44 protein-coding genes and 1 tRNA gene (1 of these 45 running past the window's edge) are annotated in these 57671 nt (G+C 66.1%); 15 read left to right on the top strand and 30 right to left on the bottom strand.

From position 1 onward, the window contains the following. The 3 genes from Pla123a_RS18760 to Pla123a_RS18750 form a co-directional block, all read left to right on the top strand. Positions 1–914, top strand: the 3' portion of a protein-coding gene (locus tag Pla123a_RS18760) for a Gfo/Idh/MocA family protein (protein ID WP_146589819.1). 469 nt of this gene lie to the left of the window's left edge; only the last 914 of its 1383 coding nucleotides appear in the window; its start codon lies beyond the left edge, outside the window; the stop codon is at positions 912–914. 101 nt (positions 915–1015) lie between these two features. Beyond that, a tRNA-Leu gene (locus Pla123a_RS18755) sits at positions 1016–1097 on the top strand. A 137-nt stretch (positions 1098–1234) separates the two neighbouring features. Next, positions 1235–1633: a hypothetical protein gene (locus Pla123a_RS18750; RefSeq protein ID WP_146589817.1), complete on the top strand. Its 399-nt coding sequence runs from the start codon at positions 1235–1237 to the stop codon at positions 1631–1633. Between the two features lie 88 nt (positions 1634–1721). Here the strand turns inward: Pla123a_RS18750 and Pla123a_RS18745 are convergent, their stop codons facing one another. Together Pla123a_RS18745 and Pla123a_RS18740 are read right to left on the bottom strand one after the other, a co-directional pair. Beyond that, positions 1722–2669 (bottom strand): aldose 1-epimerase, encoded by a 948-nt coding sequence (locus Pla123a_RS18745; RefSeq protein WP_146589815.1) that lies wholly within the window; start codon positions 2667–2669, stop codon positions 1722–1724. Between the two features lie 176 nt (positions 2670–2845). Beyond that, on the bottom strand, positions 2846–3703 hold the full coding sequence (locus Pla123a_RS18740; RefSeq protein ID WP_146589813.1) for a hypothetical protein: 858 nt from the start codon (positions 3701–3703) through the stop codon (positions 2846–2848). A gap of 220 nt (positions 3704–3923) precedes the next feature. Here Pla123a_RS18740 and Pla123a_RS18735 point away from each other — a divergent pair, with 220 nt between their 5' ends. After that, the gene (locus Pla123a_RS18735) at positions 3924–5378 is read left to right on the top strand and encodes a 30S ribosomal protein S1 (RefSeq protein WP_146589811.1); all 1455 of its coding nucleotides are present in this window, start codon (positions 3924–3926) and stop codon (positions 5376–5378) included. A gap of 523 nt (positions 5379–5901) precedes the next feature. Here the strand turns inward: Pla123a_RS18735 and Pla123a_RS18730 are convergent. Beyond that, positions 5902–6558, bottom strand: coding sequence for a PEP-CTERM sorting domain-containing protein (locus Pla123a_RS18730; RefSeq protein WP_197528105.1), 657 nt, complete (start codon positions 6556–6558; stop codon positions 5902–5904). Between the two features lie 599 nt (positions 6559–7157). Between Pla123a_RS18730 and thrS the strand changes: the two genes are divergently transcribed. The 6 genes from thrS to Pla123a_RS18700 all read left to right on the top strand — a co-directional run bounded on the left by thrS (position 7158) and on the right by Pla123a_RS18700 (position 13387). Next, a complete protein-coding gene (thrS, locus tag Pla123a_RS18725; RefSeq protein ID WP_146589807.1) occupies positions 7158–9302 on the top strand; it encodes a threonine--tRNA ligase in 2145 nt (714 codons plus the stop codon). Between the two features lie 296 nt (positions 9303–9598). Next, positions 9599–10087 carry a translation initiation factor IF-3 gene (gene infC, locus Pla123a_RS18720; protein ID WP_231956549.1) on the top strand — a complete coding sequence of 163 codons (489 nt, stop codon included), beginning with the start codon at positions 9599–9601 and terminating at the stop codon, positions 10085–10087. A gap of 153 nt (positions 10088–10240) precedes the next feature. Continuing rightward, a complete protein-coding gene (locus Pla123a_RS18715) occupies positions 10241–11239 on the top strand; it encodes a response regulator transcription factor (RefSeq protein WP_146589802.1) in 999 nt (332 codons plus the stop codon). A 96-nt stretch (positions 11240–11335) separates the two neighbouring features. Then, on the top strand, positions 11336–11728 hold the full coding sequence (locus tag Pla123a_RS18710; protein WP_146589800.1) for a nucleotide pyrophosphohydrolase: 393 nt from the start codon (positions 11336–11338) through the stop codon (positions 11726–11728). Then, entirely contained in the window at positions 11721–12872 is a 1152-nt protein-coding gene (locus Pla123a_RS18705) for an ATP-grasp domain-containing protein (RefSeq protein ID WP_146589798.1), read from the top strand. The genes Pla123a_RS18710 and Pla123a_RS18705 overlap by 8 nt, the downstream gene beginning before the upstream one ends. Positions 12873–12904: 32 nt before the next feature. Continuing rightward, complete coding sequence (locus tag Pla123a_RS18700; RefSeq protein WP_146589796.1) at positions 12905–13387, top strand: metallophosphoesterase; 483 nt, start codon at positions 12905–12907, stop codon at positions 13385–13387. A gap of 31 nt (positions 13388–13418) precedes the next feature. Here Pla123a_RS18700 and rimI read toward each other — a convergent pair whose 3' ends face one another. Further along, positions 13419–13892 (bottom strand): ribosomal protein S18-alanine N-acetyltransferase, encoded by a 474-nt coding sequence (gene rimI / locus Pla123a_RS18695; RefSeq protein ID WP_146589794.1) that lies wholly within the window; start codon positions 13890–13892, stop codon positions 13419–13421. Positions 13893–14275: 383 nt separating this feature from the next. Between rimI and Pla123a_RS18690 the strand changes: the two genes are divergently transcribed. Then, the gene (locus tag Pla123a_RS18690; protein ID WP_146589791.1) at positions 14276–16096 is read left to right on the top strand and encodes a hypothetical protein; all 1821 of its coding nucleotides are present in this window, start codon (positions 14276–14278) and stop codon (positions 16094–16096) included. Between the two features lie 4 nt (positions 16097–16100). After that, positions 16101–17003 (top strand): glycosyltransferase family 2 protein, encoded by a 903-nt coding sequence (locus Pla123a_RS18685; RefSeq protein WP_231956548.1) that lies wholly within the window; start codon positions 16101–16103, stop codon positions 17001–17003. A 68-nt stretch (positions 17004–17071) separates the two neighbouring features. Here Pla123a_RS18685 and Pla123a_RS18680 read toward each other — a convergent pair whose 3' ends face one another. From Pla123a_RS18680 to Pla123a_RS18600, 17 genes are all read right to left on the bottom strand, one after another. Beyond that, a complete protein-coding gene (locus tag Pla123a_RS18680) occupies positions 17072–17668 on the bottom strand; it encodes a glutathione peroxidase (protein WP_231956547.1) in 597 nt (198 codons plus the stop codon). A gap of 151 nt (positions 17669–17819) precedes the next feature. Further along, positions 17820–18980, bottom strand: a complete 1161-nt coding sequence (locus Pla123a_RS18675) for a 5-(carboxyamino)imidazole ribonucleotide synthase (protein WP_146589789.1) — start codon at positions 18978–18980, stop codon at positions 17820–17822. After that, positions 18977–19462, bottom strand: a complete 486-nt coding sequence (purE, locus tag Pla123a_RS18670; RefSeq protein ID WP_315852884.1) for a 5-(carboxyamino)imidazole ribonucleotide mutase — start codon at positions 19460–19462, stop codon at positions 18977–18979. Before purE ends, Pla123a_RS18675 begins: the two co-directional genes overlap by 4 nt. Positions 19463–19570: 108 nt before the next feature. Further along, a complete protein-coding gene (gene fhcD, locus Pla123a_RS18665; protein WP_231956546.1) occupies positions 19571–20515 on the bottom strand; it encodes a formylmethanofuran--tetrahydromethanopterin N-formyltransferase in 945 nt (314 codons plus the stop codon). A gap of 101 nt (positions 20516–20616) precedes the next feature. After that, the gene (locus Pla123a_RS18660) at positions 20617–21558 is read right to left on the bottom strand and encodes a hypothetical protein (RefSeq protein WP_146589785.1); all 942 of its coding nucleotides are present in this window, start codon (positions 21556–21558) and stop codon (positions 20617–20619) included. Positions 21559–21662: 104 nt separating this feature from the next. Further along, positions 21663–22196, bottom strand: a complete 534-nt coding sequence (locus Pla123a_RS18655) for a TlpA family protein disulfide reductase (protein WP_146589783.1) — start codon at positions 22194–22196, stop codon at positions 21663–21665. 419 nt (positions 22197–22615) lie between these two features. Then, positions 22616–30550, bottom strand: coding sequence for a hypothetical protein (locus tag Pla123a_RS18650; RefSeq protein ID WP_146589781.1), 7935 nt, complete (start codon positions 30548–30550; stop codon positions 22616–22618). Positions 30551–30650: 100 nt separating this feature from the next. Beyond that, positions 30651–32168, bottom strand: a complete 1518-nt coding sequence (locus tag Pla123a_RS18645; protein WP_146589779.1) for a type IV pilus modification PilV family protein — start codon at positions 32166–32168, stop codon at positions 30651–30653. Between the two features lie 73 nt (positions 32169–32241). Then, entirely contained in the window at positions 32242–33591 is a 1350-nt protein-coding gene (locus Pla123a_RS18640; protein ID WP_231956545.1) for a pilus assembly FimT family protein, read from the bottom strand. Between the two features lie 101 nt (positions 33592–33692). After that, positions 33693–34859, bottom strand: coding sequence for a type II secretion system protein (locus Pla123a_RS18635; protein ID WP_261342764.1), 1167 nt, complete (start codon positions 34857–34859; stop codon positions 33693–33695). Continuing rightward, positions 34856–35908 (bottom strand): type II secretion system protein, encoded by a 1053-nt coding sequence (locus Pla123a_RS18630; protein WP_146589775.1) that lies wholly within the window; start codon positions 35906–35908, stop codon positions 34856–34858. Before Pla123a_RS18630 ends, Pla123a_RS18635 begins: the two co-directional genes overlap by 4 nt. Positions 35909–35983: 75 nt before the next feature. Continuing rightward, positions 35984–37315, bottom strand: a complete 1332-nt coding sequence (locus Pla123a_RS18625) for a type II secretion system F family protein (protein ID WP_146589773.1) — start codon at positions 37313–37315, stop codon at positions 35984–35986. A gap of 173 nt (positions 37316–37488) precedes the next feature. Beyond that, positions 37489–39207, bottom strand: coding sequence for a GspE/PulE family protein (locus Pla123a_RS18620; RefSeq protein ID WP_146589771.1), 1719 nt, complete (start codon positions 39205–39207; stop codon positions 37489–37491). Positions 39208–39282: 75 nt separating this feature from the next. After that, complete coding sequence (locus Pla123a_RS18615) at positions 39283–40392, bottom strand: type IV pilus twitching motility protein PilT (RefSeq protein ID WP_146589769.1); 1110 nt, start codon at positions 40390–40392, stop codon at positions 39283–39285. Positions 40393–40935: 543 nt separating this feature from the next. After that, the gene (locus tag Pla123a_RS18610; RefSeq protein ID WP_146589767.1) at positions 40936–42627 is read right to left on the bottom strand and encodes a GspE/PulE family protein; all 1692 of its coding nucleotides are present in this window, start codon (positions 42625–42627) and stop codon (positions 40936–40938) included. Positions 42628–42889: 262 nt separating this feature from the next. Continuing rightward, positions 42890–43492 (bottom strand): hypothetical protein, encoded by a 603-nt coding sequence (locus tag Pla123a_RS18605; protein ID WP_146589765.1) that lies wholly within the window; start codon positions 43490–43492, stop codon positions 42890–42892. 115 nt (positions 43493–43607) lie between these two features. Next, a complete protein-coding gene (locus tag Pla123a_RS18600; protein WP_146589763.1) occupies positions 43608–44276 on the bottom strand; it encodes a DUF2513 domain-containing protein in 669 nt (222 codons plus the stop codon). 326 nt (positions 44277–44602) lie between these two features. On the opposite strand from Pla123a_RS18600, the gene Pla123a_RS18595 reads away from it, so the two are divergent. Continuing rightward, positions 44603–45616, top strand: a complete 1014-nt coding sequence (locus Pla123a_RS18595; protein WP_146589761.1) for a hypothetical protein — start codon at positions 44603–44605, stop codon at positions 45614–45616. Between the two features lie 69 nt (positions 45617–45685). Here the strand turns inward: Pla123a_RS18595 and Pla123a_RS18590 are convergent, their stop codons facing one another. From Pla123a_RS18590 to pdxH, 4 genes are all read right to left on the bottom strand, one after another. Further along, a complete protein-coding gene (locus tag Pla123a_RS18590) occupies positions 45686–46504 on the bottom strand; it encodes an SDR family NAD(P)-dependent oxidoreductase (protein WP_146589759.1) in 819 nt (272 codons plus the stop codon). Between the two features lie 191 nt (positions 46505–46695). Next, entirely contained in the window at positions 46696–48144 is a 1449-nt protein-coding gene (locus Pla123a_RS18585) for a DUF1501 domain-containing protein (RefSeq protein WP_146589758.1), read from the bottom strand. Positions 48145–48191: 47 nt separating this feature from the next. Continuing rightward, entirely contained in the window at positions 48192–50585 is a 2394-nt protein-coding gene (locus Pla123a_RS18580; RefSeq protein ID WP_146589756.1) for a PSD1 and planctomycete cytochrome C domain-containing protein, read from the bottom strand. Positions 50586–50847: 262 nt separating this feature from the next. Continuing rightward, entirely contained in the window at positions 50848–51504 is a 657-nt protein-coding gene (gene pdxH / locus Pla123a_RS18575) for a pyridoxamine 5'-phosphate oxidase (RefSeq protein ID WP_146589754.1), read from the bottom strand. 192 nt (positions 51505–51696) lie between these two features. Between pdxH and Pla123a_RS18570 the strand changes: the two genes are divergently transcribed. Next, positions 51697–52068, top strand: coding sequence for a PRC-barrel domain-containing protein (locus Pla123a_RS18570; RefSeq protein ID WP_146589753.1), 372 nt, complete (start codon positions 51697–51699; stop codon positions 52066–52068). Positions 52069–52219: 151 nt separating this feature from the next. Here the strand turns inward: Pla123a_RS18570 and Pla123a_RS18565 are convergent, their stop codons facing one another. The 5 genes from Pla123a_RS18565 to Pla123a_RS18545 form a co-directional block, all read right to left on the bottom strand. After that, positions 52220–52735, bottom strand: coding sequence for a hypothetical protein (locus tag Pla123a_RS18565; RefSeq protein WP_146589751.1), 516 nt, complete (start codon positions 52733–52735; stop codon positions 52220–52222). Between the two features lie 179 nt (positions 52736–52914). Further along, on the bottom strand, positions 52915–53133 hold the full coding sequence (locus Pla123a_RS18560) for an RNA-binding S4 domain-containing protein (RefSeq protein WP_146589749.1): 219 nt from the start codon (positions 53131–53133) through the stop codon (positions 52915–52917). After that, positions 53133–55031 carry a DUF4914 family protein gene (locus tag Pla123a_RS18555; protein ID WP_146589747.1) on the bottom strand — a complete coding sequence of 633 codons (1899 nt, stop codon included), beginning with the start codon at positions 55029–55031 and terminating at the stop codon, positions 53133–53135. The genes Pla123a_RS18560 and Pla123a_RS18555 overlap by 1 nt, the downstream gene beginning before the upstream one ends. Positions 55032–55223: 192 nt before the next feature. After that, positions 55224–55703 (bottom strand): DUF6428 family protein, encoded by a 480-nt coding sequence (locus tag Pla123a_RS18550; RefSeq protein WP_146589745.1) that lies wholly within the window; start codon positions 55701–55703, stop codon positions 55224–55226. A 78-nt stretch (positions 55704–55781) separates the two neighbouring features. Then, entirely contained in the window at positions 55782–56609 is an 828-nt protein-coding gene (locus tag Pla123a_RS18545; protein WP_315852883.1) for a c-type cytochrome, read from the bottom strand. Between the two features lie 337 nt (positions 56610–56946). Here Pla123a_RS18545 and Pla123a_RS18540 point away from each other — a divergent pair, with 337 nt between their 5' ends. Beyond that, the gene (locus Pla123a_RS18540; RefSeq protein ID WP_146589741.1) at positions 56947–57603 is read left to right on the top strand and encodes a DUF1206 domain-containing protein; all 657 of its coding nucleotides are present in this window, start codon (positions 56947–56949) and stop codon (positions 57601–57603) included. The last annotated feature ends 68 nt before the right edge of the window (positions 57604–57671 follow it).

The raw sequence follows: 57671 nt of genomic DNA, 5'->3' as shown, positions 1-57671 counted from the left end.
CCGGCAAGCACGTGTTCACCGAGAAGCCGCTGGCGACCGACGCGCACGGTGTGCGGCGGGTGCTCGCCGCGGGCGAGATCGCGAAGAAGAACAACACGGCGGTAGCCGTCGGCCTGCAGCGGCGGCATGAGCCGAAGTACATCGAGACCATTGGGCGGCTGCGAGATGGCGCCATCGGCGACATCATCCTGACCCGCGTCTACTGGAACAGCGGCCCGCTGTGGAACCGCTCCCGCTACGACCTGGCACAGCGGCTGGGCCGGCGGCCCAACGAGCTGGAGTACCAGGTCGAGAACTGGTACTACTTTAACTGGCTCTGCGGCGACCATATCGTGGAGCAGCACATCCACAACATCGACGTCAGCAACTGGCTCTTCGACGCCGTCCCCGAGTACGCCTACGGCATGGGCGGACGCGAGGTCCGCACCGGCAAGCAGTACGGCCAGATCTTCGACCACCACATGGTCGAGTTCACCATGCCCGGCGGCGCGAAGATGCTGAGCGCCTGCCGCCACCAATCGGGCTGCGTCAACAACGTGAGCGAGCACGCCCACGGGACCGAGGGGACGGCCGACATCAGCGGCGGCACGATCTACGCCCCCGACGGCAAGGTCGCCTGGAGGTACGAGGGCCGCAACCCGCAGGGCCACCAGCAGGAGCAGACCGACCTGATCGCGAACCTCCGCAAGGGCGTTATCCAGAATGAGACCGAGTACGGCGCCCACAGCACCATGTCGGCCATCCTCGGCCGGATGGTGACCTACAGCGGCAAGCAGATCCGCTGGGACGACGCGATCGCCTCGGAGCTGCGGCTGTCCGGTGACATCCACGCCTGGGACGCCCCGGCGCCTGTCACCCCCGACGAGGACGGACGCTACCCGGTGCCGGTCCCCGGCAAGACCGAGGTGGTGTAGCCCCGCCGCGGTCTCCCGGAGTCTGCTGGCCGGGCGGCATTTCGTCAGATATAGTAGTAGCGAGCCGCCCCCTCACCGGGGGGCGGCACCGCTAGGGAAGCGGGGATGTGGCGGAATTGGCAGACGCGCTGGATTTAGGTTCCAGTTCCTTCGGGAGTGCAGGTTCGACTCCTGTCATCCCTACTGCTTCCCTGAGTACGAGAGTCTCACCCACGAGCACCAGCCACTGGCGTCGCCCCCGCCCGATGAGATCCATCCGGGCGGCCTGCCTAGCGACTCCGGTGGCAACGATCACGCAATCCCCAAGAAGAGGTCTAGGTATGACGCGTCTTTCGTGCGCTTTGATCGCTGCGGCCCTGCTGTTCGGCGCCTCGGCCCGCCCCGCGGCCGCCATCAAGCAGTTCCAGGACGAGTGGATGAAGCTCTACGTCGAGGACAATTCCAACGAAGACTTCGTCAAGGCCGCCGAGGAAGCCAAGTGCTTCATCTGCCATCAGGGCAAGAAGAAGTCGAACCACAACCCGTACGGCGAGCACCTCGAGGAGCTGCTGTCGAAGAAGGACAAGAAGGACGTCGAGAAGATCGTCAAGTCGATCAAAGCCGTTGCCGAGCTCAAGTCCGACGGCGACGGGAGCCCGACCTACGCCGAGCTCATCGCCGAGGGCAAGCTGCCCGGTGGCACGCTTGAGGAAGCCAAAGAGGAGCCCAAGAAGGACTAGCCCTGGCTTCCAACGTTTGCCTGACGCAATCCGCAGGCGAGCCCACCCGGGCTCGCCTGCGTTTTTTTGTCGGCGAGCGCCGCCGGCTTCAGTTCGCCCGAGCGTGCAACGTGACCGTGTACGAGTGCGACTCGCCGGGCGCGAGGATCTTGAGGTTCGTATCAACGCCGCGTTGCTCGGACCCGAACGGGCTGGGGACGCACGTGTAGGGCTCGATGCACACCGCCTCGCGGTGCCCCGGCGTGTAGACCACATAGCAGCGGAAGTCGTCGCTGCAGGTCTGCTCCAGCGTCACGCCGCCGCCCTTCAGGCTCGTGACAACCTCGCCGCTGGACGACGGGGCGAGTCGGAACGGCTGGTCGAGCTGTTGCCCCGCCAGCGGCATCCCCGCCGCAAGTCCGTCGACTACCGGGTTCTGTTCGGAATCCCCAGTCGGGATCATGTCGTGCATGGCCCACTCCCGGTCGACGGGCGCGTGCAAGACGGTCGCCTCTGGGTCGCCGCCCGGATCGAGCGGCAGGCTGAAGTAGGCGTGCGTGGCGAGGCCGTACGGCAGGTCCGAATCGCCCGGGTTGCTGCACGTCACTTCAAGGACCAGCTGGTCCGCCTCCAATCGGTAGGCAGCCTGGATCGCGTAGTCCGAGGGCCACAGGTCCAGGGTCTCAGGAGCGTCTTGCGAGCCGACGAATTCCGCGGTGACGCTCGATTCGCTTTGGTCTACGATGCGCCACGGCTTGTTGAAGACAAACCCGTGGATCGCGTTGCCGAATGCGTCGCCGGCGGGCAGCTCGTAGTCCTTTCCGCCGAAGCTGTACCTGCCCTCTTCAATCCGTCCGGGAAACGGGAACAACAGCGGCGTCCCGCCCGACGTGGGACGGTGGTCTCCCGAGGCGAAGCCCTCGGGCGCGTACAGCAGTGGAAGCTTCGCGTCGCCGACAGCGGCGACCCAGTCGAAGCAGTTGAAGCCCTGGCTGACGAGCACCTGGGCCCGTGCGCCCGACTCCTTGTGCTCCAAGACGGCGATCTGGGCGGTCATGACTTACCTTGGCAGGAAATGTTTGGGGGATTCAATCAGGGATGACTTGGGAGCAGCTTCCTCATCCAGCCTCTACCCAAGGGGCAAGAGGCTGGATGAGGGGGGGGGTCCAGAAGAACTGCAGACGTGGCTCTTGATTCATCACTTTGCGGCTCCAGCTTATCGCGTACACGGCACTACAGCGACCGGGTCGCTGCCACCATCATCGCGGCCGCCACCGCCGCCAGGGTAGCCGAGGTCCACTTCCGCTGGCCCGCGGCGCAGACTCCCGCGAGCAGCGACACGGCGAGGGCCACGCCGCACGCGATTCCTCCCCAGAAGAACCATCCCGGCGCATCACTCCAAGAAAGCAGACGGCGAGCGTCCGACGCGGGCAGGTAGAGCACGCACCAGACTCCAGAAACGAACATCAGCAACACCCCCGCCAGCCCGAGGCCGGCGCCTACCTGGCCCCCGCTCCCGTTGCCAATTCCCGCCAGCAGGTGGACGATCAGCCCCGTGGTGACCGCGCTGAGGCCCCAGAAGTGCAGGGTCAGGCCGATCGGCAGCGGCATCCATAGGACCCGCAAGAAGACTTCTCGGGTCACGAGCAACTCGCTAGCCCGGTCTGGCTGTTCGGCCAACAGCCGCAGCACAACCATCATCGTTGGGAAGTGGTACAGGAGGTTGGTTGCCGCGACGACGCCGATCGCCCCGTGGAGCAAGCGCCGACCGCCGAGTCTGGCCCACGAGTAGTAGTAAACGATCATCAGAACCACTGAGAACGCCCATTCGCTCGCGAGCATCAGGTAGGCTCGCGGGGGCAGCCGGCCCGCGGCAGAAGCGTACTGAGGCCACTCACCCGCCAGGATGATGAGCGAGCTGAGACCGCCGGCAACGAGGCCGGCCACCAGCGCTATTGTCGAGGTCCCGGCGAGTCGCCGCCGCACCTTACTTGGGCAGGGCAGCACGGCGGCCGCCATTGGGCCACCGGCGGCGATCGCGTTGCATAGCAGGTGAGCAACTAGCAGCAGCGATTGCAGTAGCGACACCATGCGAGCCGCTCCCGGGAGTGTTGGGTTGCCCCCTTCTAACGGGGGGATACGCGTCCGGATTGTACCCCGGCGATCGTGAGGACAGGAGGCCTAGTCGGCTCTCCGCCGCTGGCCTGATCGCTGGCGAGGCAAGGCCAAGGCTGCTAAACTCGCCCAATTACGCCTCGGCGCGTCCGCCCGGGTTTGTCCTCACTCCTCGTTCGAAGAGCGCGATAGCGAGATGTCCGAAGAGACCCCGGCCGACCAGGCCGACTCCCCTGCGTCGGAAACCACCTCCCAGCAATCGGCAGACGCAACTGCGGAGACCTCGACCGACAAGCCTAGCGAGCGGATTAAGATCGGCACTCAGCGGGGCGGATCCGTTGAGGATGCGCGGCCCAAGCCCGTCATGCCGTTCAACGAGAAGCGGTCGGAACCCGCCCCCTCCAAGTACCCGCCGCCAAATGTACGGGCCCAGCTCACCCCCGAACTCGAGGCAGAGCTCGAAGCGGCCCTGGGCGGTCAGTCCCTCGACCAACTCATAGAGACCTCCACCGAGGGCATCTCCAGGGAGTTGGCGTCCGATTCTAGAGTCACCGGGCGGGTCACTCGGCAGCACGGCGACAGCGTCTTCTTCGACCTCGGAGGCCATCTGGAAGGCGTTGTCAAGCTGCAACAGTTCGAGGAGGACGCCCACCCCGAGACCGGCGCCGAGATGGAGCTGGTTGTGGTGCGGATCGTTGACGGCCTGTACGAGCTGTCCCTGCCGCACGCCGCGATCGAAGTAGGCGACTGGGACGATGTCTCCGAAGGCCAGGTGGTTGAAGTCGCGGTGACCGGCGTCAACAAGGGCGGCCTCGAGTGCCAAGTCGCTGGCATCAAAGGGTTTATGCCGATGGGGCAGATCTCGCTCTACCGCGTCGAAACGCCGGAAGACTACGTCGGCCAACGGCTGGCGTGCGTCGTGACCGAGGCCAACCGCGGCAAAGGAAATTTAGTCCTCAGCCACCGCGGCGTTATGGAGCGGGAGCGGGCCGCCAAGCGAGACAAGCTGATGGCCGAGCTTGCGCCGGGACAGGTCCGCGAGGGGGTGGTCCGCAGCCTCCGCGACTTCGGCGCGTTCGTTGACCTGGGCGGGGTTGATGGCTTGGTCCACGTAAGCAAGATGAGTTGGGAGCGGGTCAACCACCCCAGCGAAGTGCTCTCCGAAGGCCAGGCGGTCAAAGTCAAAGTCGAGAGCATCGACCAAGAAACCGGGAAAATCGGGCTTTCGTACCGCGAGTCAGCCGAGAATCCTTGGGATGGCGTCGACGCCAAGTTCCCAGTCGGCTCGAGTGTGTCCGGCAAGGTCACCAAGCTGATGGATTTCGGCGCCTTCGTGAGGCTGGAGGCAGGCGTCGAAGGCCTAATCCACATTTCGGAGCTAGCCCACGGACGGGTAATGAGGGCCTCTGACGTCGTGTCCGAGGGGCAAGACGTCGTGGTCAAGGTACTGAGCGTTGAACGCGACAAGCAGCGTATTGGCCTCTCGCTGAAGGCCCTCACGGCGGGCCCAGCCAGGGCCGACGCCCGGACGGCCGACGAGGACATGCCCCTGCCCACCGACGCCCCCAAGGCGCCGCTCAAGCGGCAAGGAAACCTCAAGGGCGGAATCGGAGCCCCAACGGGCGGTGAGCATTTTGGCCTGAAGTGGTAGCCACCGCTTTCCTACGCTTGATGGCTTGAAGTGGCTTCATGTCGGCGATCTTCGCTGCGTGCCTCCGCACCTACTCTGCTCTGGCCTACCCTAATGATAGGCCGCTGGTGAGCCGCTGCCGCAGCGGCTCACCCACAGCCGCGTACAGGCATTGCGCGTCTCCTTAGGTGCGCCCGCGCCGCGTAGTGAATGCGGCCGACCAGCGGGTATTCAACTTAGGTGCTTTGCCGCCATCAGTCTGGAGGCTCATCCCACCGCGGAGCCACCGATAGGACGCCCGTCTCGACGCCAACGCACACAGAGTCTTGTGAGCAGTTGCGACGAATCAGTTGCCCTCCCTCGAAAGCGGTTTCTGCTGACCTGGGGAATCCTCCGACAAGAGCTCACTGCTCCGCCGACTTCCTGCCCTGTTCACTCCTTCCTGCTGGGAAACAGCAGGTCAGAAAGATCAACGGGCGCAAAAAAGAGACGCCTCGCAAGCGAGGCGTCTCTATCAGTAGCAACGTGTGGCCGAAGGGCTCGACTAGCTGCGACGGCGGACGGCGCCGGCAGCAATCAGGCCGAGGCCGATCAGAGCAGCCGAGGCCGGCTCAGGAACGTCAGGATCGCCACCAGGGGTCAGGTCGCCACCCGGGATGATCACGAAGTCCTTCTTGTCGATGAAAGCAGTGGTGTTGGGGCCAGACTCGCTAGTCGTGACCAGGGTGTCGTCAATGACAACCTCACCCTTCGTGGCGTAGGAGTATCCGAGCGGACTGAGGCTGGCGCCGAGGTCGACGAACAGATCGTTGGTCCAGGGATTCGTGCCGGCGGAGGTCGGCAGAGTCCAGCTCTTGAAGACGTTTGCGACTACCTTGACGGGATTGGGCAGGACAATGCCGTCGGCCTCAAAAATCGTGACCTCGGCCAGAATGCCGGCTCCAGCGCCAGTCGCCGCGCCACCAGCACCGAACAGCGTGACGCTACCCGATTCCTTAATCGTAAACGAGCTGAGACCAGCGCCCGGTAGCGTCATGAAATCGAAGTTGAGCTGTCCGTCGGTAGTGTCAGCGCCCGGGGCGCCATCGAACGAGTTCGACGCGAAAGTTGGATCGAAATCCAAAGTGTTCGCGGTGATCTCTGGGGCGCCGTAAAGAGGCACTGCGTCGGTGCTCGAAGATTCCGTCACATCGGTGTACATCACAACACCGGGCGGGATATCGCTAAAGTCACCGTAGTTGATTGACGAAGCTGAGGCAGCCGAAGCGAGAAGTAGCTGCGCAGAGAGAGCGACGGCAAGACACCGTCCTGAGAGAAGCGAGCGAATTGAGGACGACATTAGATCTACTCCGACGTATGCAGATTCTGAAGTGGTTTACTCTTTAACCAGTGGAACTCGTTCCCACCAGCTTCGAAGATCAGTCATGTAGGTAGTGCATGCCATGCACCCCCGATAGTCTCTCGCCCGCACCGCCAGGAATCAAGTAGAGATCGCAAACTTCTGCGTTGAAACTTTGCAGGAAGTCGCGACTTCGCATTGACGGGGATGCGCACCAAAGGACTCACACAGCCCCCATATTACCGCGCCCGCCCGAAATAGCGAACACTTTTTTACAGGAATCGCATGGAATATTGCCAGATGCCGCAAAGCCCGAAGAATACGCCAGGACCAACAATTTGTCGCATCCTCCGATCGCGGCATCACTGGACGTCCAACGCCCTTCCCCTAGCCCGAGAATCGCCGTAAGATCCTGTCAAATAGCACTTTCCGACCACTTGCTCTGCTAATCAAGCACTCCGATGCTCACGATTTCTCTGCCAGATGGCAGCCAACGTCAGTTCAACCAGCCGGTCACCCTCCGCGATGTGGCTCTCGACATCGGAGAGGGGCTGGCGAAGGCAGCGATTGCCGGCGAGGTGGATGGCAAGCCGCGTGATTTGTCGTACCAGCTTCCCGGCGACGGTAATGTGCAGCTCCGCATTCTTACGAAGCGTGATCCCGAAGCGCTCGAGATCATGCGTCACTCCGCAGCTCACGTGATGGCTCAGGCGGTCATGCGGCTGCACGAAGGCGTCCAGCTAGCATTCGGCCCGGTCACCGATACCGGCTTTTACTACGACATGCAGCTGCCCAAGGCGCTCAGCGAGGACGACTTCGCCGCCATCGAAGCGGAAATGAAGAAGATCATCAAAGAGAACCTGGCGTTCGAACGCATTGAGCAGCTAAAAGCCGACTCGGTCCAGCTGTGCGAAGAGATGGGCCAAGAGTTCAAGGTCGAGCACCTGCAGACGGGCCTCGGCGAAGAAGAGTCGGTCTCCTTCTATCGTCAGGGCGAGTTCGTCGACCTGTGCCGCGGCGTTCACATCCCCAGCACTGGGCACATCGGCAAGGCATTCAAGCTGCTTAGTATCGCCGGGGCTTACTGGAAGGGAGACGCCAGTCGGCAGCAGCTGCAGCGTCTGTACGCGACCGCGTTCTTCGACAGACAGGAGCTCAAGGAGCACCTGCACCGTCTGGAGGAGGCGAAGAAGCGAGACCACCGCGTGCTCGGCAAGCAGCTCGATCTGTTCACTATCGACTCGAAGGCCGGTTCTGGCCTGATCCTGTGGTTGCCCAAGGGGGCGACGATCCGCCAGTGCCTGGAGGACTACCTCCGCGACGAGCTGCGGCGGCGTGGGTACCAGGCGGTGTACACGCCGCACATCGGCCGCGTGGAGTTGTACGAGACCTCCGGCCACTTTCCGTATTACCGCGATTCCCAGTTTCCTCCGCTGTGCGAGCACGAAGCCGGGCAGCTGGTCGACGCGTTTGTCGACCGCCTCCGCAAGAACGATCTCGAGAAATCGGACGAAGAAAAGCTCCTGCAGGCGGCAAGAGTCTTGGGCTACGAAGGTGAGTACCCGGCTCAGGGCAGCCACGAAGAGAAGGCGGCGGCGCTCGACGCCTGGGCGCACGAGCACGAGCGTTACCTGCTCAAGCCGATGAACTGCCCGCACCACATCATGATCTACAAGTCGAAGCCCCGCAGCTACCGCGACCTGCCAATCCGCCTGGCGGAGTTTGGTTCGGTGTACCGCTACGAGCAGTCTGGCGAGCTGAACGGCATGACCCGCGTGCGCGGCTTCACCCAGGACGACGCCCACATTTTCTGCACCGATGATCAGGTCGCCGACGAGGTGCGGGGCTGCCTGGAGATGACCAAAGGCGTGCTGGCGTCGCTTGGCATGACTAACTACCGAGTGCGGCTCGGGTTCCGCGACCCAGACAGCAGCAAGTACGTCGGGGACGCGGAACTGTGGGACCGTGCCGAAGCGGCCATCGAACGGGTCGCCAAGGAGATGAACCTGCCAGGCTGCGAGCCCGAGCCGGGCGAGGCGGCATTCTACGGCCCGAAGATCGACTTCGTCGTGACCGACTGCATTGGCCGCGAGTGGCAGCTCGGCACCGTCCAATTGGACTACAACCTGCCGAGTGAGGGCCGGTTCGGGTTGGAGTACATCGGGCCCGACAACAAGCCGCACCGACCGGTCATGATCCACCGGGCGCCGCTCGGCTCGATGGAGCGGTTCATCGGCGTGCTGATCGAGCACTTCTCCGGCGCGTTCCCGCTGTGGCTGTCCCCGGAACAGTGCCGGGTGCTGACTGTCAGCGAGAAGTCCGAAGAGTACGGCCGTGAGGTCGAGCAGAAGCTGCTAGCAGCCGGCCTGCGGGCGGCCGGAGACTACCGCGGGGCCAAGCTGGGGGCCAAGATCCGCGAGGCCCAGTTGGAGCTGATCCCGTACATGCTGGTGGTAGGCGAAAAAGACCGCGACAACGGCACCGTCACGGTGCGGGACCGCCAGGACGGCGACCTCGGCGCCATGCCGCTGGACGAGGCAATCGCCAAACTGCTCGACGAATCGGCTCGCAAGCTGGTCCGTGAGCGCCCGGTCGAGGCTTCATAGGCCAACTGGGGCGTCTGGACGGCCTGAGCCGGCTGGAGCGGCCCTCCTAATTACCCCAGCGGCGCGGCCGATCAGTTGACGCGCCGCCGCTTTGTGGCCAATACTTCTTGTGACGTGGCGTCTTTCAGGACTGGGCAAGCGATTCCGGCAGCGGCCGGAACCTGCCCACCGGACGCAACAGGCGCCCCGCGACGCCAACCCTTGACGATTGTCGCTGGGCCGAACGTATCCCCCAATCCATTGGAGTTAGCTTGTCTCGAAACCGTCCCGCCGAACGGACCCCCGACCGCAACCAGTTGCGTATCAACGAACAGATCCGCGTGACCCCGGTGCGGGTCATCACCTCCGAGGGCGAACAGCTCGGAGTCATCGATACAGAGGAGGCGCTTACTAAGGCCCGCGAAGCAGGGCTGGACCTGGTGGAGGTCGCGCCGACCGAGAAGCCACCCGTCTGCCGGATCATGGACTACGGCAAGTTCAAGTACCAGCAGAAGAAGCGTCAGCACAAGGGGCACGTTCACCACAGTCAAAACAAGGAAGTGCGTCTCCGCCCGAAGATCGGCGAGCACGACTTCATGACCAAGGTGAACCGCGCAAAGGGCTTCCTTGAGAAGAAGGACAAGGTCGTCTTCAGCGTTATCTTTCGTGGCCGCGAGAACGCCCACGTTGACGAAGGCTTCAAGCTGGTGGAGCGCCTGATCAAGGAACTCGAGGAAGTGTCGAAGGTCGAGCAGAACCCCTCGATGCAGGGTCGTCGGATCGTCGTGACGTTCGCCCCCAGGTAGCGTCACTCGGGGGAACGTCGAGCCTCCGCCCGGCGATTGCTACCAGGCAGGCGTGCCGGCGGCGCCAGCACGCGAGGGTCGCCTTGCCCCGTGCTGGGCGGGCGGCTACGATCCGCGCGGTGAATTAGCCGCTCGAATCCCTTGCCCACGCTCATGTCATCGGCCACCCTCACTCCGCCCAGCGAAGACGGCGTCGAAACGACGCCGCTGCCGGCGAGGCTGAAGCTGCTGTGCGTCACGACTCTCCACAACGCCGCGGGCTGGATCAACCAGGCGCTCGCGAGCGAGATCAGCGTGCGGATTAAACTCGAAGAGTCTGTCGGCGCCACCTCGGCGCTGTCGCGTCTTCGGGAGGAGGCCTTCGACGCGGTCATCGTGCTCGACGACCCCGAGACGCTCGACGGGGTTGGCTTCATTGAGGCGATGCGTGGCGGCGGTCACGACGAGGCAGCGATCGTCCTCGGCAGCCGCGAGCCGACCGCCTGCACGGCCGAGGCCTACGCCTCCGGCGCCGACGCCTACTGCTGCATCCGACAAACGACGCCCCGGGTGCTGCTCTGCGAGCTACGCAGCGCTATCCGCCGCTGCGAGCTCGAACGCCAAAACCGCCGGCTGCACCAGGCCGAACGTCAGCGGCTGTCGATCGAGCACCAAGAGGCCGAGCGGCTGCTCGCCGAGCAGCGCGGACTGCTGGTAGAACTCAACTCGCTCCGCAATCAGCAAGACGGGCTGCAAGAGCGACCGGGATACGGGGGCGAGCCTTCTTCCCCCTTCCCACGTCCTGCCGCCAGCGACCTCCCCGAGGCCCTCGTCGCCAACTACCGCGACGTGCTCCGCGCCTACGTGATCATGGGCGTCGGCAACCTGACGGTAGAGATGGCCAAACTGGCCGAGCTGCTGGCCGCGGCCGGCGTTTCGGCCCACCGGGCGGTGCAGCTCCACCTGGATGTGCTGGAGAAGCTTGTCCGCGGTCTGGGCTCCCGCAGCACCCGTCACGTGATGAATCGCGCCGACCTGCTGGTGCTGGAGTTGATGATCCATCTCGCAGACGGCTACCGCCGCCGGTACCAAGATGTCGAGTCGCCGCCAGAACAGCTCCTGCTGCCAGGCTTCGGCTGCGAAGACCGGCCGGCTCAGCAGGACGCCGCCTAGCACCGGGGCCTGTCCGCCCCAGCGCAGCCCCCGTGATGCGACGTACCGGCCCGGGTATGATCGGTGCTTTGGATTCTCAGCCCCCGGTCACCGCCCATGGCAGACGCGTTCCCTGGAGACGATCAAACCACTGTCGCCGAGCTGCGCCGCAACATGGCCGCGTTCGTCGAGGAACGGCAGTGGCGCCACTTCCACTCGCCCAAGAACATCTCCATGGCGCTAGCGGTCGAAGCAGCCGAGTTGCTTGAGCACTTCCAGTGGATGGACTCGGAGGAGTCTCGCCGGCTGGGCGACGACCCCGAGAAGCTGGCCGCCGTGGCGGAGGAGATCGCCGACGTGGTTGGGTACTCCTTCGCGATCGCCAACGAGTTGGGGATCGACCTCAGCCAGACAATCCGCGCTAAGATGATAAAGAACGCCGAGAAGTACCCGGCCGAGCAGTTCCGTGGCAAGCACCAGCTCGGCCAGGACGGCAAGCCGATTGGCTAGCCGCCCGCGGCTCGCCATCCTGGGGGCCAGCGCGCGCGCCGCGGCCCAGTCGGCGATCCGGGCAGGGTTCGACGTTGTCGCGGCCGACCTGTTTACCGACCTCGACCTGGCGGCGATGTGCCCCGCCACGCGGGTCGATCGCTACCCCGAAGGCTTTGCCGAGTGGCTGTCCCGCGCAAACGCCGACGCGTGGATCTACACCGGGGGCCTTGAGAACTACCCAGAACTCATCGACCAGCTCGCCGGCATGCTTCCGCTGTGGGGCAACGACGGCGCCGCGGTGCGACGCGTCAGAGACCTCGCCACCCTCCACACAGCGCTGCTGCATGCGGGGATCCCCTTCCCCGCAACCCGCGCAGAGCCGACCGGGCTGCCGCTTGACGGGTCGTGGATCTGCAAGGCCGGGGGCAGCGGCGGCAGCGGCGTGTGGTTGCTTGACAGCCGCGCAGCAGCAGATCGAGCCACGCGACAGGGCGCGGTCTATCAGAAAAAGCTCACCGCTTCGGTGGGATTTCCGGCATCGGCGGTGTTCGTGCTAAACGACACACCGGGCGACGGCCTGATCGGGGTAACGCGGCAGCTGGTCGGGCCCGATTTCGGAGCCGCTCCGTTCCAGTACGCGGGCTCGGCGGGCCCAATCGACCTGCCGCCGCCGGTGGTCCCAGTCCTTAGAGAGCTGTCGCGTTTGCTGGCGGGCCAATTCGGCTTGCGTGGCGTGGTGGGGGTCGACCTCTGGGTGGGAGCGGATCAGTTGTGGGTGCTGGAGGTGAATCCGCGGTACACCGCCTCGGTCGAGCTGCACGAACTGACGTCGGGCGTAGCAGCTCTTTCCCTGCACGCGGCGGCGTTTGCAAAATGGAGACCTGCGGGTCCAGTTCCTTGCCCACCAAGCACGCGGACCTCCGCAAAAAAGCAGATCGTCTATGCGAGGCATAGACTTACCGTGCCGCCAGATGTTAATCCTGGGGTCGGCGCCTCAATGGCGACTGCTGCGGAGATCTGGCTCGCGGATATCCCGCGGGCTGGGGAAACAATCGAGCCAGCGCATCCGGTCGTGACTGTGCTTGGGCGGTTGGAGTCCGCAGACGGCGAGCGGCGTTTTTCCAACGCCGTCGCAGCGGTTGAAAAGCGGCTCTACACGTAATCAGATTGCACACCGCCCAGGGGACAAGCGGAGTGAAAATTGGAGTTATCAGCGACACCCACGGGCATGTCGACCTGACCCAAGCGGCGGTCAGGATGCTGCAGAGCCTTGATGTCGAAGTAGTACTGCACTGCGGCGATATCGGCGGCCCCGACGTGGTGCGTCAGTTCCACCATTGGCCCACCCATTTTGTGGCGGGCAACTGCGACTACGACCTCGATGCGCTTGGCGCTGCGGTCCGCGCAGAAAACCAGCACTGGCACGACCAGTTCGGCGAACTCACCATCGACGGCCTAAAGATCGCGCTGCTGCACAGCCACGACCGCAAGGCCTTTCGCAAGGCGTGCCGCTCGGGCGACTACGACCTCGTCTGCTACGGGCACACCCATATTGCCGCCGTGGAAGAGTCCGATTCGACGCTGGTGCTCAACCCGGGGGCCGTGTACCGAGCCAACCCGCACTCGGTTGCGATCGTCGAGACCGCGCCGCTCGCGGCGACGGTCATCCCGCTGTGAGTGCCCACGTTGGACGCTGCTGGTTTCTGACCTAGCCGGCGAGCCGGCGGACCCGATTGGACGCGGCGTCGGTCGTCTGGTTTTCCTGATAGTAGTACTGCATCAGGTAGGCGTCCTCGGTCGAGTCGTCGTAGAAGTCCCGCAGTACCGAGGTCGCCCGGAAGCTGCTGTGCTTGAAGAACAGCTGGGCCTCGAGGTTGGTTTCGCGAACCTCGAGCGAGATCCTGGTGCGGCGTTGGCTTGACAGCTTGCTGACCAGCTTCTCGACCATCTGCTGCCCCACACCGTGGCGGCGGAGTTCCGGCGCCACAGCGAAGTTGAGGATGTGCAGTCGGGTCTTGTGGAGCTCGTAGATCATGAACGCCACGACGCGTTCGCCCTGCTCGGCCACCATGCCGATGCAGTTGCGCTGTCGCAGGCAGCGGACAAAGTCCTCTTCGAACCAAGGGAACTCGAAGCTGCGGCGTTCTATCTCGAGCACCTCCGGCATATCTCGACGGATCATCCACCGGATGTGTACGCGAAGTTGTGGGTTGCGTTGCACTTTCATACCTGGCCTTCCTCCGTGTCGGCCGCCCCTCGGATGGCGTGCGCTGCGTCCGAGAGTCAGTAGTTGTTGATCGGCGTGGGGGGCAAAGTATCAGAAGCCTCTGGGGATGCCAAGTCAGAATAGCGGCATGCCACTGGCGCCTGCTAGCAGCCCCGCATCTTGGTGCGAAGCGGTATTGACGACCCTACCGACTGTGTCGATTGCCCACGTCGGGCGAACGCTACTCCTCCCGGCGCCCCGACCGCCTGGGCCGGTTCTGCGAGGTACGCTTCCATGCATCCTGCGCTGAGAGCCCAGGACGACTCCCCGCCACACCGCCGATTGCTCGCCCGAATTCGATGCCCACCGCCACCCCCGCTACCGACCCGCTGCAGCAGGCAGACTACGCCGCGTCAGCCAGGGCCGACTACCGGCTCCTGCGGCGTCTGATGGTGTTCTCGCTGCTGATCGGCTGCGCCGGCTGCTTCGCGTTTAACTTGGTCGACCCCGACCTGTGGGGGCACGTGCGGTACGGCCAGGAATGGATCGCCGACGGGCGCCTGCACCGCACCGCCACCCACACGTTCACGGCCGAAGGCTACCGCTGGATCAATCACGAAAACCTGGCGGAGCTGGCGCTCGCCTGGGGCTTCGACCACCTCGGCGTCCGTGGGATGCTGCTGGCCAAGTGCCTGCTCGGGATGTCGATCATCGGTATGATGCTGTTGGTCGCTAGCTGGCGACAGATCCGGCTGCTGACCGCCTGCGTGTTCCTGCTGCTCGTAGCGGTCAACATGAAGGCGTTCTTCCCAATGCGGCCGCAGCTGCTGAGCTTCCTCTGCTGCGCCGTGATGCTGACGCTGCTCGAGGCCGCCTTCCTGCACTGGCGGCGGCCGTTCCGCACCGAGTCCCCTGCCCTCTTGCCGGCCGGCCCGACCATCGACTGGCGGCCCCTCGCCTTCGTGCCGGTGGTGCTCGTCGTGTGGGTCAACTCGCACGGCGGGTTCGCGGCTGGGATCTGCATCGCGTGTGCCTACCTGTTTGGACGGTTTGTCGAGATGCTCGTCGACCGCCGGCCGGGCGACCTGCCGCGGCTGATTGGCCTGGCGGCGGTGGCGGTGGGCTGCCTGCTGGCGGTGCTCGCCAACCCGTACGGCGACGGCCTGGTCAAGTGGATGGCCGAGTCCCTTGGCAGCCCGCGACCCGAAATCACTGAGTGGGCCGGCCCCAAGCCTTCCGACCCGATCTTCTGGCAGTTGGTGGCCCTAGGAGTCGCCAACGCTATCGCATGGGGCTTCACCCAGAAGCAGCGCGACTGGGTCAAGCTGGCGATCCTTGTGCTGGTCGCGTGGCAGGCGGTCAGCCACCTGCGTCACATCGCGTTCTTCGCGCTGCTGTCGGGTTTCTGGACCCCGCCGCACGTGCAGAGCGTGCTGAGCTCGCTACGAAAGAAGGCCGCCGAGGGGCTCGAGATCGTCCGCCCGGCGCCCGCCATCAAGTGGGCCGCCATCGCCACGCTCTGCTTCACCACCTACATCCAGACCCACAGTCTGGCGAGCCGCCTAGTGGCCCTGCCGGTCGCCGGCAACCAGTACCCGATCGACGCTCTGCAGTACATGCAGGACAACCACCTGTCGGGGCGGCTGGTCGTCAGCTTCAACTGGGCCCAGTACGCGCTCGCCGCCCTGGCGCCCGAGACCACGGTGTCGTTCGACGGCCGGTTCCGCACCTGCTACCCGCAGGAGGTCGTGGACATGAACTTCGACTTCCTCCTGGGCGAGTACGACGGCAACCGGCACCGCAGCCCCAACTCGGGACCGGTCGACGGCTCCGCGGTGCTGCGCTATGGCGACCCCAACCTGGTGCTCGTTGACCGCACCTACCCCCACGCGGCCGAGGTGATGCAGGACGCTTCGGTTGAGCACGGCGGCCAGTGGTCACTGCTCTACCAAGACTCGATCGCTCAGCTGTGGGGACGCTCGAGCCTGTACGACACGCCCAACACCGCAACCTACCTTCCCGCCCAGCGCCGCGATATCTCCGACGAAGAGTCGGCCCGCGTTGTGCAGTGGCCCGCGTTCCCGCGCTCTGAGCACGGGTCGGGATCAGTCGACGCAAACAATCTGCAAGTGACTCGTCGGGCCGCCGACGGTACAATCACGGCCAGCCCCGGAGCCTAACCTCGTGGCGACTTCTCACGACCTACTCGACGAACAACAGTCAGGGCCGCGGGCCCAGCAACCGGTGGCCCAGAAACCGGCGGTCGGCGGCCCAGCTACCGCTGTGACCTCCGACAACAGCTACCTCGACCGGGCGCTTTCGACCCTTGAGCAGGCCGAGACCAACCTGGCCGACGCGGCCGGGCTCGACCAGCCGGCGGCCGACTCGCCCCGACGCGTTGGCGTTGCGGTGTCGATCCTGATGCCGGTCTACAACGAGCGCGAGACGATCCGCGAGATCGTCGCCCAGGTGCAGGCGGTTGGCGTCCACCAGGAAATAGTGATCGTCGACGACTGCAGCACCGACGGCACGCGCGACCTTCTAATTGAACTCGACCGGCAGGAAGACATCCGCGTCGTGATGCACGGCTACAACCGCGGCAAGGGCGCCGCCCTGCGGACCGCCATGGCCCACGCCAGCGGCGACGTGCTGATGATCCAGGACGCCGACCTCGAGTACGACCCGTCCGACTACAAGAGTCTGCTCGAGCCAATCGAGCGTGGCGAAGCGGACGTGGTCTACGGCTCGCGGTTCCTCGAAAACGCCCACCAAGACCCATCGTTCATGCACCGGCTCGGCAACGGCCTCCTGACCTGGGCGAGCAACGTCACGACCGGCCTCAAGCTGACCGACATGGAGACCTGCTACAAGGTCTTCCGCCGCGACGCACTCCGCGGCATGATGCTCCGCGAGGATCGGTTCGGCTTCGAGCCGGAAATCACTGCCAAGCTGGCCCGCCGCAAGTGCCGCATCGTCGAGGCCCCGATCGGCTACAACAGCCGCGGCTACGACGAGGGCAAGAAGATCGGCGTCCGCGACGGACTGCGCGCCCTGTGGTGCATCGTCCGCTACGCTAAGTGGGATTAGCCTTGTTCCCTCCCCCTGATGGGGAGGGAGGGCTAGGGTGGGGGCGCCACGCTTTCCGGCGTGCCCTCCTACTTCTTCTCGGCGAGCGCGGCCTCGATCGCGGCGACCACCTCCGGCGAGTCCGGCTTGGTGCGGGGCTCGAACCGCGCGATCACGTCGCCGTCACGGTTGAACAGGAACTTGGTGAAGTTCCAGGAGATCTCGCCGGCGTACTCTGGGTTGGTCTGCTTCGACGTCAGGTACTGGTAGATCGGGGTCTGGTTGTCCCCCTTAATCTTTACGTTGCTCTTCTCAAGCAGATCGAAACCGACGTCGTAGTTGGTTTTGCAGAAGGTGAGAATCTCCTGCGGAGCGCCCGGCTCCTGGCCACCGAACTGGTTGCACGGCACGCCGACAATCGCCAAGCCTCGGTCGGCGTACTTTTCGTGCAGCATCTGCAGGGCCTCGTACTGCGGCGTCAGCCCGCAGCGGCTCGCGACGTTCACCAGCATGACGACCTTGCCCTCGTACTCCTTGGACAGGTTGACCTTCCCGTCCTTGCCGAGCTTCGCCATCTCGAAGTCGAGAGCGCTGGCTCGTTCGCCCAGGTCCGGGGCGGTTTCGGCGGCCTTGGCCGCGGGGAGCAGCATCAGCGAGAGCATCGTAACTATCGAGCGGATCAGCATGGCAGGGCCCAGTCGTGGGGTTTGCAGGAAACGTCCAACAAGGAGGATGAGGTCGCGTTGAGCTGTATTGTAGGCGCCTGGACCGCCGGTGGCGAACTCCTGCGGCCAGCCCCCAATTCTTCCACTGTCAGCCCCTAATCGGTCAGGGCCCCTAATCGGTCAGGGCTCGTCGGGCGGCGAGAACCGCCTCGCGCGCCGCCTCCACGGTGTCGGCGACCGCGGTCAGGTGCCCCATCTTCCGCCCCGGTCGGGCGTCGCCCTTGCCGTACAGGTGCAGGTTCACCCCGGGGATCGCCTTGGCGGCTTCCCATTTGGGCTCGCCGTCGGCCCACAGATCGCCCAGCAGGTTGGCCATCGCGACCGGACGCGGGTTGTCCATCGACGCCAGCGGCAGCCCCGCCATCGCGCGGGCCTGCTGCTCGAATTGCGACGCCTCGCAGCCCTCAATCGTCAGGTGCCCCGAGTTGTGGGGCCGCGGGGCGATCTCGTTGACAATCATCTGGCCGTCTTGGGTCTCGAAGAACTCGACACACAGCACGCCAACCAGGTCGAGCTCGGTCGCCACCTGCTTGGCAATCTCGCGGGCCTTGGCCGCCGACTCTTCGCTGCAGCTCGCCGGCAGCACCGAGACGTCCAGGATGTGGTTGGCGTGGTCGTTCTCGATCGGCCCGCACAGCGAGACCCCCCCGTCTGCTCCCCGCGCGACGATGACCGACACCTCGCGGGCGAAGTCGACGAAGCCCTCGAGCACGCACGCGTGCCGGCCCAGGTAGTCCCACGCCTCGACCGCCTTGTCGGCCGCGTCGATCTTGGCCTGCCCCTTTCCGTCGTACCCGAACTTGGTGGTCTTAAGCACGGCTGGCACGCCGATCTGATCGATTGCGACGTAGCACTCGCCCGCGGTCCGGACCGAGGCGAACGGCGCCACCGGCACGCCGGCGCCCGCCAGGAACCGCTTCTCCCGCAGCCGGTCCTGCACCGTGAACAGCACCTCACCCGAGGGCCGCACCCGGGTGTGCCGACCAGCGGCCTCGACCGCGGCGACCGGCACGTTCTCGAACTCGAGCGTCACCGCCTGGACCGACCGCGCGAAGCGGTCGACCTCGGCGAAGTCGTGGTAGTCGGCCGACGTGTGCAAGTCGGCCACCTGGGCGGCGGGGCCGCCCGAGTCGGGCGAGTACACGTGCGTCCGAAAGCCAAGCTTGGCGGCCGCCTCGCAGAACATCCGTCCGAGTTGCCCGCCACCGAACACGCCGAGCGTGGCCCCGGCCGCCAACGGCGTGGTGAGGGTTAGTGGAGCCTCCGAGCTCATTCCAATTCCTTCTCCAGGGCCGCCTTGGCCTGCTGATCACGGTAGGTAGTCAGTTTGTCCCGCAGGTCGGGCCGCGTGGTCGCCAGGATCCGCAAGGCGAGCAGCCCTGCGTTTTTCGCACCGGCCGAGCCGATCGCCAGCGTCCCCACGGGCACGCCGCCCGGCATCTGGGCGATCGACAGCAGCGAGTCGATGCCGCTCAGCGCCCGGCTCTGCACCGGCACGCCGAGCACCGGCAGTGTCGTCAGCGAGGCGACCATGCCCGGCAGGTGCGCCGCGCCGCCGGCGCCCGCGATGATCACCTGCAGCCCGCGAGACGCGGCGCCCTTGGCGTAGTCGACCATCAGCTCTGGTGTGCGGTGGGCCGAGACGATCTGCCGCTCGCACGCGACGCCAAACTGCTCCAGCACCTCGACCGCCGGGCGCATGGTCTCCCAGTCGCTGTGCGAGCCCATGATCACGCCCACAAGGGGCCCAGTCACCAGAGGCTCAGTGGCGTTCGGCATGGCGGATGGGTCCTACGGGAATCGTGTGAAAACCGCCCATCTTCTGGCGCCTGCCGCGGATTGTCAACGAAGGCGCCGGCGGCCTCAGCAATAGTCCTTCAGGTGGAAGTGAAACTTGCCGAGCTTGCCGCCGTAGTTGCCAGCGCTGACCGCCGGAACCCCGTCGCCGGCGGCGGCTTGCAGGGCGACTCGGGTCGCGTGGCCGACCGCCTCCTCGCTTTCACCGTTGAACACGATCTCACAAGCCGCCTGGGCCGCGTCGACCAGTTCACTCTCAACACGGCCCCCCTCGACCCGGCCACGCAGCGTTGGGCAGAAGGCGTCGTTTGTCGAGGCGACCAGCCCCTTGTACCGCGAGCCGACCTTGCTGCCGCTGCGGACCACGCCGCCCGGGAACGGCGTGATCACCCCCGCCAGCGGCGCCAGGGCCTTGCTCACCCGCCGGGCCGAAGCGAGCGCTGCGGCCTGGTCGATCCCCTGCACGATGATGTTGCCGCCCGCCACCCCCTTGGCGACCCCCAGCTGCTCCTCGCACACGAACTCGCCGTCCATCACCGGCACCCGCCAGTACCGCCGGCCGTCGAGCACCTTGCTCTTCTGGAAGCCGTCACCGAAGTAGCGGAGCTGACTCCCCAGCGGGATCTGCTCCTCGGACTCCGGCATGGCGTTGTACACGGCCGTGGTGGGGCAGGTCATCACGCACTGCCCGACCCGCTTCGGCATCGCCTTGCCGAGGGCCTCGCTCGAGAACCCGAACGCCATCACCAGCAGCCCCGGCCGCCCGTCGGGCGTGTCGGCCGCATCGACCTTCTGCTCGACGGCGATCTCGGCGTCGCAGCCGATCACGCTCGACCCGTACCCGCACAATTCCCGCGCGGCCGCGTCGAGCCAGTGCTCGTCGAGCGCCGTCAAGACCAGCCGCGTGTACCGCATGCGGAACGCTTCGGCAAAGGTGTCAATGATCTCGGTGGCCCCGATCTGCATCGCCCCATCTTCGCGGGCCGCCGACAGCCGCACAAGCCATGGCATTCATCCCAGGAAGCTACGGCGGAAGCCGGAGCGGTTCCGGCCAACCAACACGAAAGAACACTAATAAGCGCAAGCGTCGGGCAGTCCTTCATTAGCGCGTATTAGTGTTCCCTTCTCGCACCATTCATCCCGGATCCCGCCGCCTTGGCCCGCCGCAGCGCCGACAGGAACTCGATCAATTCCTCGTGCACCGCTCGGGTCTGGCTGACAACGAGGAAGCCCGCGTCGAGCGACTGCAGGTTCGCTTCTCCACCGCCGTTGTGCTTCCAGGTCTCCGCGGCGACGGTCGACACCACGACCTTAGCCAGCTCCATCAGCTCCCGCTTGTCCTTCGCGACGCCGCGCATCGGGTAGATGCCAATGGTGAGTCGCGTCTCGGCCTCTTCCTCGGTGGTGATCAGCATGACCTCGTCGGCGATCACGTAGGTCAGCTCGAGCTGCTTCAGCATCAGCCGCATGCCCGACATCAGCGAGATATTGCGGATCACGCACGTGATCGGCTCGTCGATCCCGATGCCGAGATCGTCGAGGGCGGTCTCGTCGAGTTGGATCTCGATCTCGTACTCGGTCCGCAGGAAGTCGACCACTTCTTCGAGCGGCGCGTCGTTGAAATCCAGGCCGCCCGGACGCAGCGGTCGGTTGAGCGTCTGATCGATCCGCTCCCTGGCCAGGTCCCCGCCGCCGGCCCAGAACACGGTCTGAAGCGGCGGATTGTTGGGAGTCTGCTCGGCTTGCTCGGGATGCCCCTCATGGCCATCGCTAGGGCCGCCCTCGTGGCCCGCCCGGGAGTGCTCGGTGGGCCGCTCCGACGGGCGAGCTCCCCGCGACTTGGCGCCTGGGTCGGCGAACGGGTCTCCCCCCTCTCCTCCAAACGGGTTCTCGCCCTCACCGGCGAACGGGTCCTCGCCGCCCTCGGCGAAGGGGTCCTGGCCACCCTGCCCCGCGTCAGTGGCGGCTTGGTCGGCAGTCGCCCTAGTCTGCCAGGCCAACAGCCCGGTCAGCATCAAACCCGCAATCAGCAGCCTTCTAGTCGTTGCAGCCATGACTCGCCCTTGGATTGCTGTCCCTGTTCGGCGGGCCCCGCAGCGGAGCCTTCGCCAAGCAATCGCCGCCGGGCCGCGTTTTATTGCCGCCAGTCAAAAGGGGGTCACAGCATGCTGTCGATCTGCGCCTCGAGGCCGCCCAAGTCGTGGCCCCGCCATACCGACGTGCCGCTCTGGTCGAACACCACCAGCGTCGGGAACATGTGGATGTCGAGCATGTCGAGCTGCCGCTGCGCGGCGTACGCCACCGGCCAGGTGAAGCCGTCGATCCGGTCGACGACCGCCTGGATCTGAGGGAGGTTCTCCTCCGGCTCGAAGGTCACGCCGATGAACTGCACGCGGGAGTCGCCGGCGTACTTCTCGTGCAGCCGCGCCAGCTTCGGCAGCGACTGCAGGCACGGCGGGCAGGTCGTGAACCAGGCGTCCATCACGACGATCTTGCCGTCCAGCTTGGGGGCGCCGTCGGAGTTCAGCCACGCGGCGGTCGCCAGCGGCGGCAGCGGCTGCGCCGTTTGATCGACCGCCCCGCCCCACCGCGGACGTAGCAGCACCGCAGCGGTCAGCAGCACGCCGACCAGGATCATTGGCAGGAGGTTGTCTGAGCTCTTCTTGGCCATCGTGGCGCGTTCCTTACCCATCGAGGCCGCCGGTTGAGGCCGCCGGTTGGGGCCAACTATAAAGTCCGAGAATTCGATCGGAGGGGACAAAACCCACTCGCCCAGGCCTCCCCAAGAACCGCAAGCTACTACACATGAACGACTTACAACACCCGCCAAGCGGACGCCGGTGGGGTTTTGTCCGAGCCGAGTGCACGTTGGGGCACCGACTATCGCCCCCCACTAGGCCCCCCACTAGGCCCCCCACGAGCCCCCCATTCGGGCGCCGGGGACGCTCGGCGATAGCCCCAGTGCCGACGGGCAAGCCAGCCAGGACGGGGGCTTCCCTAGGGTCCCGGCGCCAGCGCAGCGGTCCACGCTCTCATTAGAGCACAGCACAGCCCTGGATTCAGTACCAATGCGTACGAACGGCCACGAATCGCGGTTGCCACCGACGACCCCTACTCGATCTCCCGCCGCAGCAGAATCATCTTCTCGAGGTTCACGTCGTCGCCCGGGCGGAAGGCAACCGGCAGCGTGCGGTCGACGATCCAGAAGCCGCGGTGGCGGTTGGTGTCGCCGGTGTCGCTGCCGAGCTCCTTGCCGAGCTGGTAGCCGTCGGGGTAGATCCGGTCGTATAGGTCCCGATGGACAAACCGAGTGTCGTGCACCTGGTCGTTATCATTGTCGACCCAATCCGGCGCCGGCTCGACCTCGAAGAAGCCCACCGTGATCCAGATGGCGAACGCCCCGCTGCGGGTGGTCGCCAGGCTCGACATCCGCGTCAGCGGCATGTACCGCAGCGCGGCGTTGCGCTCGCTGTTCAGGCCGGTCTCGGTCGTGCCGGCCGAGAAGAGCGGCGCCCGCGGCGCGTCCATAGTCGGGTCGGAGTTGTAGCCCAGAGCCGTGCCGTCGGGGTTGAAGAGGGGCGTATCGGTTCCAGCGATGATCCCGGCCTCACCTGGGTCGTCGTCTATGCGGTCCTTTGCAACAATCGGAGTTCCGTCCGCCTGCTGCGAGACAGAAGCGTCGTCCGAGCGCGGGTTGCCCCATTCGGCGTCGCCGGCCGTTGACGAGGCCGGGCTGTAGGGGTGCGAGCGGAGCAGCGACGCCTCGGCGCCGGCGTGCACCATGCTCGCCAGCGGCACGAGCTGGCCCTCTTCCGGCTCGCGGAACGGGTTGCCAAAGAAGGTCGGCACCAGCGGGTTCAGCGCCATCGGCGACACGTCGACCAACGAGGTCGTCGCGCCGGTAAGCCCTGGGTCGAGATAACCGCGGCGGCTCCGCACGACATCGCGCCAGGCCGGGCCGCGGTGGCCGATCGGCTGCTGGTAGCGGCCGCTTGGTAAATTGCGGTCGTGGTAGCGGTGCATCAGGCCGTCGTAGACCGGCGACCACGAGTCTCGTTCCCCGCCCTCAGGCAGCCCGAGGATGCCGGCCACCGTGTTCAGGTTGACCCGCCCCGGTTCGCGGTACTGGTCGACCCGGTTGAATGGCGCAAGCAGCCCGTTGCGGGGGTCGGTCGTGCTGCCGCGGCTCGCTACCACGTTGAATACCTCGGGGTTGACTGCTGTCTGGGTCGCCACAAACCGCGACGGCGCCCGCAGGTAGCTGGTCAGCCGGTGCAGGTTCGCGGCGCCGGAGGGCAGCAGCTCGAGCATGTTGCTGCCGCTGTTCTGGTTGAACGCCGCCGCCGGTTGGCTCGACGTGTTGAACAGGTTCAGCAAATGGCCGAACTGACCGTTCTGGAAGAGCTGGCGGGCGTCGTTGTTGTTAACCGAGTCGCTCAGGTCGCCGATAGCGCCGTTGTACGGGTTCGGCACCACCGCCATCCCGGCCGAGAAGACCGAGAACTCCTTGCCGAGCGACCCCGCGGTCGAGGCCGGAACCTGCATCAGCTCGAGCGCGCTGGCGTACGGACGGTTGTTCCAGGCCAGCCACGGGTAGGTGTTGTCGTCCTGCGTAGTGTTATCCACCGTGCGTTCTGTCCACGGGGCGCCAATCAGGTCGCCGGGAATTCCATCGCCGTTGATATCGATGTCGTGGTAGTTGGTCGAGTCAGGCTCCAGCGTTTTGTCGCCGTCTTGATCAAAACGGGCGTTGCTGGAATAGAACGGCGTGTACGGCTCGGCGATGTTCCGCCCGCCGTCAATCGATGGAAAGAACCCGTTCGCGAACCCAAGCGTCGTGCGGAGCGGCACGTTGAGCACCATCGGCACCCGCTTCGGTCCGCCGGTCTCGCCAGGGACCAGCTTCGAGTCGAGGTTCATGAAACCGATGAAGCCCTGGCTCGGTTGCGGCTCCTGCCCGCCGCTGGCATCGTAGTACTGGTAGGCAAACTGCCCCGGCCCCAGCGCGCTGGACGACACGCCGGTCCCGTTGGAGATGTCCTTGGAGACCCGCACCGGCTCGCGGGCCCAGATCGCGCGGGCGACATTCGGCGCGACGTCGACCGGTGAGTTGGCGGCGGGAAGCTGCGTCGGATCGGTGACCGCCGCCTCGTAGCCGCCGCGTTGCAGGCTCGCCATGGTCATGTGGACCAGGCCCTCGGGTCGGCCTGCCGGCGCGTTCTGGTTGAGCGGCGCCGGGTCCTGTGGGTCTACCCCGTTGAAGGCGGTCAGGTCGACCGACTCGCTGTCGACCGTGATGTACGGGTTCACCGGGAGCGAGGGGTTGTGCTGGGCGTGGGTGGTGTTGACCGGGTTCCAGGGGAGCATCGGGTCGGCCAGCCGCTGCAGGTGGACCGAGCGGAAGTTGGGCGTCGTGACGTTCTTGATGAGGTGCTCCTCTAGGTCGAACGGCTGGTCAACCGGCCCTTTCTGGGGGTCTTGGAACAGCGCGCCCTCGCCGTACGCCGCGTTGGGCGCCCAGCGGGCCGGCGCGCTGCGGTCAATCGCTAGCATCCGCACCAGGTAGCCGTCCAAGGGCGTCGAGATCGACAGCCCCTCGATTGGGATCGAAACCACCGGCTGGATCTTCCGCTTGGTGTTGTTGGGCGGCACCACGCCGAACGCCGACGGCTTGGTCCCCAGGTCGCCAACGGTCTCGGCCTGGGTCGCAGGATTCAAATCAAACTGATAAGGAGGGTTGGTGACGTTGCGGTTGAACTTGCTGTTCTCTGGCTCGCTGATGAATCGGCTCTCAGGCCCGCCGTTGTGCATGATGGCGAACTGGTGGATCTCGGGGTTAGGGTTCGGCATCAGGTCGAACCGCCGCGTCCACTTGAGCGTGTCGCGGTGGTGGGTGTCGTCCCGCATCCGGCCGACCGGCTGGTTCTCGAACCCGCCCTGCACCTGCCGCGCCGACTCGAACGACCGGCCGAACGGCGTGATGAACCGCCCGCCAAACTCCGGGTTCTTGTTGTTTGAATTCCACTGCGCCGAGTACTGGTACCCGGCCGTGCCGATCACCGCGTAGCGGCCCGGCAGGATCGGCGCGAACTGCTGATGGCGGTTCCGGGGCGCCGTGTTGAGCGGGTCTGGGTCGGGGCTGCCGTCGCCGTCGATGTCGGCCGGCGGGAAGTGGTAGTCGTACACACGCAGCTTGCCGTTCACCATCTTGTTGCCCTCGGGCCACAGCAGCCACTCGTTCATGTTGAACTTAAGGTTCGGCAGGCCGGGGGTGGCGGTGGCGTTAGGGATCGGGAACTCCGCGTAGCGGATCGGGATCCGCACCCGCAGGTCCTCGGGGTCTCGCTGGATGGGCGGCCGGTCGTCGCCGCCGGTGGTGAAGTACACGGTCCGCTCGATGTAGGCGCCGGTCTTCTGCTTCGCGACGCTGAGCTGACCGTTGACGTCCGCCCGGTACTCGGGGACCTTCAGCGGGTCGAAGGTCGGGAAGTCGGGGTCGCTGGCGACCGGGCGGAGCCGCCCCTGATCGATCTGTGTCGCCAGCTGCTGGAGTGACGGCACCCGGCTCAGCGACTCGTAGTTGTTGTAGTCGCCGTTGTCCCAGGTCGCGCGGTCGTTGCGGAGCCGCGGGTCCTCCTCGACCACGATCATCCGCCAGACCGGCGAGTACTTGCCGTCGCCATCGGTGATCGCGCTTAGCCTGTCGAGCGCAATGCCGACCTTGCGATCCGACGCCACCGGATTGCTATTCGGGTAGTTGACAATAAACTCCCGCGACAGCTCGGCGGGCGACTCAATGTCGAGGCTGTTCGGGTTGTAGACTTCGACGAACAGCGTCCCCAGCGGGCGGAGCCGCTGGTCCATGTCGTCGTCGGCCTGGACGTTCGGGTCGGACGGCGCCAGCAGCTCGTTCTCGGTTCCGGGCTGGGCGTTGGGGTTCTCGTCACCAAAACCCTCGAGGTCCTCGGTCCGGCGGTCGTGCGTGGCGAAGGTCTCGGTCAGCAGCAGCTCGGGCCGCTCCATGCCCCACACGATGCCGCGGGTCTGGTCGAGCGGGCTGGCGTCGTTGTCGTCCTGGATGGCCTGGCCGCCGCGGCCCCGCCCGCCGAGGTCGCGGTACTGGCCGAGGTTCTCGTCGGTGTTGGGCTCGCCGTCGATTGAGTAGACGCGGTTGTTCGCTCGGTCGACAACGTTCCACCCGTCCCAGGGGTTCTCGTCGTACTCGAACGCCGTGCAGATCGCGTCGGGGTCGCGCATGTCGGCGCAGTTGATCGCCCACTGCGCGATGCGGCGGCAGGTCAGCTTCCGCCACGCAAGGCGGCGGGCGTCGACCTTCGGGTCGCCGGTGTCGCCCGGGCCGGGGTAGCCGAGCGGCGGATTGTTCTGCAACTGCTGGGCGATCTTCCACGCCATGCTTGGCTCGCGCTGCGAGCCGTTGTTCTGGCCGGCGTCGGGGTCGAGGTACTCGAGCACCTGGGCGTCGCGTTTGTCGAACGGCATCAGGTAGTTCTCGTCGGTCAGCAGCATCGCCAGGCAGTACAGGTGCCTTGCGTAGAGCTGCCGGGCGAGCGGCGCGTCGTCGTGAATCCGACCGTTGGTCGACGACAGGTAGGCCCCCCGGCCGTTGGCGTCCTTGCCGTAGGTGTAGTCGAACGGGTAGACCGCGGCCAACGAGCGATTCTGCGACTTGTCTAGGCTCGGATCGAATTCGTTGTCGCCATCAAGATCGCGGTACTCCTCCCGATTGCCGTTGGCGTCCGCGGTCCAGGTGTCGCCCGCCTCGAACGGCTCGTCGACGATGCCGTTGTTGTTGTTATCGACGCCGTCGCCGAACGGGCGGTTGATGTCCATCTTCAGGCCGGCCATCACCTCGGGCGCGAGCAGCCCGCCGAACGACGCCCGACGCTGGTAGTCTTGTCTCGCTTGCGGGGTTGTCCCGGTCCTCATGCTCGCGATTTCGTCGGTCGACATCGCTCCGCCGTCGAGAATCAGGTTGACAGCCTGCACCAACCTAGGATCCGATGCCGGCATAGCCGCTGCAAACGTGTTGGGGTCCTGCCGCTTAAGCTCCAGCACGATCCGGTAGCGGAGGTAGTCGACTAGCCGCGCCTGCGGGGGGACCGGCTCGAGCATCACCGCGGTGTAGTCGTCCGATTGAGGGAACACCCCCGTGCCCGGCAGGCCGTCGGCGCCGGCTACCAGCCGGGCGGTCCAGTCCTCGTTGGTGGTCGGCATGTCGAAGCTCTCGGTCGTGACCGAGCGGCGGCGGGTGGCGGCCTCGATCTGCGCCTGCAGCAGCTGACCGGGGCTGATCGTAACTCCGCTGGTGTTGGCCCCGGCGTTGCCGGCGTTGCCGTAGCGAACCGTCTGGACCGCCAGCTTGGCCGGGTCGAACGCGTCAACCAGGTTCCACAGCCGGTCCGGCAGCCGGTCGGCGTCGACGTCGAGCGAGCGGAGGATCCGCTCTAGCTCGCCCGGCGCAAAGGGCGCGTCGTCGTCGATGGTGGCGGCCGTGCCGTAGCCGGCTGTGACGGTCAGCAGGTCGGCGACGCTGTCCTGCCGGGTGTGGTTCATCAGGTCGAGCTCGTACGGCGAGTCGATGGTCAACAGCATCGGCTTGAACCGTGCGCGGTAGAGCGACGAGGCCTCGTGCTGCGCCTCGTGCACCGGCTGGCCGGTGTAGTCGAGGCCAACGGCAAACGCCCCCTTGAGGTCCGGCGCGGTCGAGAAACCAGACGGGCTGCGGGCCCCCAACGCAACTAGGCTGGTGTTGCTCGCCGGAACCAGTGCGCCCACCGCCGGCGAATAGAGCGGGTAGCCCTGTTTCTCGAGCTTCGCGAGCACGTCGATCGTGTTCGGGTTGACAGTCGTGCTGGCGAAGTTGTTGGGGTCGACGTAGAACGGCACGCCGGCCTCGGGCCGGACGCTGGTGACCCCGGCGCCGTAGCGGCCCCAGGTCTCGCCTACCTGATAGGCAGCGGCGTGCTGCGCCGGCGGGAGCGCGGGCCGGCCCTTCAACACACGCGCGTAGTCGTCGACCGTTGTGTCGCCGATAAATCCAGGGCCCTGGTACGCAAGGGTGGGCGACATCACCGACCGCAGCGAGATGTCCGCCGGACCCCAGCCGCTGCCGTGCGGCAGCAAGTCGGACGAGGCGAGGTTGCTTGCGCCGTCGAGGCCACCGGCCAGGTTCACCGCGGAGACCCCACCGCCGGTAGAGACGTCGTGCTTGCGGGCCTCGACGGGGACACCGGGCGCCATGTCGTCAATGCTCGCCAAATGCGCAAGCGAACCGTGGGCGTTGAGGTTCAGCCGCCCGTCGAGGTCTTGGACCATGATCGCGAACAGCGGCTTGTACAGCCGGCCGTCCTCGGTCTTCTGGACCGGCATGCCGAGGTCGACCCAGATACTGTCCGCGACGCCGTCGCCGTCGTTGTCGACGTCCCACGGGCCGGCGACCTCGAACGACGGGAACGTGATATTGGCGCCGTTGACGAAGCCCTGGATCTTAGCCAAGTCGGCGTCGGTCAACGAAGCAAACGGGTTGCCGCCCGTGAAGTTCGGGTGGTCCTCAATCAGCGGCCGCAGCATGTACTTGCGTTTGAACGCGACAATCTGCGAGGCGATTACGGCGTCGATATTTCCGTTGACGGTTCCATCATCGTTGTAGGGTTTGAGGATCGCCTTCGCACGCACATCGACATCTAAGCTCGACAGCCACGGAACCCCCATCAGTTGGTGCAGCCAGTAGTTGACCAGCGCCGGGCGGTGGAACGAGGGGATCGGCAGGCCGTCGAGTTCGAGCCGCGCGGGGGCCGGGGCGTTGTTGCCCGCGTAGTAGTCGGCGACCTCGCGGAAGTCGCCGGTGCTGGGGTCGACCACGCGGCCGCGCGGGCGGGGCCGCAGCGGGTTGCTGGCGAGGAACATGTTCTGGAAGTCGGGCGCGTCGTACGACTCGTCCGAGCCGCCGGGGCCGACGAAGAACTTGTAGAGCGAGTCGGCGGCGGCGGCCGAACCTCCCACCCCCAGCGGGTACGTAGCGCCGGCGTCCGTGTAACCAACGAGGTTGTTGCCCAGCCCTCGGCCCGCACTGACAATCGAGGTGAAGTACCGCGCGTGCGGCGACAGCGCCACCGGCGCCAGCCCAAAAGTCCCCATTAGCTCCGCCGCGGTGAGCCGCGCGCCGCTCGGGTCGCTCAGCAGGTTCAGCCCCACGCCCGACCCGTTGAACGGGCGGCCGTTGACCATGAAGCTGTGGCCGGCGAGGTCGTTCTGGCTGACATTTGGATTGGAGATATGGTCCAGATCGAGACGCAGAGGTTGGCCGTCGGCGCGGGGGATCGCCATCACGCGGAGGCGGAAGGTCATCCCATCGGCGTCGGGGTGCGAGGGCGAGTTGCCTTGCTCTCCGAGGTACTCGTAGTCGATGACCCGCACCGACTGGCCTTTGGCGGGTCCGTCGAGAAGGGTCAGCAGGCAGCCGTTGAAATAGCCGTTGGTGCGCGACAGCGTGTAGTCGACTGGCAGGCCGTTCTCGTCGGTCTCGAGGGCGACGACATAGTCGTTCGTCAGCTCGGTCGACGGGGTAGTCGCCCAGTCGAGGTCCCGCACAAAGATGTCGATCAGCTGCCCCTGGGTCGGATTGGCGACCGCCGCGGCGGACACGTAGTCTCTGGCAGGCTGCGGCGCGCGAAGGCCTTCCTCGTTCAGCACCACGCCGACAAACCCGTCGGTCCCGTAGGCATCGCGGAGCAGGCTGTGGTAGCGGACGGCCGAGTTGCGGTCGTGGGTGTCGCGGAGCACCTGGCGCAGCGCGCGGTCCAGCAGGTCGGCCTGCTGCGGCGCGGCGACATGGGCCTTCTCGTCGGCCTTGGCGGACGACAGCGAGTTGCTGCCGGTCAGCACAAACGCGGTCCCGACCAGCATGAACATCACCAGGATGCTCAGCACGATCAAGAGCAGCACGCCCCGCCGGCGGCGGGCCACGAGCGCGGCCCGGCGGCGCCGTTTCTGCGAGTAGCGACGGATTCGTTCGGCGTTGGTCATAGCTCTTCTCTCCTCAGGAGCATTTGGCGTCGGAGGCGACGTCTGGCCCGCTCGTGAGTCTGGATGTGCGAATGCGTGGGGGTCGGTCGCTTGCCCGCGACTACTGTTCCCACGCCGTGCCCGCGTCGAGTCGCATCGTGCGGGTGTGGACCGCCACGACCCCGTCGAAGATCAGCACGCGGAGGTCGTCTTGGACGCCTGACGGCGGATCGCCGTAGTCGCCGACGTTGTTCTGCCCCGGCTCTGCCCGCGAGGTCTCCCCCCACGGCCAGTCCGGCCCGCGGAGCGCAACACTCGGCCCCACGAACACATTGCTGGTCGACGGAGTTACTTGGTCGTCGATCGCGACGACGCGGTACCATTGGGCGAACAGCTGCGGACGATCGGGCGTCGAGTTCGGGGAGGGGCCGTACACCATGGCGTAGCCGCCCGGCTCTAGGTCTTTCCACGGGAGTTGAGTCTCGATGCCCTTATTGAAATACACGTCGGGTGCGTCATTCTTGTTGTAGGACAACCGTATCTCGCCGCCGTTGGCGCCGCTGCTTACCACGGTGCCGATGCAGAACCGCTCGGACCTAGCAAGCGTTTCCGAGCCCCCAAAGCCATCCGTTGCGTTGAAGCGATTAAGCGGGCGGCGGTCGAACACAACCGCGGAGACATCGTACGACTCGTTGCGACCGCCGAACGCGAGGGCATTGCGTCCCTCCAGCGTGCGGGGCACGACCGTCAGCATGTAGGTGAAGTGTTTTTGGGCCTGACGCGGCCCCGGCACGGGCGGCGCCGAGCCCGATGGGCCGTCGTAGTCCACGGTCAACACCCTCTGCTGCGAGGGCCGGTCGGCCTGATCGCCCAGGTCGACGACCAAGTCGTCGGGAATCGCCGTCAAACGGTCCGCCATCGCAAGCGAGATGGGGTTAGGATACGACGAAGGCGAGTTCGGGCGTGCGATGCTTACACGATTGATCGCCGCGGTAATCCTCCACGGTTGCCACCACGCGTACGACTGCCGTGTGATGGGCGCCATCGAGAGGACCGAAGCGGGCACTGTTCGCAACGCTTCGGCACTCTGACTCTGGTTGAGGTTATTAACGCCCGACGCCACGCCCACCGGGTCGACAAAGTAAATCGATCCCGCCTGATGATTCAGTGCCCACTCCCGGACGTACTTCTGGGTACTCGTGGCGTGGTAGGCCGGCGATTGCAAACGGCCACGCAGGTCACGGGCGAACGGACGCGTGAATGAAGCATAGGCAGCGCGATCGTTTTGGCGGTAGGCGCCGCCCCAGATGGCGCCTGGCGCCGCCTCGCGCAGCTCATAACTCACCCAGTTCTCCGGGTCCACCAGCCCGCGGGTGACGGCGTCGTTCAGCGCGGCGGCGGCCGCCGCGTCGGCGCGGTCGTAGGTATTGGCCTTGCGGGCGTAGTGGCCGCCGACCGGGAACAGGGCCGCCACGCCGAGGATGCCGAGCGTCAGCACGCCCATCGAGATCAGCACCTCGATCAGCGTAATCGCCCGGCGAAAGGGGAGTGCGGAAAGGGGAAAGCGGACGGCAGCAACGCGCGCACGGCGCCGCCTTTCGCCATTCCGCTTTCCGCTTTGGAGGATCGAATCGTTCATGCCGTCTCGTGTCTGCCTGTGCCCCTGCCGCTGATTTGTTCCGCCGTGACTGCCGCTACCCGGCGCCCCGCCGCTACCTGCCACCCTGCGAGACCGCCTGCCGCGCGAACTCGCGGGCGGCGGTGACCTCGGCGTCGCGGCGGCCCTGCAGCGCCTGACTGCGGCTCCCGTCGAGCATATTGCCTGCTGGCGGGAGTGCCGATCCGGCGTACGTCTGTGGATTGACGAACGCGTTCTCGACCGTCGCCACCGCGCCGGTCTGGGCGCCGACCACCACCCAGCGGGAGTCGCCGTTGAGCCAGTTGAGCTTCGCCTTCTCGTCCTGCTTGTCGCGGTCGGTCCCGCTGAAGTTGTAGAAGTCGGTCTCCGGCGCGGGGAGGTTCTCCCGCAGGCCGACCAGCACGAACAGGTTGCTGCTGATCAGCGAACGCTGGACGCCGGCCGTGCCGGGGCCGGTGTTGAGGTAGGCCTCGTTCATGGCGCCCTCGGGCGTGAACATCACAATGACTTCATTCGGGTTGCTGCGAGGATAGGGGTCTCCGCTCGAATCGGTCTGGTAGGGATCGTGCAGCCGCACGCCGTTGCCGAAGCCAGAGGCCTCGAGATCGATGGCGGTCTTCTCGTTCATCAGCAGCGGCTCGCCCGAGGCCTTGGTCGGCTGGCGGAGGATCTTGTAGCGGAGCGGCTCGGTCCAGAAGCGGCCGTCGAACCATGCCGACTGCGGCGTATCGTTGAGCCTTCGGCCGTTGGAGTCGTACACGTAAGCGACCGAGGTTAGGCTCCCATCCAGCGGCGTTGCGAACATCGAGTTCGCCGGATTCCCCATCCCTGTGGTGTAAAACCCGTTGGTCAATTCGCTGCCGCCACTGGCGGTGTCTGACAACGACAAACGCATGTCGCCTACCACCATCTGGTCACCCGGCCGAAACAATCCGGTCGGGATCTCGTCGGAGTCGTACCCAGGCGGAAGTCCATCGTTGTTCTGGGCAACATCGTTGCCAACGCGCACGTAACGCACCATGATCTGCCCGGCGTTGAAAACGCCGCCGCCTACCGCATCGGTCCCCAGCATCACCCGGGCGTTGCTGTCGAAGCCCGCGTAGGGCGGCGGCTCCTCGACGTAGTACAGCTCGAGGCAGACGCCGTTGTCATTGGCGACGTTGTCTAGGTCTTTCAGGTAGTTCGAATCACTCGAGTCGCGGGGGCCCGACCGGCCGGTGTCCTGCGAGAGCTTCTTGAAGGCCACGCCGAACGGGCGGCCGGTCTCCTTGGCGCGGCTCTTCGCGCCGGCGATGAACGTGTTGACCGCCCGGGCCGCCTCGCGGAGGCGCCGCGAGTCGTCGGCCGGCGAGAGCACCGGGATCGCCGCGCCGAGCAGGATGCCGAGGATCGTGATCACCACCAGCAGCTCGACCAGCGTCATGCCCCATTGCGGATTGCGGATTGCAGATTGCGGATTGGAGCGCGCGCACCCTTGGCCCGCCTTCAAATCTGCAATCTGCAATCCGCAATCCGCAATCATGCTTACCGTCCGGTGATGAGGTGGTTGTGGATGTTGTCGGTGGCCGCGGCGCGGTCGAGGGCCTGGCCCAGGTACACCGCGTCGGTCGAGCTGCTGCTGTCGTGGTCGACCGGCGCGTACGGGTCGAGCGGGTTGGCGGTCGGCTGGTAGGTCAGATCGTCCTTGACGCCGATCTTGTCGTCGGGGTTCGGCGAGGCGATGCCGTACTCCTGGTTGGGACCGGCCGAGTAGATCAGCGGCACAAGCCGGTAGCCTCGCGGCGGGTCGCCGTCCGCGTAGGTGCTGACGCGGAACACGTCGAACGGGTCGTGGTCGGCGGAGATCGCGAGCCGCACCGCATTCTCGGGCGAGGCGTTTTGACTGGCGTTCGGGAAGTTGACCTGCATGTACTCAGCCGGCTTGGACGCGATCTGCTGCAGCTTCGCGGCGTTGAGCTGCACGTCGGAGTCGAAGCCGGGCGCCCAGCGGAGGAACTCGATCGGGTTGCCCCACGAGTCGATGAACTCGGGCGCGCCGTCGCCGTCGGTGTCGCCGATGTCCGACTCCTTGAACAGCCCGGCCGACTCGCCGTCGCCGCAGGCGAGCATCACAATCATGTACAGGCACTCGGCGCCCTGGTTCTTCACCAGGTCCTCCCGCGACACGCCCGCCGCCGCCAACCGGTTGTAGCGCCGCAGGTACATCCGCGACATCGGCGGGCGTTCCTCAAGACGAATGAGCGGCGTTCCGGCCGGCGAATTGACGACAATGGGAGGATCTTTAATTTCGGCCAGCGTGATGTCGGTCCAGCGGTCGGGCAGTTCCAAACGCAGCTGCTCGTAGGTCGCCTCCAGTCGGTAGCCGACCTGCCGCTTGGCGCCGCCCGACAGCTCTCGCACCTCCACCCGCCGGTGGCGGAACGAGTCGTAGTGCTGCGACACCAGCGTGTGCAGCCGGGTGACGAGCGACTCGGTCCGCGACACGCGGGCCGTGTTCATCGCCAGCGACGACGCGCCCAGCAGCATGCTCGCCAGGATCCCGATGATGGTGATCGTCACGAGCAGCTCGACCAGCGTGAAGGCGTGGCGATTTCGGATTGGGGATTGGGGATTCCGGACCCGGCGGCGCGCACCGCGAGTGCGTGGCCCTAATCCGAGAACCGAAATCCAAAATCTGCAATCGGCGATCACGGCTGCGAGTTCTCCAGCGTGACGTTGTCGGCGAAGTTGACGATGGTGTCGGCGATCTCGCCGTTGAACGGGCCGTTGGGGTAGAGCAGCATCGTGCCGCGGTAGGGCGCCGACGGGTCGGGCGAGGGCGCCATCTCAAAGGCCCCGGCGAAGTCGCCCCACGCGCCGTCGACGCCGGCGTGGTACACCTGGAACTTGCCCTCGTTGGCGAGCTTGATGTCAGCGTTGTTGCCCGAGTTGGCGCCCGTCTTGAGGGCCTTAATCGAGAAGACGTAGCCGGCATTCGCGGCGGTGTCGCCCTTGGCAAGCTGTTCCTTTAGCTTCTCATGCTTCACATCACGGACGCCACGCGAGGCGTCGAAGTACACCAGTGGTTCCTCGGAGCCCGACGGGAAGTGCTGCCAGAGGTTGATCCAGAGTTCGACGCTGCTGTCGACCGGAGACTGGAATTTGAGGATACGGCCGGCGAACTTGCCGGACTCGTCCTTAGGACCGAGCCGGCCGTCGTCGGGGCGGCTGATCCAGTTGCGTACCGCCAGGTCCTCGATGCCATTGGCGGCGTAGGCCGGGCCACCCTCACCCGAAATTGGGTACCGTTCGTCTGAACTGAACTTCTGCCGCCAGAAGACGCACGCTTCTGCAGGAGAGAGCCCGCCGCCCAGGTTGGGACTACTCGCCGTGCCGTCGTTCGCCCCGGCATATCCGACCAGCGCTTTCAAGAGATCGTCCGACTCACGGTGCCGCGGGAAGCACTTGTTGAAGAACCGCTTGAAGTCATTGAGCACCGCGTCTCGAACGACATTGGTCGACCCCGCGTACGCGTCTGGAGGATACGCCCCGCCCGACACGTCGTTCTTGAAGATCTCGATCGCCTCGGCGACGCCGTTCACGTCGCCGGCGATGCGGGTCCGCAACGCGGCGCGGCGGGCGGCGCCGATGGCCGGCAGCAAGAGCGCCACCAGGATGCCGATGATGGTGATCACCACCAGCAGCTCGACCAGGGTGAAGGCGGATCGCTGTCGGCTGATTGCGGGTTGCGTGGTACTCATTGCGTTTTCCTAACGACTAGTGGCTGAGGGCCCGGGCGCCTGGGGTCCCCGCTGTCGGGGGCCCCGGTCCGACCGTTAACCCGACAGGTTTTGGATCAGGCTGACCAACGGGATAAAGAGCGCGACCACGATGAAGCCGACCGCGCCGCCGAGGAAGATAATCAGCAGGGGCTCCATCAGCTTGGTGAGGCTGTCGGTGAGCACCGCGACCTCTTCGTCGTAGACGTCGGCTACTTTGTAGAGCATGGTGTCGAGCTCGCCGGTCTCTTCGCCGACGTCCACCATGTTGACGACCAGGTCGTTGACGATTGGCTGGCGGAGCTTGAGCATGTAGATCAGCAGCCCGATCGGGCCGCCGACAAATGCCGCCCAGAAGAACGCCGTGACCGGGTGCAGCCCCATCGTGGCGTTCTCCTTCATCGGCTTGGCGATCGACTCGCCCTCGCGGATCGCGTCGGAGATCTTCTGGAACATCCGCTCGAACGCCGCGTTGCCGGCCGTGTCGCGGGTGATGTTGAGCGCCTCGAGGATCGGCACGCCCGAGGCCACCAGGGTGCCGAGCGTCCGGGTGGTGCGGGCGAGCGTGTTCTTCTCGACCAGCTGGCCAAAGATCGGCACCTTGTTGGCGAACTGGTCCCAGCCGATGCGGCCCTGCTTGAATTTGCGGATCAGCTTCACGCCGAGCCAGATGCTGGTCGGGATGGTGGGGATCAGGTACCAGTACTCTTTGACCCAGTCGGCGATGGCGATCAGCATGACGGTGGCCGCCGGCAGGTCGAGGCCGAAGTCGGTGAAGATTGTCTTAAACGCCGGCACGATCCAGATCATGATGCCGGTGAGGATCAGCACGGCGACCGTGACGACGATCACCGGGTAGATCATCGCGCCCTTGATCTTCCGCTTGAGCGATTCGGCGCGTTCCTTGAAGTCGGCCAGGCGCTGGAGGATGAGCTCGAGGGCGCCGCCCGCCTCGCCGGCCTTGATCATGTTGACGTACAGGCGGTCGAAGCACTTGGGGCTCTTGGCCATCGCCTCGGAGAGGGTGGCGCCGGCCTCGATCTCTTCGCAGGTGTCCTCGAGCGAGTACTTCAGGCGGCCCGGCTTCGACTGGTTCGCCAGGATGCGGAGGCTGCGGAGGATCGGCAGACCCGCGTCCTGCAGGATGGAGAGCTGCCGCGTGAAGGCGGTCAGGTCCTTGCTCTTCACGCCGCCAAACACAAAGCCGCGCTTTTTCTTGGCGGGCCCGGCGGACTCGGTCTTCTTGCGGCTCTTCTTGACCGAGATCTTGGTCACGAAGTAGCCCATCTGCCGGATGGTCGCCTGCGCTTCTTCCTCGGTCGGCGCGTCGATCACGTCCTTGATCTCGGCGCCGGTGGCGTCCATCGCTTCGAACTGGAAGGTAGGCATGGCGGCAGCTGTGGTTTAGTGTCGGTGTCGGTGTCGGTTGGCGTCGCCTGGTGGGGCGCCGCTCGTTACTCCCTCCCCTTGATGGGGAGGGTCGGGGAGGGGTGAGGAACCCGAGTACACGGGGCGCCCCCCTCCCCTAGCCCCTCCCCACGCGGGGGAGGGGAATCAGTTGTCTAAGCCTCGAGCACGGTCTCGCGGACAACCTCTTCGCAGGTGGTGACCCCCTGGAACGCGGCGGACAGGCCGGCCTGGCGGAGCGTCACCATGCCCTGCTTCTCCGCCAGGTTGCGGAGCTCTTCGGTCTGGGCATTGCCCATGATCAGGTCGCCCAGCTCGGGGGTCATGATCATCAGCTCGAAGAGCCCGGCGCGGCCCTTGTAGCCGGTGTTGTTGCACAGCTCGCAGCCGGCGCCGCGGTAGAACTTCTTGTCGGCGATGTCCGCGGCGGTGAGCTCGAGATCGTCGAGCAGCTCTTGCGAGGGCTGGTAGACCTCGCGGCACTGCTTGCAGACGCGGCGGACCAGCCGCTGGGCGAGGATCGCCTCGACCGTAGCGGTGATCATGAAGGTCGGCACGCCCATGTCTTTCAGACGCGTGATCGTGCTGGGGGCGTCGTTGGTGTGCAGGGTGCTGAACACCAGGTGCCCGGTCAGCGACGCCTGGATCGCGATCTCGGCGGTCTCGAGGTCGCGGATCTCGCCGACCAGGATCTTGTCCGGGTCCTGGCGGAGGATCGCCCGCAGGCACGAGGCGAACGTGTTGCCGATCGACGAGTCGATCGGCACCTGGACGATGCCGTCGATGTCGTACTCGACCGGGTCCTCGGTGGTGATCAGCTTGTCCTCTACGGTGTTGAGCTCGCTGAGCGCCGAGTAGAGCGTGGTGGTCTTGCCGGAGCCGGTCGGTCCGGTCACCAGGCAGATGCCGTTGGGCTTGCGGATGACCTCGCGGAACTGCGCCATGGTGTCGTCGTCGAGGCCGACCTTGGCCAGGTCGAGCGACACCACCGAGCGGTCGAGCACCCGCATGACCACGCTCTCGCCGAACATGGTCGGCAGCACGCTAACACGCAAGTCGACCGGGTGGCCGCCGACCGTCAGCTCGATGCGGCCGTCCTGCGGCAGGCGGCGCTCGGCGATGTCGAGGTTGGCCATCACCTTGATGCGGGTGGTGATGGCGAACGCAAGGTGGCGGGGCGGCGGCACCATCTCGTACAGCACGCCGTCGGCCTTGATGCGGATGCGGAACTCGTCCTCGAACGGCTCGAAGTGGAGGTCGGACGCGTGGTCTTTGATCGCCAGCAGCAGCACCATGTTGAGCAGCTTGCGGACCGGCGCGCTGTCGGCCAGCGCCTCGACGCTGGTCAGGTCGATCGGGCCCTCGGCCTCGAGCGCGCGGGCGGCGGCGGCCAGCTCGATGTCGTCCTCGAGGCTCTCGACCAGGCTCTCGACGCTCTCGGTGTTCTCGCCGTAGTAGCGTTCGAGCGCCGCGTTGATCGACGGCTCGCTGGCGACCAGCACGCGGATCTGGCAGCCGAGGAACGTGCGGAGCTCGTCCTGCACGCTGAGGTTCTGCGGGTCGCACATCGCGACCGTCAGGGTGTCGTTCTCGAAGTTAATGGGGATGATGCGGTACATCTGCGCCATCGGCTCGGTGACCATGGCGAGGACGTCCTTCTCGATAGTCACCTCGTGCGCCGAGACCGTCTGCAGCGACATCTGCTCGGCCAGCGCCTGGACCAGCTGGTCCTCGGTGACCAGGCCCATGTCCATCGCGACCCGGCCGATCGGCTGCCCGGGGTGCTGCTTCTGCTCATCGACCACCAGCTCGAGCTGCTCGTCGGTGATGAATCCCATGTCGACCAGGATCTGGCCAAGGCGTCGCATTGCCATAGTAGGTTGACTCGCTCTGTTCTGCTCTCGGGTGGAATCTCTGCGGGATAGGCCGCGGCCCAGCCCGGGGTGCGACTAGTCTTGTTCGGGCTCGGCGTCGGGGTCGTCGAACATGCCCCGCTCGGCGGAGGCCATCCGCTTGAGCAGTTCGTCCGGCGAGTTGCACTTGGCGATGGCGTTCTCCTGCGAGACCACGCCGTCCGCCCAGAGCTTGAAGATGTGGTCGTCCAGCAGCTTCATGCCGTGCTTGGCGCCGGTCTGGATGCTGGACGTGATGCGGAAGATCTTGTTCTCGCGGATCAGGTTGCCGATGCCCGGCGTCACGACCAGCACCTCGTGGGCCGCGACGCGGCCGCCGCCCTCCTTCTTGAGCAGCTGCTGACACATGATGCCGATGATCGAAGACGCCAGCTGGGTGCGGATCTGCTCCTGCTGGTTGGTCGGGAAGATGTCGATGATGCGGTTGATGGTGCCCGCCGCGCTGGAGGTGTGCAGCGTGCCGAACACGATGTGGCCGGTTTCCGCCGCCGTGATGGCGGCTTCAATCGTCTCGAGGTCACGCATCTCGCCGACCAGGATCACGTCCGGGTCCTGACGCAGGGCGCGGCGGATCGCCTCGGCGAACGACGTCACGTCCGTGCCGACCTCGCGCTGGTTGATCGTCGACTTCTTGTGGTTGTGCTGGAACTCGATCGGGTCTTCGATCGTGATGATGTGGTGGTCGACCGTGTCGTTGATGTAGTCGACCATCGCCGCCAGCGAGGTCGACTTACCCGAACCGGTCGGGCCGGTCACAAGGATCAAGCCACGCGGACGCAGCACGAGCTTCTTGAAGATCTCCGGCACGCCCAGCTGGTCCATTGTCCACAGGTCGACCGGGATCTGCCGCAGCACCATCGCGCACATGCCACGCTGGCGGAAAACCGAGACGCGGAACCGCGCCTCGTCGCCGAACGCGAAGCCGAAGTCGGTGCTGCCGGTCTCCTGGAACTCCTGCTGGCAGCGGTCCGGCGTGATGCTCTTCATCAGTGCCATGGTGTCGCTCGGCTCCAAGACCTTGGTCTTGAGCTTCTGCATGCGACCACTAATACGCAGCACCGGTGGTTGGCCCACCGTGATGTGCAGGTCGCTCGCCCCCTGCTTGACGACAGCAGAGAGCAGCTTATCGATGAGGATCGTGCCCATAGTCCCTGACTTTCCGTAGCAGCCCTGAGCGGCGTCGCCGCGCGGCCCCACAGAGGCCCGCTGGCATACAGCCACGGTAAGACGGTCGCCCGGTAGTCTGTTCTGTTCCGGTGTCGGTGGGGGCAGCGGCCCCTGAAAAGACTGCCCGTCCGACAATGCCGCCGTAAAGTTAACCTGAGCCTTCGCTTGCGGAGTCACCCCGCCGGATCGCTCCGGAGGCCCCCAGATCACTCTGGAGGCCCCCAGATCACTCTGGAGGTATGACACCCTTCTCTTGCGAGCAGCCAGCAACACAGGCCGTTGGTCGGCACTGCTATTATTCGCTAGCAATCTCGTAAACTCAACGTTTTGGCGCCCCACGGTCGGGTGTCCGCCCCCAGGCCGTGCTGGCCGATTTCCGTGCCTTGCGCTGCGCGGCTAACGCCCCCGACCACCCGCCAAGCGTCGCCCCAGGCGCCGCTTTCGCTGGCGGCGGACGCCTATCGGCGCCCATTCGCCACGCGGCACATCCCCGCCGAACCTCGCCGACCGCGGCCATCCGCGTCAGTCCTTCTTGGCGACGCGGAAAACCTCTTCGATGGTCGTGATGCCAGCCAGGACCTTCTGAATCGCGTCGTCGTAAAGCGTTGTCATGCCATTCTTTATCGCGGTCCGCTTGATCTCCTGCGTCGAGGCGCCCTTGAACGCCAGCTCGCGGATCGGCCCGGTCATCACCATCAATTCGTAGACGCCTAGACGTCCCCGGTAGCCGCCGCCGCCGCAGTGGTTGCAGCCACGGCCCTTCATGAAGGTGGCGTCCGCGGCCATCTCAGGGGTGATGCCGGCGGCCGCCAATTCGTTTTCCGTAGGGGTGTACGGTTGTTTACATTTTGAACACACAACACGCACCAAACGCTGGGCCATAATTCCAATGACGCTACCGGCCACTAGGTAGGCGGGGACACCCATGTCGACCATTCGTGTCACGGCGCCGGGCGCATCGTTGGTGTGCAGCGTACTGAATACCAAGTGTCCAGTTAAAGAGGCCTGGATACCCATCGATGCAGTCTCGTAATCCCGCATCTCACCCACCAGGATGACGTTCGGAGCCTGACGGAGCATCGCCCGGATGATCAACGCGAAGTCGAGTCCGATGTTGTGCTTCACCTCGACCTGGTTGACCCCAGGCAGGTAGTACTCGACCGGGTCCTCGGCGGTGATGATCTTGCGGTCGGGCCGGTTGAGCTCGTTGAGCGACGCGTACAGGGTCGTGGTCTTGCCGGACCCGGTCGGGCCGGTCACCAGCAGGATGCCGTTGGGCCGGCGGATCAAATTGCGGAATGTCGCAAAGTCCTTCTCGGAGAGGCCCAGCTGCCGCACGCCGATCTTGATGTTGTCCTTGTCGAGCAGCCGCATGACGCACGACTGGCCGTGGTTGGTCGGCAGCATGCTGACGCGGAGGTCGAGCTCCTTGCCACCAGCGGTGATCTTGATGCGGCCGTCCTGGGTGCGGCGCCGCTCGGCGATGTCCATCTTGGCCAGGATCTTGATGCGGGACAGCAGGGCGCCCAGCAGCCGCCGAGGCGGGCTGTCACGCTCGACCAGCACCCCGTCGATCCGGTAGCGGATCCGCACCCGGTCCTCGAACGGCTCGACATGGATGTCGGACGCCCGCAACTGGACCGCCTCGGCGATCATCAGCTGCACCAAGCGGACGATCGGCGCGCTCGCCTCGTCGACGTCCTCGTCGTCGTCGTCGGACTCGGTTTCAGTCTCCGTGAAGTCGATGGCGGTGTCGGTGAATTCCTGCAGCATCGAGTCGGCGGACTCGTCCATCCCCTGGCCGTAGTTGCGGTTGATCGCCTCAATGATGCTCTCTTTCGTGGCGAGAGCGATGTTGATCTTCCGGTTGAGGATGAACTGCAGCTTGTCGATGGTCTCAATGTCGTTGGGGTCGCTGATCAAGACCTTCAGCGCGTCATCCTCTTCGGCCAGCGGGATGATGTAGTTCTCCCGGGCGACCGACTCGGGCACGAGCTCCACCACCGACGGCGGGATCGGCACGTCGCGGAGGTCGAAGAACTCGTAGTGGTTCATGTCGGCCAAGGCCTGCATGACCTGCTCGGCCGAGACGTAGCCGAGCTCGACCAGCACGTCCTGGACCTTTTCGCCCTTGTTCTTGGCGATCCCCTTGGCTTCGGAGAGCTGCTCCTGGCTGATCAGGCCCTTCTCAATTAGGAAGTCACCGACGTTCATACGTGTAACTCGATTGCAGCAATGCTGGTTGAGGCGGCGCGCCAAGGCGCACCGCGTAGATGCCTGTTCCGCCGAAGAGTCGCGGCCTGGAGGACGGTTTCGCGGTTCGCACCGCAACCGATTCCCGGCGAAGGAAGAGCGTCACGCCGGGCGCGCGACCTAACCCCCTATCCTGCCTAGAGTAATGGCAGATGGGCCAGGCGTCAACGAAGCGGGCGGCGGGAAGGTCGCCGGGAGAATGAGAGGGCGCCGGCTGGCGCGATTATTCCGTCTCCGGAGCGTGGTCGGGATCGCTGTCCGGGTCGCCGGCTGCCAGCCGACGAGCCCGCACGCGGAGCTCGGCCGCGGCGGTACGGACCACGTCCGATTCGCTCCACAACCCCTGCTGATCCAGGTCGTGGGCGATGTGCCCGAGCTGCTCAGACGCGCCCAGCAGCCGCCGCCAAGGCTCTGGGGCCGCCTCGCTAGGGGCGGGGGCCCAACTAGCTGGTGCGGGGGACGGGGAATAGGGGCCGGCCGCGGGCGCCGGGGCAGAGCCCCAATCGCTGTAGCCGGCTGAATGGAGACCAGAAGGATGGGAGTTCGGCCAGTTGGGGCTGGCCGAAGACGGCTGCGCCGGCGAGCTGTGGGCCGCGTGCTTCAGCCCCTCGCGGAACCACTGCTCCTGCTGCTCGGGCGATTCGGAGAGCCACTTGGGAGCCTCCGAGGACATCGACTTGCGCATCTGCAGCAGGAACTGCTCGTCGGACGGCCGCAGCTGCGGATTCGTTTCCCTTACCGGCGCCGGCCAGTCTTCGGCGACCGCCGCCGCCATCAGCCCGCCCCACGCGGCCAACATCATCACGGTTGCATTCAGTCGTGGCATTGGGTTCCTGCTCTGCTGGTTGTCTGGGGGATCGTCAACACAATCGCCCCGGTGGCCGGATTGCCACCGGGGCGCTGCTGGGTTCCCACAATCGCTAACGTTCGTCCTCTACAGGTCAAACCATGTAGACCGGCAGCGAGACGCCCACGGCGGTCTCGTCCAGGGTTCGTTCGTAGTCGGCCGGCTCGACCCCGCGCGGGCCGTAGACGTCGTAGTCGTAGGCGTCACGCCAGTCAAACCGCTCACGGAAACCACCGCGGTACTCGTTGCGGTAGTCGGCGTAGTCGCGCCGCACGCGGTGCTCGGGGCGGGCGCGGACGACCTGGGCGCGGGGCTCGTCGGCCAGCTCGCGGTCGGCCAGGTAGCCAAAGCGGCGGGGACGCTCGATGCGGTGGTAGACCGGGCGGTAGCGGCGGTACGCCGGACGGTCGGCCTGCGACGCCGATTCGATCGCCCACTTCACCAGCAGGGCCCGGATGACGGTCAGCGACTCGCCGCCGGAGGTTTCCGCGACGCAGCGGCAGGCGTCGTGCCAGCGGGCGTCGGAGCGGGCGAGCTCAAGCAGCTCGTGCCCCGAGTTGGTCAGGCGGACGCACGGCACGCCACTGTTGGTGCGCTCGATCTCTTTGACAAACTGGGCGTCGATCAGCAGCCGCAGGTGGTAGCGGACGCACTCGTCGGCCAGCTCGGTGGCTCCGGCGCGGAGAGTGCTCAGGGCGCAGTTGGCCCCGTTGGCCTCAATATCGAACAGCAGTTGGCGGGCCAGGTCGAGGTCGCGTTTCATGTTGGCGTCTCCGTACGCACGTGGGTAATGAGTGTCCGCCCGATGCGGGGAATCTTTTCGGGTAGCCAATGATGCCCCGAACGCGGAAAGCGGGTCAATATCGGTTTTCGCTCGGCGGGTGTGGCGGGCGGTCACCCACCCATGGGTGGCGGGACGTCGCCGCCCCTACATCCGGACACGCCGGTTCGTCCGGTTGGTGCGGCGGCGCGTGCGTGCTAGCGAATCCTGGGGGCCCAGCCAGAGTCTGTCGATAGCGTTATCTAGGCAAATGGAGTTGAGTCGCCGACCGGCGGCGCCCGTCCGCAGAGCAGATAGGAGATCTGACCGTGCAAGCCCCCCACGACGTTCGTGCGAACGTCCCCCACGCCGAGCAGGGCGTTTCTAACAACGGGGTGATCGCCATCCTGTTGATCGCCATGGCGATTGGCTACTTCGCGTGTGTGAAACCGATGTCCGACCAGGTGCACGCGATGCGTCGGTCGATGACCTGCATGCAGAACCGAGTGGCCCGGCTCGTAAAAGAAGCCGACGCCGCGGGCGAAGGCGCCGGACTGCTGGCCAACCTCGCCCAGCAACGCGAGTCGGTCTCGCAGGCGGCCGACGCGCTCGCCGAGATCGAGGCCCTCAACCGCCGGCTGGCGGGGCAGACCCGCCAGATCGCCCTGCTGGCGAGCTCCGAAGACCTCGTCCGGAAGACGATGGCCCGCATCGTCGAGCACCGCGAGCTGCTCGGCGCCGCCGAGTCCGCTCTGTCCGACGCCGACCAGCTGGAGCAGCGGCTGTACAAGGCCGAGCGGCAGATCGCGGCCGCCACGACCGCCGCCGAGCGGATGCGGACCCTGTGCGCGGCGATGGTGAACTCGCGGGGGATGGTCGAGGACGCCCTCGTGGCGAGTGAGGACATGGCCGCCCTCCAGCAGCGGCTGCTGATCGCGTCGCGTGAGACGCCCAATGCCACCGACGCCGTGGCGCGGCTGCACGCCATCACCGGCCGGCTGACGGCCGAAACCCAGCGGACCGACGAGGCGGAGCAGGGGCTCGCCCGCCTCGAGTCGCTTGAGAACCGGCTGCTGCAGGCGCCGGACCGCACCGCCCGCGCCGTCGAAACGCTCGACGTGCTCGAAGACCTGCGGGCGGAGGTGGTCAACGCCGAGGGCGAGTTCGACGACCTGCGGAAGGTGCTGCTCGAGGTCGCGTTGATGCGTCCCGCCCTGGACCGGGCCGTGGCGACGCTCAACCCGATCCGCGAGCTGGCGACTCTCCGGTACCTCGACGCCCAGCGGCTGCAGGTGGCGGCCAAGGCGCTGCGGGTCGAAGAGGGCGGCACGATCGCCAAGTGACGCCGGCGCCAAGTGACGCCGGGCGGCCGGTCCCCGCTTATCGCTCTGCGGCGGGGATCGGCGGATGGGTCAAACGGGGCCGTCCACGCGGAAGGCGTGGGCGGTCTCGCCGACGGCGGAACGCAGCACGGAGTTGCCGCCGTTCACCGAGATCGTCTGGCCGGTGACAAACTGCGACTCGCTGCTCGCCAGGTAGCGGACCGCGGGCGCGACGTCGCCCGGCACGCCCTGGTGGCCGGCCGGGACGCCCGCCGCGTAGTTTGCCATCGCCTCGGCCGGGGCCTCCTCGTGACGCTCTACTGGGATCCAACCCGGCGCGATCATGTTGACCGTGATGCCGGACGAGGCCAGCTCGCGGGCGCAGCTCAACGCCAGGCCGGTCTGGCCACCCTTGGCGGCGACGTACGCGCTGAACGGCGCGTTGGCCATCGCCAGCACCTCGCTGGTGATGTGGATGATGCGGCCCCAGCGCTGCTGCTTCATGTGCGGCAGGCACGCCTTGGTGAACAGCACGGGGCTCTTCACGAAGAAGTCGAGCATCCGCTGGTAGAAGTCCCACTCGTACTCTTCGATCGTCAGCTCCGGCTGGGCGCAGGTGGCGTTGAGCACCAGGATGTCGACCGGGCCGAGCTCGCCGGCGATCTCGCCGCACATCCGCTCGACCTCGGCCTGGTCGGTGACGTCGCCCTGCACGAGGCAGCAGTCGCCGCCCACGGCCTGCAACTCGGCGAACGCCGCCTCGGCGGTCTCGCGGCTATTGGCGTAGTTCATGGCGACTTTTGCGCCGCCCTTGGCCAGGTCGATGGCGATCTGCTTGCCAAGGCCGCGCGTGCTGCCGGTGACCAACGCCACACGGCCATCGAGTCGAAACGCTTTGTCTGAATCCATCTGCACCGCCTGATCGAAGTAAACTATGAAACGCCGCGGCTCCGCCGCGTGACGCAATGTATCCCCGGCTCCCCGAACCGGGAAAACCAGCCCGCCGAAACCGAGCTCCTCCCTTTGCCTAAGGTTGCGTCTCGAGTCAAGGCTCGGAGAGCCGTGGATACATTTGGATGCCGCCGGCCACGCAGCAACAACTACGCAATAATCTGGTGGATCGGCTCGGTGTGTTCTACCCCCACCAGCTTCTGGTCAAGCCCGCGGAAGAAGTAGCTCAGGCCGTTGGGGTCCAGGCCCATCTGCTGCAGCACCGTGGCGTGCAGCCGCTTGACGTGGAAGGGGTCGACCACGGCGTTCGAGCCGATCTCGTCGGTCGCGCCGACGCTGACGCCCCCCTTGATGCCGCCCCCGGCCATCCACATGGTGAAGCCGTAGGAGTTGTGGTCGCGTCCGGTGCCGACCGCGTACTCGGCGGTCGGCTGGCGGCCGAACTCGCCGCCCCACACGACGAGCGTCTCGTCGAGCAGGCCCCGCTGCTTGAGGTCCTTGAGCAGGGCGGCAATCGGCTGGTCGGTCGCCTTGGCGAGCCGCCCGTGGTTCTTGATCAGGTCGCCGTGGGCGTCCCAGTTGTCGTCGTTGTGGGCTCCGCCGGAGTAGACCTGGATGAACCGCACGCCGCGCTCGACCATCCGCCGGGCCAGCAGGCACCGCGTGCCGAACGGGTTGGTCTCCTTGTCGTCGAGGCCGTACATGGCGCGGGTGGCCTCGCTCTCCTGGCCGAGGTCGACCGCCTCGGGCGCCTCCTGTTGCATGTTGAACGCCAGCTCGTACGACGCGATCCGCGACGACAGGTCGGTGTTGTCGGCCCGCTGCGCCAGGTGCCGCTCATTCAGCCGGCGGAGCGAGTCGAGCACGTCCCGCTGCATCGGCCGGGTCACGCCGCCGGGGAGCTTGAGGTCGTTGATCGGCGAGCCCTCGGCGCGGAACACCGTGCCGGCGTAGCTGGCGGGCATGTAGCCGCTGGCCCAGTTCTTGGCGCCGCTGATCGGGCCGCCGGTCTCGTCGAGCATGACCACGAAGCCGGGCAGGTTCTCGTTCACCGAGCCCAGGCCGTAGTTGACCCACGACCCCATCGCCGGGCTGCCGCTCTGCAGCTTGCCGGAGTTCATCATCAGCATCGCCGAGCCGTGGATCGGCGACTCGGCGGTCATCGAGTGCAGGAACGCGATGTCGTCGACGCAGCCGCCTAGGTGCGGGTAGAGGTCGCTGACCCACTTGCCGCACTCGCCCCGCTGCCGAAACTTCCACCGCGGCTCGACGATGCGGCCCTGGTTCTTGTGGCCGCCGCGGCCGAAGGTCTTGACCTCGATGGTCTTGCCGTCCATCCCCACCATCGACGGCTTGTAGTCGAAGGTGTCGATGTGGCTTGGCCCGCCGTACATGAACAGGAAGATGACGCTCTTCGCCTTGCCGATGCCAGTCGGCGGGGCCGGGGCCAGCGGGTTCTCGCCCGCCAAACGGGCGGCGCCGGCGTCCCTGGCGAGCATGCCGGTCAGCGCGGCGGCGCCGAAGCCGCAGCCGGTCTCCCAGACGAACTCGCGGCGGGTCCGACCGCAGAAGTCACGGTGTCGTTTGTTCGCTGTCATGCGTTGGCTCGCTAAGTTCTCAGACCGAGCTCGGCCCAATCGAGGAATCAGTCGAGGAAAATGAATTCCGAGAGGTTGATCACGGTCAGGCACCACTGGTGCAGGGCCTGGCGGTCGTCCAGGCCGTGCTCGGCCCGCAGCCGGTCGATCATTGCCAGGCCCTCGATTACCTCGTCCTCCTCGGCTTGGCGGTTGAGGGCGATCTCGACCGCCGTCGCGACCCGCTGCCGAGCGTCGCCGCCGCGTTCTTCGACGCGGTCGGCCAATCGGCTGGCGGCCAGGTTGGCGTAGTCGCCGTTCATCAGCGTCAGGGCCTGGCCCGGCTGCACGGTGACAAAGCGGGCCTCGCAGCTGATGTCGACATCCGGGAAGTCGAAGGCGGTCTGGAACGGCGGCAGAAGGGACCGCTTGATGTACATGTACACGCTGCGGCGTGCGACCTCCTCGTCGGTCGAGTCGCCCCAGCCCTCGCCCGGCCGCGACTGGGTGGCGAACACCTCCTGCGAGAGCCGCGGGTAGAAGCTCGGCCCGTACATCTGCGGGTTGAAGTTGTCGGTCACCACCAAGAGGGCGTCGCGGATCTCTTCGGAGTGCAGCCGCCGCATGTCGAACCGCCACAGGAGGTCGTTGGTCGGGTCGGCGGCCAGCGCCTCGGGGTTGGCGGCCGAAGACATCTGGTACGCCCGCGAGGTGAGGATCAGCTCGTGCAGCGGCTTCAGCTGCCAGTCGTGCTCAACGAGCCACTGCGCGAGCCAGTCGAGCAGCTCCGGGTGTGTCGGCGGCGTGCCGAGTTGGCCGAAGTTGTTGGTCGAACGGACGATGCCGCGGCCGAAGTGGTGCTGCCAGACGCGGTTGACGATCACCCGGGCGGTGAGCCGGTTGTCGGGCGAGGTGACCCAGTCGGCCAGCACGCGGCGCCGCCCCGCCGAGTGGGCGTTGGGGTCTGCGGCTGGGATCTCGGGGGCGGGCTGCCCGAACAGCTCCGGGAAGTGCGGCTCGACCACCTCGCCCGGGGCGTGGGGGTTGCCCCGCATCATGATGTGGGTCGGCTCGGGTTTTGGGATGCAGGTCGCCAACGCCATAATCGACTCGGCCTCGGGCAGCGCCTTCAGGCGGCGGCGGAGGTCGCGCTGACGCTTGCGGGTCGCCTGGTACTGATCCCACTCCGACTCGTTGAGAAACTGCTCGAGCTTCTCGTCCAGCAGGGCCTTGCGCTCGTGGGTCTCGCTGCGGCGTTGGTCGGGCGCGGTCATCCGTTTGATGCCGACCTCCTCCATCGAGACCCGCTCCCGCTGGATCTTCTGCATCGACCGCTGCAGCTTCTTCCGTTCGGCCGAGCGTTCGGCGCCCTCCATCACCCACTGGCTGTTGGTCTGCTGGTCGCCGCGATCGCCGTACGGCGTGACGTCAGCGAAGAACGACAGCATGCCGTAGTAGTCGGCCTGCGGGATCGGGTCGATCTTGTGGTCGTGGCACCGCGCGCAGCCGACCGTCAGCCCCAGCATCACCTGGCCGGTAGTCGAGATGATGTCGTCCCAGCCGTCGTACCGTGCCTGGGCCGGGTCGGCGGGTTCGTCGTCCCAGATGCCGAGGCGGTAGTAGCCGGTGGCGGTGATGGTGTCCTCGTTGACCTCGTCCAGCTCGTCGCCGGCCAGCTGCTCGCGAAGGAACTGGTCGTACGGCTTGTCGTTGTTGAGCGAGCGGATGACGTAGTCGCGGTACTTCCAGGCGTTCGGCTTCTGCCCGTCGCGCTCAAAGCTGTTGGTCTCCGCGTAGCGGACCAGGTCGAGCCAGTGCCGGGCCCAGTGCTCGCCGTAGTGCGGTGACGCGAGCAGCTCGCCCACCAGTTCGCTCCAAGCGTCGGGTGACTCGTTGGCGAGAAACGCGTCGAGCTGCGCGGCGGTCGGCGGCAGGCCGGTCACGCCAAAGTAGAGCCGCCGCGCGAGGGTCCGCCTGTCGGCTTGCGCCGCGGGCCGCAGGTGGTGCTCGTCAAGCTTGGCGTAGACGAACGCGTCGATCGGGTTGGCCGACCACTCGGCGTCTTCGACTTCAGGCGCCTCGGGCCGCTGCATCGGCTCGAACGCCCAGTGGTTCGACCACTCGGCGCCCTGCTCGATCCAGCGGCGGAGCAGGTCGATCTCTTCGTCCTTGAGCGGCTCGCCCTCGGGCGGCATCCGCTCGAACTCGTCGTGCGACGCGACGCGGGCGAGCAGCTCGCTCGCGTCGGGCTTGCCGGGGACGATCGCCCGCTCGCCCGAATCGGCCACAGCGATGGCCAGCTCGCGCTCGTGCAGCGCCACACCGCTTGACTGGTCGTCGGGGCCGTGGCACGCGTAGCACCGCCGCGCGAGCAGTGGCTTGATGTCCTCGGCAAAGCTAACCTCGGCCTCCTGCGCTGCACAAAACGGAGGGATTGTCGCGGCCGTGAACGCGGCAAGCATACAGAGGCCCGCCGCCAGGGAGTCGATTGTCCGGCATCGGCTTATCAAGAATCTTCTCCGCCTGGGGACGAGCGGGCAGCGGCGAGACACGCAGGGTGGGATGCGGAGCTGCCAGCAGCACAGGTAGACGGCCGCCAACGATTACTGGACGACGTCTCCTATGTTATATGCCAGCTCCGGGCGCATATTTTAACGGAAAACGGGCCGGGAACCTCTAAATTTCTCGTTTCGCAACCGCTCCTCGTGCGGGTCCCCGAGCAGGCTACGGGGAAAGCCGCTCGATCATCCAGTCGCTCGACGCCCGGCGGTACCGGATGCGGTCGTGCAGCCGATCGGGTCGGCCCTGCCAGAACTCGAACTCGGCCGGAGCGAGCAAGTAGCCGCCCCACTCGGTGGGCCGGGGCACTTGCTGGCCATCGTACTGCTGCTCGAGTTCGCCGAGCTGCTTCTCGAGCACCTCGCGGCCCGCTACGACTTCCGATTGTTCCGACGCCAACGCGCCGAGCTGGCTCCCCCGCGGACGCGACTGGAAGTACTCGTCGGAGACCTCGGCCGACACACGGGTCACCTCGCCGGCCACGCGTACCTGACGCTCGAGGTGCGGCCAGTAGAACGCGAGCGACGCGCGGGGGTTCTCGGCGAGCTGGCGTCCCTTCTCCGAGGCGTAGTTGGTAAAGAACACCAGACCGCGTTCGTCAAGCCGCTTCAGCAGCACTACCCGCGATGAAACCTGACCGGCAGCCGACGCGGTCGAGAGCGTCATGGCGTTGACTTCGAACCACTCGCCGGGCGACGCGTCCAGGGCTTCCTGCACCCAACGCTTGAGCTGGTTGGTGGGGCAGGGGTCGCAATCGGCTTTGCGCAGCCCGTCGCGCAAGTAGTGGCGGCGAAAATCTTCAAGTGACTCGGCAACACTCATCGAGGTTTCCTGACTGCTTCGGGTTACTCTCCGCACGACCACTATAGATCTGCAGCGGTCACCTGAGAACAGGCCCCGAAATCGAGGAAGGGGCCCGGAACCTTGTTCGGTCCGCCATTTGCCTCCGGCTGTAGCTTGCGGATTGAAACGACCCGCGCCGCTTGGCGCAACTCAAGCACTGGAGGATCTACCATGTCGACCCTAGCAAAACGGACCTCACTGTCGGCGGGCACGCTGATTGGCGACAAGGTCAACAACCGCGCGGGCGACAACGTCGGCTCGGTTAAGGAGATCATGATCGATCTGAACAGCGGTCGGATCTCTTACGTGGTGGTCTCGGTGGGCGGCTTCCTCGGCATCGGCGACAAGCTGTTTGCGATTCCTTGGAAGGCGCTCGAGGTGGACACCGACAACCACGCCCTGCTGTTCGATGTCAGCAAGGAGCAGCTCGAGCAGGCGCCCGGCTTCGACCAGGACGACTGGCCCGACATGGCCGACCCAAAGTGGGGCCAGGCGGTTCACGCCTATTACAAGACCAAGCCGTACTGGGAGCTCGACTCCTGATCAGCTGGCCCAAGCAGTAGCCATACGACCTTAGTAGCAATCATCGAGCCCGGTGGCGACGCCACCGGGCTCGTTGTTATTTGGTCCCACTCAGTCATTGTCATTCAGGCTCACTCTGCTGGCCGCCCGCCCGAGGAACGTGACCTATTGATCAAGACGTCGGCTCGATCAGCGTCGCCGGTCGGGCGTGACCCACGAGCTGCTTGACGCGCCGCAGCTGTGGCCGCTCGCCCAGCGCCAGCAGCAATACTTTGCCATTCTTGAGGTGGTGATCAAGCTCTGCTTGCGTGTCCTCGCGGTAGTGGGACAAGCCTAGCCCGGCGGTGGTCCCGCCGACCAGCACGCCCAGCGCGGCCCCGATCCCCGGCATTGCAATCGATGGGAGCTGGGTGAACACCTCAAGCATCCCGACCACCACTCCAATCGCGAGGCCAGCCGCGGCGCCGACAGCGACTCCCACCCCGATTGCCCGAGTCCGCCCTGCCTGCGGCTCACGCGGCGCGAGCAGCAGGGGGTGCTCTGCGTCCGACCCGCGGACTAGACGCACGTCGGCGTGCACGCGTGCATCGCTCGAGATCCGCTTGAACGCCTCGACGGCGTCGCCCTCTTCGTCGAAGACCGCGACGATGCCGTCACGCTCAATGGCTTCTTCGAGATCGTTCTGCACGGCGCAGCCTCCTGTTGGGTTGATCGGAACCAGCCAGCGGGAGGTCCACGCCGATAAATCGGCGGGCGATCACCGCTGCTAATGGTCTTTAGCGTCGACAGGCGGTTTGCCAACCGACGCTGTCAGTCCCATCAACCCGCTAGACATGCAGCCGGCGTGCCACCGAGAACGTATCGGGCTTAGCCGCCGAACTCCACGCGGTACTCCTCGCCCTCGAACCCCACGAGGTCCCCCTCGCGGAGCTGCTTGCGGCGGCGGGTCTCGACCTGACCGTTGAGCAGCACCTCGCCGCCCTGGATCACCACCTTCGCCTGACCGCCGGTCCCCACCAGGCCGTGGGCCTTGAGGAACTGGTCGAGGTGGATCGTTGGCTCGCCGTCTTGCTTCGGGGAATCCATTAGACCTGCGATAGCCGCTCGTAGTCGGCCACCGAGGCGCCATCAAGGCACGCGCGGATGATCTCCTGCGCCTTCGGATCGAGGTCGTCGTTCAGGTACTTGCTGATCTGCTCGTGGAAGAAGGTGGTGAGCATCTCGGCGCCCCGATCGTAACCCTCCTCGCCCACCTCGGGCTGGGTTTCGACTTGCAGGAACCAGTGGCCGACGACTTGGCCCTCGACCTGGATCGTCCGCGGCGTGCGGCCCAGCAGCGGGCAGCGGGCGTCGAGCACCTTACCCGGCGCGAACTCGGCCGCGCCACGCCGCGCCAGGTACTCGCGGGCGATCCACTGCGGCGCGAAGCCGGTCTCCCAGCAGCCGATGTGCTGGTTGGGGATCAACAGGAACATGGTGTCGGGCGTGTCCATCACCTGATGGAACAGGATGTTCGCCTGGTCGACGCGGCGGCCGGTGGCGAACGGCCAGTAAGAGCCGACGCCCTCGGAGCTCATGCCGCCGGTGTCGACAATCGAAGGGTTGCCGTGGCCGCGGGGCGCGACGAGCCGCCACAGCCACGCCAGCGACGGCGGCAGCAAGTGGAATAGGCCCATGATGCCGTAGGTCGGGTGTTCGGCCGTGCACGGCGGGCAGCGGACGCCGAAGCTGCGGATGTCGACCGTCACCGGCTCGCTGACGATGCCGGGGTAGTTCTTGCGGGGGAACACCAGCCGCGGGTTGGGGCACTTCTTGCCAGGCTCGTCCTCGATCGCGTCCCAGATCAGCGCGGTCGAGCCCGGCACCGCGTCGATGTTGAGGAACAGCAGCGGCGCCTCGGGGTCCATCGTCAGCGCTTCGAGGTGCGGGTCGGTGCCGTACTTGGTGATGTGGTTGACGCGGAGGAACCAGGCGTGCTCGGCGTCGATCAGCGACAGCTTGCGCTCGCGGGCCTCGGGGTGCTGCAGGTCCGGGTGGCAGAGGGCCATGTCGTCGGTCACCGGGCGCAGCTCGCAGCCGCGGGGGATGCTGACGTAGCGGCGCTCGCCGCTGACCAGGTTCGTGCCGAGCTTGAGCCGACCGTCCGACTCGCGGTGCATCTGCTCGAGCATCTCGCTCTTGCCGCCGCCCGACGCGCCCTCGTGCATCACGGTCACGGTGTTGTCGTACGGGGTGAGCACCTGCACGGTCGAGCAGTGGGCCGTGGTCCAGCCCGCCTGCTCGCCGAAGTTCAGCAGCATGCCGTAGACGCCCTTCTTGGCCGAGGGGCCGGGGTACAGGTTGTAGCTGAACAATTCGTGCAGGATGTCGCGGCGGTTGTGCACCACCACCTGCTTCCCGTCGAAGTGCGTGTGGCGGAAAGGCGGGGCGATGTAGATGATGGCCGAGTGGTGGTAGCCCTCGCCCTTCTCGCGGATCACGTCCAGCGGCACGATGCCCTGCAGCTCGGCCAGCCCGAACGCAAAAAACGCGGCGTTGGCCGGCGCGATCACCACCGCCGGCAGGCCCTTGCCCGGCAGGCCCGCGTCGAAGAAGAAGCAGGCGAGGTCCTGCGTCTTGAGCCACTCGAAGGTCTCCTGCCGGAGCGGCTCGAAGTCCTCGCCGAAGCGGCCCTTGTAGGTCTGCTTGTCGGTCGCGCGGTCGTCGGCGATCACCATGCAGTTGGGATCGCGGCGGCGCATGTACGCCTCGAGGTAGTTCGCGCTGATCCCGTTCTTGACACGGCAGACCTTGGCCTCTGGCGTGAACGTGCCGTTCACGTCGTAGCCGACCGTGAAGTAGCCCTGCTCGTCGACCCCGTCGGCGGGAACGGCGGCCTCGGCGAGCTCGGCGGCCGTATTGAAGAACCGGACGCTCTTGGCCTCGGCCAGGACCTGCTCGGCGGAGCGGGACAGGGAGAGATTTGGCAGTTCGTCGGTGATCATAGGCGGCGAAATACTTTCTAGCTAATAGGGAGCTACGCAAGTAGTGAGTTACGCGTTTTGCCGCCTTGGGGCCTAGGCTAGGCGAAGCGCCTGCGCTCGTCAATCGACAGTCAACTGCCAAATTCCAGACTCAAGCGTCTTCAATCGGCCGTGCCGAGAACCTGGCGCAACGGCATCGGGATTTCCAGGGGCTCAGCAGCAGCCGCTCGAGCCGCCGCAGCAATCGCCGCCGATCACGTTCAAACCCTGCGGCGTGGGCGCGAGGCCACACGCGTCCTCAGCCAGGCAGGCCGTTTGCTTCGCGGCCAGGCTGAATTCAACCACCCCGTTCGCGACCTCCACGCCGTCGACCGCATCGACGCTGACCGACCGCTCCTGGTGCTCGACCTCGACTGGGGCGTCCACCGGCAGGTCGAGCGAGTCGACCAGCTTCAAAATGCCCGCCAGCTTGTCGGTCGTCAGCCGGTGGTCGACGTCGTGCGCAACGAGCGTCTGCAGCACGCAGGCGACTGTCTGCCGCGGCTGGCCGCCGCAGTCGACAAACCGCTTCTCCACACGGCCGACCTCGGTGACGTGGAAGTGGTCGGCGATGGCCGCCTGGTCACTGATGACAAAGCGGAGCCCATGCCGCGGGTGATCCGCCAGGACCTGTCTGAATTCGGTAAGGTTCATAGCGGTGATTTTACCATCTGACGGCAATCGACCCTAGAGGTGCGATTCCGAGCGGTTCCGCGGCGGGCCGCGCAGGCTTCATTCGCCGTCGGCCGAGTTGTACTCACCCAGCCGTTCCGCCGGCGGCAGATGGTCCTCGAGCCGGAACACGGGCCGCTCGTGTGAGTTGACGAACGCCGCCAGGTCGATCGCCTCCCGCGCGGTGAGCGTCTCGTCGTCCGGCGGCATCGCCACCTTCAGCCACGACGCCAACTTCGCAACGCGGCCGAGGCCGGCGCCGTTGTTGTACGAGTCGGGCCCCCAGACGGGCGGGCTGTCGTCGTCACCCCAACCATCGTCGCCGTGGCAGTGTGCGCAGCGGTCGGCGTACAACGCGGCGCCCCGCGCGGCGTCGGCCGCCGTGGGGTCGATCGTCAACGGCTCGGTGGCGTTGGGGCCAAGCGAGTGTTCGGGGTTCTGCTTGATCGGCTGCCCGTCGGACAGCCAGGTGATGTACGCCGCGATGGCGACCGACGCCCGACTGCCGAGCGGCGGCCGCACGCCGTTCTCACTCCGCATGAAGCAGTTGAGGATGCGGTCTTCGAGCGTGATCACCCTCCCCTCCCGCGGCGCCCACGCCGGATAGGCGGTCGCCACGCCGACGAACGGGGCGGCCGAATGGTGCGTGCCGTTCTGCAAGTGGCACGAGGTGCAGTCGAGCCGGTTGCCGACATAGGCCTTCGTCAACGGGTGGGTCGAGGTGTCACGGACGAGCGCCGCGCCGAGCATGATCGCTTCTCCCAGCGGGCCGGGCGGCAGAGGGCGGCCGGCGAGCGTCGCCGGTTCGGCGCGGACGCTTCCGACCAGGCACAGAACGACCAGGCACAGAACGGCCAGGCACCGAACGGCCAGAAGTCCGGTGGCCAACGACGATCGATTCCAGTCTCGGCTCATTTCGTCGAACTCCCACTGAGGCGCACCACAACCGCTCCGACTCCCAATCTACGCGCGCCCGCTTCCCCGGCCCACTCATCCGCCGGGCAATTCGCGGCAGAATGTATGCCAGGCCACCGCAGTATAGGGACCGTCGAAAGCTAACGCCCGCGGCCGGGTGGCAGAACGCCCGATTGGCCGGCGACCGGCCAGCAAGCGGTCGGATCGCCCCCAAAAAACCGTCTGCCCCGCGGTGACGCGGTTTGGCAGACGATTTGCTCTACCAGTGCGTCACTCTCATTGCACTGCACGTCCCCTACCGAGCTTCTCTATGCCCACCGCCGAGCCGTCGACCGTCTCCCACGCCCGCTCCGCCATCCAACAGCAGCAACAGCAAGACTGGCTCGAGAACCTCGCCCGGCTCGGCTACGCGTCGCGGGGAGCGATCTACCTGATCATTGGCGGCCTAGCGGTGCTGTCGGCGTTCGGCGAAGGAGGCAAGGTGACCGATTCGAAGGGCGCCCTCAGCAAAGTGCTCGAGTCGCCCGGCGGCTGGCTGATTGTGCTCGCGCTGGCGGTCGGGCTGGTCGGCTACTCGATCTGGCGTTTCTGCCAAGTCGTCTACGACCCCGACCACCACGGGACCGACGCCAAGGGCATTGCCGTTCGCGCCGGCATGGCTGTCAGCGGCGCCACCCACGTGCTGCTCGCCGGCTGGGCGGCCAAGGTCGCGCTTGGGTATGCGACGGGCAGCAGCGGCGGATCGGACGGCAAGGAGTCGCTCGTGCGGATGCTGATGTCGCAGCCGTTCGGCCAGTGGCTGGTCGGCGGTCTCGGCGTGATCCTGGTGGGCGTCGGCGTAGCGCACTTCCTGAAGGGCTACAAGAAAAAGTTCGAGAAGTACTTTACCTGGAGCCACGACAAGCGGAAGGTGCTGCAGCCGATCTGCCAGGCCGGCCTGTACGCCCGTGGCGTGTTACGCCGTTAACCCTCTGAGTTGGTTAGCGGTTTGTACTTGCAGTTTGGTCGCCTTGAGGATTTTGGGCGGTGTGGCGC

Source organism: Posidoniimonas polymericola (genome assembly GCF_007859935.1).
In the GTDB taxonomy this organism is placed as follows: Bacteria; Planctomycetota; Planctomycetia; order Pirellulales; family Lacipirellulaceae; genus Posidoniimonas; species Posidoniimonas polymericola.
The sequence above is the reverse complement of the archived record's forward strand: the minus strand, read 5'-3'. Positions and strand labels throughout refer to the sequence as shown.

Bases quoted from the DNA above. Each gene is read 5' to 3' on its own strand.
- Pla123a_RS18660 (WP_146589785.1), bottom strand. From the start codon at position 21,558: ATGGCTGCAACGACTAGAAGGCTGCTGATTGCGGGTTTGATGCTGACC.
- Pla123a_RS18590 (WP_146589759.1), bottom strand. From the start codon at position 46,504: ATGGATTCAGACAAAGCGTTTCGACTCGATGGCCGTGTGGCGTTGGTC.
- rimI (WP_146589794.1), bottom strand. From the start codon at position 13,892: ATGATCCGTCGAGATATGCCGGAGGTGCTCGAGATAGAACGCCGCAGC.
- Pla123a_RS18690 (WP_146589791.1), top strand. From the start codon at position 14,276: ATGCCCACCGCCACCCCCGCTACCGACCCGCTGCAGCAGGCAGACTAC.
- Pla123a_RS18560 (WP_146589749.1), bottom strand. From the start codon at position 53,133: ATGGATTCCCCGAAGCAAGACGGCGAGCCAACGATCCACCTCGACCAG.
- Pla123a_RS18655 (WP_146589783.1), bottom strand. From the start codon at position 22,196: ATGGGTAAGGAACGCGCCACGATGGCCAAGAAGAGCTCAGACAACCTC.
- Pla123a_RS18730 (WP_197528105.1), bottom strand. From the start codon at position 6,558: ATGTACACCGATGTGACGGAATCTTCGAGCACCGACGCAGTGCCTCTT.
- Pla123a_RS18615 (WP_146589769.1), bottom strand. From the start codon at position 40,392: ATGGGCACGATCCTCATCGATAAGCTGCTCTCTGCTGTCGTCAAGCAG.
- Pla123a_RS18550 (WP_146589745.1), bottom strand. From the start codon at position 55,703: ATGAACCTTACCGAATTCAGACAGGTCCTGGCGGATCACCCGCGGCAT.
- Pla123a_RS18600 (WP_146589763.1), bottom strand. From the start codon at position 44,276: ATGAAACGCGACCTCGACCTGGCCCGCCAACTGCTGTTCGATATTGAG.
- Pla123a_RS18580 (WP_146589756.1), bottom strand. From the start codon at position 50,585: ATGCTTGCCGCGTTCACGGCCGCGACAATCCCTCCGTTTTGTGCAGCG.
- Pla123a_RS18740 (WP_146589813.1), bottom strand. From the start codon at position 3,703: ATGGTGTCGCTACTGCAATCGCTGCTGCTAGTTGCTCACCTGCTATGC.
- Pla123a_RS18555 (WP_146589747.1), bottom strand. From the start codon at position 55,031: ATGATCACCGACGAACTGCCAAATCTCTCCCTGTCCCGCTCCGCCGAG.
- Pla123a_RS18610 (WP_146589767.1), bottom strand. From the start codon at position 42,627: ATGAACGTCGGTGACTTCCTAATTGAGAAGGGCCTGATCAGCCAGGAG.
- Pla123a_RS18675 (WP_146589789.1), bottom strand. From the start codon at position 18,980: ATGAGCTCGGAGGCTCCACTAACCCTCACCACGCCGTTGGCGGCCGGG.
- Pla123a_RS18630 (WP_146589775.1), bottom strand. From the start codon at position 35,908: ATGAGTACCACGCAACCCGCAATCAGCCGACAGCGATCCGCCTTCACC.
- Pla123a_RS18605 (WP_146589765.1), bottom strand. From the start codon at position 43,492: ATGCCACGACTGAATGCAACCGTGATGATGTTGGCCGCGTGGGGCGGG.
- Pla123a_RS18620 (WP_146589771.1), bottom strand. From the start codon at position 39,207: ATGGCAATGCGACGCCTTGGCCAGATCCTGGTCGACATGGGATTCATC.
- Pla123a_RS18570 (WP_146589753.1), top strand. From the start codon at position 51,697: ATGTCGACCCTAGCAAAACGGACCTCACTGTCGGCGGGCACGCTGATT.
- Pla123a_RS18645 (WP_146589779.1), bottom strand. From the start codon at position 32,168: ATGAACGATTCGATCCTCCAAAGCGGAAAGCGGAATGGCGAAAGGCGG.
- Pla123a_RS18710 (WP_146589800.1), top strand. From the start codon at position 11,336: ATGGCAGACGCGTTCCCTGGAGACGATCAAACCACTGTCGCCGAGCTG.
- Pla123a_RS18650 (WP_146589781.1), bottom strand. From the start codon at position 30,550: ATGACCAACGCCGAACGAATCCGTCGCTACTCGCAGAAACGGCGCCGC.
- Pla123a_RS18715 (WP_146589802.1), top strand. From the start codon at position 10,241: ATGTCATCGGCCACCCTCACTCCGCCCAGCGAAGACGGCGTCGAAACG.
- Pla123a_RS18640 (WP_231956545.1), bottom strand. From the start codon at position 33,591: ATGACGCTGGTCGAGCTGCTGGTGGTGATCACGATCCTCGGCATCCTG.
- thrS (WP_146589807.1), top strand. From the start codon at position 7,158: ATGCTCACGATTTCTCTGCCAGATGGCAGCCAACGTCAGTTCAACCAG.
- Pla123a_RS18750 (WP_146589817.1), top strand. From the start codon at position 1,235: ATGACGCGTCTTTCGTGCGCTTTGATCGCTGCGGCCCTGCTGTTCGGC.
- Pla123a_RS18625 (WP_146589773.1), bottom strand. From the start codon at position 37,315: ATGCCTACCTTCCAGTTCGAAGCGATGGACGCCACCGGCGCCGAGATC.
- Pla123a_RS18680 (WP_231956547.1), bottom strand. From the start codon at position 17,668: ATGCTGATCCGCTCGATAGTTACGATGCTCTCGCTGATGCTGCTCCCC.
- Pla123a_RS18585 (WP_146589758.1), bottom strand. From the start codon at position 48,144: ATGACAGCGAACAAACGACACCGTGACTTCTGCGGTCGGACCCGCCGC.
- pdxH (WP_146589754.1), bottom strand. From the start codon at position 51,504: ATGAGTGTTGCCGAGTCACTTGAAGATTTTCGCCGCCACTACTTGCGC.
- Pla123a_RS18745 (WP_146589815.1), bottom strand. From the start codon at position 2,669: ATGACCGCCCAGATCGCCGTCTTGGAGCACAAGGAGTCGGGCGCACGG.
- Pla123a_RS18735 (WP_146589811.1), top strand. From the start codon at position 3,924: ATGTCCGAAGAGACCCCGGCCGACCAGGCCGACTCCCCTGCGTCGGAA.
- fhcD (WP_231956546.1), bottom strand. From the start codon at position 20,515: ATGCCATGGCTTGTGCGGCTGTCGGCGGCCCGCGAAGATGGGGCGATG.
- Pla123a_RS18540 (WP_146589741.1), top strand. From the start codon at position 56,947: ATGCCCACCGCCGAGCCGTCGACCGTCTCCCACGCCCGCTCCGCCATC.